Genomic DNA, 56106 nt, shown 5'->3' with positions numbered 1-56106 from the left:
GATTGGTTCGGGAAATGCGCCGACAGGTTCCCCCCGCGCGCCTGCGACGTACCTTCCCCAGGCACCCCCCGGTGCGCGACAGGGCCATGCGCAGCGCTCCGCGAGCGCGCCGAGGGCGAGGTCCGTGCCGACATTGCTCCGTCGATAGCCCCCGACCTTGAATAAATGGTAAACGAATCTTCGCCGTCTCTCGCAACCCATGGCCATTGCGCAGGAATCCGGATTGCCCGATGGTTAAATTTACATTAACGAAACGATCGCGCAGCAATGCGCACGATGGGAGACCAACAATGTTCGCGTTCAACCTTTTCTTCCGCGACGGCGCGACGGGCATCCAAATCCGCCCGATGTAATCCGATCGCTTCAATCCGGGCCGGCGGTGAAATGCCGCCGAAATGGCGGCATGCTGACCGGCCCGGATGACCTTCTTCCATCGGCACGCCAGCCCCTTTCGCGCTTTGCCGTTGCCCAAACGCGCCAGGCGATCTGCCGCAATGGCTTGCCGTCCAGCCAAGTTGCGTTAAGAGCGCGATTTCCTAACCATCCGCATTCCTGAGCGAGAGGGGAAAATCGTGCGTATTGCGATGATTGGCACGGGCTATGTCGGCCTGGTTTCGGGCGCTTGCTTCTCCGACTTCGGCCATGAAGTCGTCTGCGTCGACAAGGACGCACGCAAGATCGAGCTCCTCCACCAGAATGTGATGCCCATCTACGAGCCAGGCCTTGCCGATCTCGTCGCCAGCAACGTTAAGGCAGGTCGCCTCTCCTTCACCACCAACCTGCCCGAAGGCGTGAAGGATGCCGATGCAGTGTTCATTGCAGTCGGCACCCCCAGCCGGCGCGGCGACGGTCATGCCGACCTCTCCTATGTCTTCGCTGCTGCGCGCGAAATTGCCGAAAACCTGACCAAGCCGAGCGTGATCGTTACCAAGTCGACCGTGCCGGTCGGCACCGGCGACGAAGTCGAGCGGATCATCGCCGAAGTCGCACCCGACAGCGGCGCCAAGGTCGTCTCCAACCCCGAATTTCTGCGCGAGGGTGCGGCGATCGAGGACTTCAAGCGCCCCGACCGCGTCGTCGTCGGCACCGAGGACGAGTTCGCGCGCCAGGTGATGCGTGAAATCTATCGCCCGCTGTCGCTCAATCAGTCGGCGCCTATCCTGTTTACCGGTCGCCGCACGTCCGAGCTGATCAAATATGCCGCCAATGCCTTCCTCGCGGTGAAGATAACCTTCATCAACGAAATTGCCGACCTGTGCGAACAGGTGGGCGCGGACGTGCAGGAAGTGTCGCGCGGCATCGGGCTCGATAATCGCATCGGCTCGAAGTTCCTGCATGCCGGCCCCGGCTATGGCGGCTCGTGCTTCCCCAAGGACACGCTGGCGCTGCTCAAGACCGCAGCCGATAACGAAACGCCGCTGCGCATCGTCGAGGCGACGGTGCAGGTCAACGACGCCCGCAAGCGCGCGATGGGGCGCAAGGTCATAAAGGCGATGGGCGGCGACGTGCGCGGCAAGACCGTCGGCATCCTCGGCCTGACCTTCAAGCCGAATACCGACGACATGCGCGATGCGCCCAGCCTGTCGATCATCGCCGCGCTGCAGGACGCAGGCGCGACGGTGAAGGCCTATGATCCCGAAGGCGTCGAACAGGCGAGCAGGCTGCTTACCGACGTCGAATTCGTCGCCAATCCCTATGCCGCAGCCGACGGTGCCGATGCGCTGGTAATCGTGACGGAATGGGATGCCTTCCGCGCGCTCGATCTGAACCGGATCAAAGCCAGCCTGAAGGCGCCGGTGCTGGTCGACCTGCGCAACATCTATCCCCCTGCCGAAGTCGAACGCGCCGGTCTGCAGGGCACGGGTGTCGGCAAGCCAAACCGCGCCTGATCGCACGCTCCTGCCCCGGTAAATCAATCGCCGGGGCAGGTATTCGGCCCTAAACAATAACTAGATCGCGCAAGCGGGTTGCGCTTTTTAGAGGCAGCTTCATGCTGCACACGAGCACCATGGAACCCGCAACGCACCTTTCTCCGCTGACGCATCTGCAGCGTCTCGAGGCCGAAAGCATCCACATCCTGCGCGAAGTCGTCGCCGAGGCCGAACGTCCGGTGATGCTCTATTCCGTCGGCAAGGATTCGGCGGTGATGCTCCATCTGGCGCGCAAGGCCTTCTACCCGGCGCCCCCGCCCTTCCCGCTGCTCCATGTCGATACGACGTGGAAGTTCCAGGCAATGTACGAACTCCGCGACCGCGCCGCGCAGGCCGCGGGCATGGAGTTGCTTGTCCACCAGAATCCGGAAGCCAAAGCGCGCGGCATCAATCCGTTCGACCATGGCGGGCTCCACACTGATCTTTGGAAGACCGAAGGGCTTAAACAGGCGCTCGACGCCCATGGCTTCGACGCGGCGTTCGGTGGCGCCCGGCGTGACGAAGAGAAGAGCCGCGCCAAGGAACGCATTTTCAGCTTCCGCACGGCCTCGCATCGGTGGGATCCGAAGAACCAGCGGCCCGAGCTGTGGCGGCTTTACAATGCCCGCAAGGCCAAGGGGGAGAGCATCCGCGTCTTCCCGCTCTCCAACTGGACCGAGCTCGATATCTGGCAATATATCCGCGCCGAGGCGATTGAGATCGTCCCGCTCTACTTCGCCGCGCCCCGCCCGACAGTGCAGCGCGACGGCATGCTGCTGATGGTCGACGACGATCGCTTCCGCTTGCACCCAGGCGAAGTGCCGGAAATGCGCTCGATCCGCTTCCGCACACTCGGCTGTTACCCGCTCACCGGCGCGGTCGAGAGCCGTGCCGATACGCTCGATGCAGTGATCCAGGAAATGCTGCTGACCACCACCAGCGAACGCCAGGGCCGTGCGATCGACCATGACCAGGCCGCGAGCATGGAGAAGAAGAAGCAAGAGGGGTATTTCTGATGACCGCCTATCGCCCCGATGCGCTTATCGCCTCCAACATTTCCGCCTATCTCGCCCAGCACGAGCACAAGTCGCTGCTGCGTTTTCTGACCTGCGGATCGGTCGATGACGGCAAGTCCACGCTGATCGGCCGGCTGCTCTATGATTCGAAGCAGATTTTCGAGGACCAGCTCTCGGCACTCGAATCCGATTCGAAGCGCGTCGGCACCCAGGGCGAGGCGATCGACTTCGCGCTGCTGGTCGACGGCCTTGCCGCGGAGCGCGAACAGGGCATCACCATCGACGTCGCCTACCGCTTCTTCGCGACCGAGAAGCGCAAGTTCATTGTCGCGGACACGCCCGGCCACGAACAATATACCCGCAACATGGTCACTGGCGCCTCGACCGCCGATCTGGCCGTAATCCTCATCGATGCGCGCAAAGGCGTGCTCACCCAGACCAGGCGGCACAGCTATCTCGCGCATCTGCTCGGCATCCGGCATCTGGTGCTCGCAGTGAACAAGATGGACCTGGTCGGCTATGACCAGGCGGTGTTCGACACCATCGTCGCCGACTATGGCGAATTCGCCCGCTCGATCGGCATCGCGGCATTCACCCCGATCCCTATGTCGGGCTTCAAGGGCGACAATGTCACCACCCGCAGCGGAGCCATGCCGTGGTTCTCCGGGCCGGTGCTGCTCGACCATCTCGAAACCGTCGTGGTCGATGCAGAGGCAAACCGCGCCAAGCCGTTCCGTATGCCGGTGCAATGGGTCAACCGGCCGAACCTCGATTTCCGCGGCTTTGCGGGGCTGATCGCCAACGGCACCGTGCGCCCCGGCGATGCGGTGCGTATCCTCCCATCGGGTCGCACTACCCAGATCGCCCGCATTGTCGCGATGGGCGGCGACCGCACGGCGGCGAGCGCTGGGGAATCAATCACGCTCACGCTCACCGACGAAGTGGATTGCTCGCGCGGCGACATTATCGCCGCAGCCGACGCCCCGCCCCAGGTCGCCGACCAGTTCAAGGCGACGCTCGTCTGGATGGACCAGACCGAGTTGCTGCCCGGCCGCGCCTATTGGATGAAGCTGGGCACCCAGACGGTCAGCGCAGTCGTGCGTGCGCCAGAATGCGCGATCGACGTGAACACGCTGGCACGCACCTCTGCAAAGACCCTTACGCTCAACGATATCGGCATATCAGAAGTCGCAACCGACAGGCCGATCGTGTTCGAGCCCTATGCCGACAGCCAGGATCTCGGCGGCTTTATCCTGATCGACAAGCTGACCAACGCCACGGTCGGTGCCGGAATGCTGCAGTTCGCACTGCGCCGAGCGCAAAATGTCCACTGGCAGGCGATCGAGATCACGCGCGAGGCACATGCCCAGCAAAAGGGCCAGCAGCCGCGCCTGCTCTGGTTCACCGGTCTGTCCGGATCGGGCAAATCGACCATCGCCAATCTCGTCGAGAAGCGGCTGTACGCGCTGGGCAAGCACAGCTTCCTGCTCGACGGCGACAATGTCCGCCACGGGCTCAACCGCGATCTGGGCTTTACCGACCAGGACCGGGTGGAGAATATCCGCCGCATCGGCGAGGTCGCGAAGCTGATGACCGATGCCGGACTGATCGTGCTCACCGCCTTCATTTCCCCCTTCCGGGCGGAGCGGGCGATGGTACGATCGCTGATGGCCGAAGGCGAATTCTTCGAAATCTTCATCGACACGCCGCTGGAAATGGCCGAGGCGCGGGATGTGAAGGGGCTCTACAAAAAGGCACGCAGCGGGCAGATCGCCAACTTCACCGGCATTTCCAGCCCCTATGAACCGCCCGTGAATCCCGAAATCCATATCGACACCACCCGCACCACGCCCGAGCAAGCCGCCGAGCAGATCGTCGAGGCGATCATGGGCGTGTGGAGCCCGGTTCTGTGAACGACGCCGAGCTCGCCCATGCCATTGCCGACGAAGCCGGCGCGCTGCTGCTGGCGATCCAGGCAGATTGCGCCGGCGGCGCGCGCGGCGACCGCGAGGCGAATGCGCTGATCCTCGATCGACTGCGCGCCGCGCGACCGGAGGACGCAATCCTTTCGGAAGAATCGGCCGATGATCTCGCACGGCTCCACCGGCGCCGCGTCTGGATCGTCGATCCGCTGGACGGCACGCGCGAATTTGCCGAGCGCCGGGAGGACTGGGCCGTACATGTCGCTCTCGCCATCAACGGCGCCCCTGCCGTGGGCGCGGTCGCCCTGCCTCGGCTGGGCGTGACGCTCAGCAGTGATGCGCCGCCGCCGCTATCGCCCGCACAGCAACCGCCGCGGATGCTGGTCAGCCGGACGCGCGCCAGCCGGTTGTGCGCCGATGTCGGTGCGCGGCTGGGCGCGGTCCATCTTGGCATGGGCTCCGCGGGCGCGAAGGCGATGGCGGTGGTGCGCGGCGAGGCGGAAATCTATCTCCACTCGGGTGGCCAGCACCAATGGGACAATTGCGCTCCGGCGGCGGTTGCGCTCGCCGCCGGGCTCCATGTGTCGCGCATCGACGGCACCCCCATCGTCTACAACCAGGCCGAAACCAGCATCCCCGATCTGTTGATCTGCCGCCGCGAATGGGCGGTACCGGTGCTGTCCGCCGTCGCGGCCTGCGCACCCTAGGATCAATGCGTATCGGGCATGCCCGGAATAAACAGCGCGCCCGGAATCGCTTAGCAACAGTGATGTCGGCGCAATCGCCCCCCGAAACGCGCCGGCGAGTATATGCGTTAGCATGCACCTTCCTTGTCAGGCGGTGCATGCGACCCTCCCGGGGAGCAGGTCGGCGCTGTTGCCAGATCCCCAGACGGCTTCCGCCTGCATCCCCGGGAATGCATTGCCAGATGACGGCCCAGTTCCTCATTTCGGCGGGTTTTCGGTTGCGTCTCCGAACGTTACATTTAGACCAGCGGCCATGACGGCCTGCCCCCGCCCGTTGCAATGATCATGCAGCCCCCCGCGACCGAGCCGCCCCCGGCGCATACGGACGAGTTCCGCCTGATTGCCGACAGCGCGCCGGTTGCCGTGTGGGTCACGCGGCTGGACCGGCAGCGTAGCTTCGTGAACCGCGCCTATTGTGCGTTTTTGGGTCTGCCCTATGCCGAAGCACTGGCCTTCGACTGGCGCACCATCATCCACCCCGCTGACGCTCCGCGCGTGCTGACGCAATCCGTAGCGGGCGAAGCCAGCCTGCAACCTTTCCAGCTCGAAGGACGCTATCGCAATGCTGCAGGCGAGTGGCGCTGGCTGCATTCCACTTCCGCACCCCGTTGGGATGCCGAGGGGCGCCATATCGGCTTTATCGGTGTCGCCCATGATGTGACCGTCGCCAAGCGCTCGGAAGAAGCACTGCGCCGGAGCGAGGAAACGCTGCGCCTCGCCACCGAAACTGCGGGTATGGCGACCTGGGAACTCAACCTGCAAACGATGCGGGGCGCGTGGTCTCCCAATCGCTTCGATCTGCTCGGCATGGCCCGCACTGCCGACGGCACCGGCAGTTTCGACGACTGGCTGGCGCGCATCCACCCGCAAGACCGCGCCATGGCCGAGGCGCATGCGCGCCGCTGCTTCCGCGACGGCACCCATTACACAATCGAATATCGCATCGTCCGCCAGAGCGACGGCCGGGAACGCTGGCTCCAGAGCCATGGCAGCCGGATCGATTATGCCGATGAGCGGCCCAGCCGGTTCGTCGGCGTGTCCTTCGACATTACCGATCGCAAGAACGCCGAAGCGGAACTTCGCGCGAGCGAAGCGCGTTTCCGGACGATATTCGAAGAGGCGAATGATTTTCTTGTGACCACCACGCTCGATCAGGTGATCACCGCCGTCAATCCCGCGGTGCTTGCCGCCCTCGGATATCACGAGGACGAAGTGGTGGGGCGCGCGGTCGGCAATTTTCTGGACGATCAGGATATTGCCCTCAGCCGATCGGCGCTGGCGCAGAAGTTGATCGGCGGTGGTACGACGCGGCTGACGCTCAACGTCCGCGCGCGCAGCGGCGGCCGCCAGATCTGGGAAATCAACGCGCGCCTGGCCACCGATGCGGCCGGCATTCCGGTGGGTTTGCACGCGATCGGCCGCGACGTGACCGAGGCGAAGCGCCATGAAGCGCATCTGCGGCTGCTGATCGACGAGCTCAATCACCGCGTAAAGAACACGCTGGCGATCGTTCAGGGCATCGCGCAACAAAGCTTCAAGGGCGACTCCGACCCTGCGCGTGCCCGCGAAGCGTTTGAAGGGCGGCTGGCCGCCCTGTCAGAGGCGCATAATCTGCTCACCCGCCAGCATTGGGGTGCAGTGTCGATGCGGCAGATCCTAGCCGATGCAGTGGCGCCGCACGGTGGTGACGCGGGGCGGTTCGTGCTCGAGGGCCCGGACCTGACACTGGAGCCGAAGACAGCGATCTCGCTGGCGCTGGCCGTGCACGAACTCGCCACCAACGCCGTAAAACATGGCAGCCTTTCGACTCCGCAAGGGCATGTCACCATCCGCTGGAATACCGAGGAACAACAGGGCCGGCGGCGGTTCCGGATGGTGTGGACCGAACAGGGTGGTCCGGGGGTGGCGCCGCCCAGCCGGCGCGGTTTCGGCACACGCATGATCGAGCGCGGGCTGGCCGCGGAACTGGCCGGTACCGTGTCGATCGATTTCCGGTCGGAGGGCATTGTCTGCACCATCGACGCGCCACTGCCCGAGACGGCAGAATGAGCGACAGCACCGCCATGCGGGTGCTGATCGTCGAGGACGAACCAGTCGTGGCGATGTGCCTCGAAGACATTCTGGATATGCTCGGCTTCTGCCCGGTCGGGCCCGCCGCGCGGCTGGCGGAGGGGCTGGCGCTGGCCGACGAAGCGGCTCTGGACGCGGCGATCCTGGATATAAACCTGTCCGGCGAACGAAGCACGCCGATTGCCGAGGCGCTACGCCGGCGTGGCGTACCCTTCGCCTTTGCCAGCGGCTATAGTTCGCCGCCCGAAGGGTTTTCCGACGACGATATACCGCTGCTGCGGAAACCCTATCGCCCGGATGATGTAGCGGGCGTGCTCAACCGGCTGCTGGGATAGAAAGAAGCCCCGGCGGACGGGCGAACCCGCCGCGCCGGGGAGCTTCAATCAGAAGCTGTAAGAAAGATTGAGCATGTAGGTGCGGCCCACTTCGATATAGCCGCCCGAACGGTCGACCGAGAGCAGGCCCTTGCCCGAGCCATAAGTCGCCCAATAGGCGTGGCTGTTCAGCACATTCTGCACCGACACGCCGGCTGTGAGGCCGTTGTGGAAGGTGTAGTTGACCGATGCATTCATGTTCGACGAGGGCTGGAGATAGGTATCCGGCTGCGGATCGCGCACGTCGATCAGCCGCTTACCGGTGTACGAATAATCCAGTGCCCCGGCGATGCCGCCATGATTGTAGAAAAGGCCGGCGTTGAACATCAGTTCCGGCGCGTTCGGCATCCGGCGGGTGGCGCGCTGCGTGCTGGTGACCTTGATGGTCGCCTCGGCATGCTGCACCGTCACGCTGCCCTGGACGCCCAGACCGTCGAGCATGCCCGGCAGCCCCTTCGGGCTATAGCGGGCAAAGGCTTCGGCACCATAGACCTCACCCTTGCCGCTGGTGTCGAGCATGTTGATCGTCACGCCGTCAGGCCCGACCAGGCCCTGATCGGCCGGGAGGATGGTCGTGTCGGTCGACGTCGAGAACATCACATTGGTCAGGCGCTTGTAGTAGAGCGCCACCGAGAACAGGTCGCTGCCGGCACCCTTCTTTTCGAATGAGGTGTCGACGTTCCACGCCTGCGTTGCCTGCAGGTTGGGATTGGCAACCGTGATCGACGTAAGCTTACGGACCGGCACGCCGTTGACCGTCTGGGTGTCATACGTCTTTTGCGTCGGCCCGAGCAGCAGGCCGAAGGGCGGCCGGGTGTAGCTCTTGCGCACCGAGAAGCGGTAGACGGTCAGCTCGTCCGGACGATAGGACGCGATCAGGCTGGGCAGCCATTCGTCATAGGATTTGCTGCTGGTCGCGAAACCGCCGGTGCTGCCGTCCTGCGCCCAATAGGTTGCGCGGAAGCGGTTATGCTCAAAACGCACGCCCGGGATGACCGTCAGCTTGCCGAAGTCCAGATTGGCGAGCAGATAGCCGCTCGCACGCTGCTCAGTACCCTGGAGCAGGTTACGCTGCTGCACGGTGGGATCGGCAGTAGCGAGCTGGCTGAGCGACAATTGCCGCGCCTGGCTTTCGATGAAGTTGTGATCGGGGATCACGATCGGCACCTGCACCCCATTGCGCATGAAGCCGTTGATGCGCGTGGTCGGCGCCTGTGCCAGCGTCGGGATCGCGTTGCCCGAGAAGTCATATTCGAGCGATTCGTCGATGCTGTTCGAATCGCGGTCCGACGATTCATACTTCGCCCCGGCCCGGATCGAGGTCAGGCCGCGATCGGCGAGCTTGTAGGTAGCATCGAAGCCGCCTTCACCCTTGGATTCGGTGGCGTGCTGGAACTGCACGATCGAATACACTTCGCTGTAGTTCGCCAGGTTGTTGAACGCCGCCGCGGCACCGCTGTCGAGCACGACCTGCGGATTGATGGGGTTCGGTGCCTGGGTGACGAGGCGGAAGGTGGCGACGCCGGTGCTGTTCGGGCCGATATAGGCCGGGGTCTGATACTTGGCCTGCAGGCGGAACGGATAGGTCGTCTTGCCGCGCGAATAGGCGCCGTAGAAGTCGAGCGTCATGCGGTCACCCAGCCGAGCCTCGCCGCCCAGCTTCGATACGATCATCTGCTGGTTGCTGTGCTCGGTACGGAAATAGTTGCTGGCGCCGATGCCGTAGATCGCGACATAACCGTTGGCGTCATAATTGCCGTTCCCCGGGTTCGGATTGACCTGACCCGACGACAGGCTGACCTGACGAATCGCAACCTGATCCATCCAGCTCTTCAGGCGATATTCGCCGTAAGTGGTGTGCGAGTAGAGATCGAGATTGTCGCTCTTCCAGTCGAGGTTCAGCGTGCCGCCGAACCGCTCGATATTATTCTGGAACACGTTCCATTCGACGCCGCGCGGCATCAGGTTGTTCAGATTGTCGCGCAGCTTGCCGCCGACATTGTTGTTGTAGAGCAGATAGTCCTTATGCAGCGCGACGGACTCGCTGTAGACGCTCTTCTTGCCGTAATAGGCCGAGGCATAGACGCCCAGATTGCCGAAGCGCTGCGCGGTTTCGATCTGCGCGGCACCGCCCCAGGGATCCTGATCGCGCGCGACAGCGCGGCCGGCGACCTGGCCCTGCAGGCGGATCTGAACATGATGTTCGGGCAGATCGAACGCCGTCGCAGGGCGGAAATCGATCACACCAGCCAGCGCGTCGCCGTCCTGCGAAGCGGTCGGCGCCTTATCGACGCGCACCTGCGCCAGCGAGAAGGGCGACAGGACATTCATCGAAATCGCGCGCGTATTCTGATCGGTCTGGGCCAGACGGACGCCATCGAACTGATAGGCGTTGTAGGTGGTGTCGAGACCGCGGATCGTCACATATTGCGATTCACCGGTCGCGGCAGCGTTAAAGGTCTGGTCGACCGAAGCGCTAAGACCCGGCAGACGCGTGAGCAGATCGGCCAGATTCTGCTGCGGCTGGGCGCGCAGTTCCTCACCCGAAACGATCGTGACCAGCGACTTGTTCTGCACCTGGTCGGTCTGCGCCTTGGTGATCGCTACGCGGCGACCCTGGATAACGACCTCCGACTGCGAATCCTGGTCCGCTTCCGGTACCGTTGCCGGCGACGCCGCCGTCGCGCCGTCGCGCGTGTTTGGGCCTTCAGCCGCCCATGCATTTCCTACTACCAGCGCAGCCGTACCACAGCCGAGCAACAGGCGCGCGACGCGCCCGATCATATTGTTCTGCATGATGCCCCCTCTTGGAATCGCTTGCCTTTGCAAGGTTAGCCGGAGCCGTTAGTCGCAAGATGCTGCGCCGCGACGACTAGCCAGTGACAATTCCGTAACATCGTTGCGGCAACTTTGCTGCATTGCAACAATTTCTGATATAATTCAATGGTATAGACCAGAAATTGGGAATTGGCATTTTTTTGGTATCCTCCGTCACGACACCGTCACGGCTCGAGACTACCCATTTGCCATGCCGAAACGCACGCTTCCCGCCCGTTCGATCCTGCTCTTCGCGCCCCTCCTTGCCATGCTAGGCGCCACTGCACCGGCGAAGGCCACTCGCCCCGCCGCCCCGCGCATTGAGCGCATGGTCCTCCTGATGCGCCATGGTGTGCGGGCGCCGCTCGACAGCGAAGTGCCAGCGGGCACGCGGGCCGCGCAGCCCTGGCCGCGCTGGAGTGCTCCCGCCGAGCAAGTGACGCCGCACGGCGCGACGGCAGTGGTTGCGTTGGGTCGCTCCGACCGACGCTGGCTCGCGAACATGGGCGTCCTGCCCGCGCAGGGATGCCGCGGCATCGAGGCGGTGCGGATCTGGACGAACACCGCAGGGCGGACGATCGCGACCGGCCAGGCCTATGCCGAAGGGCTCGCCCCGCGCTGCAAGCTTACCATCGGTCACCGCCCCACCATCGAGACCGATCCGCTGTTCGAGCCGCTGAACGCCGGACCCAAGGGTTTCGAGGCCCCGCGCGCGGTGGAGTCGATCAACCACTACCTTGGCAGCGCCACTGCGCAGGTGGCACGTCATCGCGCCGCACTCGACCTGTTGGAGCGCGTCCTCGCCTGCCCTACAGGGCCGTGTAGCCCGGAGCGCCCCGCCTTTGTGCAGGTCAGCCGCGATGGGCGCGGCATCGATGTCAGCGGCCCGATCCGCGATGCATCGGGCACCGCGCAGGTATTGATGCTGCAATATCTGGAAGGCATGCCGGCCGCGCAGGTGGGCTGGGGCCGCGCCGATCCCGCCACACTCGTCCGGCTGGGCGCCGTCCATGCCGCGCTGTTCGATATCTACAGCCGGCCGCCCTATATGGCCGCATTCCAGACCGCGCCGACGGTCGACCGCATCCTTGCCGATTTCACGGCCTCGTCCGCCCCGGCGCTGGACGTGCTGGTTGGGCACGACACCAATGTCGCCGCGCTGGCCGCCGTTCTCGGCGTGACCGTACATGCGCCGGGCTTTGCCGCAGGTGATCCTTCGCCGGGCGGCGGGCTGGCATTGGCGCTGGTGCGGCAGGCAGGTGGCGGCAAGGCCGTGCGGCTCTGGTATCGTAGCCAGAGCGCAGCCGGCATTCGTGCGGGCAATGGCGCGGCGGTGTGGATGCCGCTGGCGATTCCGGGGTGCAGCGAGGGACGGATGCACCTGTGCCCGCTGCCGCGCTTTATCGCCCGACTGGAAAGCGCAACCGCGCCGGCGCGTCAGCCCGGCTAAGCCGGCTCAGGCTGCGTAGGCGAGCTGCGTGCTGCGATAGGCCGCGAACAGCTCTTCGAAATGCGTGTCCATCGTGCGGGTGCCCTCCGCATCCGCCGTCGCGCGCAGGCGATGAAACACCGGCGTCGTCTCGACGAAGCGTACCAGCGCATCGCGCAGATCAACGGCATCGGCAGCACGATAGAGCGCGCCCTGACCCGACACGAACTGGTCGGCCGCCCCACCGCGATCCGGGACGATCAGCGGCAGACCGCTGGCGCGCGCCTCGGCCGCAACCATGCAGAAGGTCTCCGCCTCGCAGCCATGGACCAGCGCGTCGGCGCTGGCGAGCACGCGCGCGAGTTGCTGCCGGTCACTGGTCGGCGCGAAGAGCTGGGCATGCGGGTTGCGCCCCATTGCCGAGAGCACGCGCGACTTGGCGGTGCCGGCCCCGATCAGGATCAGCCCGACCGGATGCTGGACACCGGCTGCCTCGGCCGCCTCGATTACCATTGGCCAGCGCTTCTCCGCAGCCAGCCGGCCGACGCCGATCAGCAGTGTCGCTTCCGGCCCCAGGCCGCAGCTTGCCAGCAATTCGGCGCGCAAGGTCTCGTCGCGCAGCGAAGGCGAGAAATAGCCAGGCTCGACACCCATCGGGATCGTCACGGCCTTTTGCAGCCCACCCTCGGCCAGCCGATCGGCTAGGTCGCGGCCCGCCGTAACTACCAGATCGAAGCCCTCGTCGAGCCGCCGCAAATGCTGCCAGAAGGACGAAAAGCCCTTGTCGATCGTCTCGCGGTTGGCGATCGTGCCGAACCAGCGATAGGCATAGGCCGCCAGCGGATCAGCATGCATCACGAGCGAGCGGGGTGCAGCTCCCTGCCAGCGCGCCACCATCGAGGCGCTGCGCCAGGGCGAGGATGCTTCGACAAAATCCGGTTTCCACTTGTCGAGCGCGGCGTGGAGCAGCGGTTCGTCGTCGAAATAGCGATAGCGCCGGTCGAGCGGGAGCAGCGGCGCCGGAATCGTCGCCAGAATGGCACCATCGCGCTCTTCGATGATTTCCTCGCGCTCGCCCGGCGCAAGGATGATGATCTCGTGGCCCATGGCCGGCCCGGTTTCCATCTTGCGCCGGACATAGGTTTTCACGCCGCCGCCATAGGGGCTGTAGAAAGCGCAGACGTCGAGGATGCGCATCAATGCGTCTCCAGCAGCTCGCGATATTGCCCGAACCGACCGCCACGGGACAGCGAAGCAAGCGTCTTGTCAATACTGGTGATCAGTGCCGGCACCGTCACGTCACCCGGATGCACCCCCAAACGCATGGCAGGACGGCGCGGCAGCAGCGCCCGCGCCAGCGCAGCCACCGCGAGCGACGAAGCGATCCGGCCCCTGCTACGACTGGCCCAGGTAATCACCGGCCCCTTGGCCAGAATGGCGTCGTCACGCTGCGGCGACCAGACGCGGAAATGGTCCTCCGCGAGCGCAAAGCCGCAATCGCGCGCCGCCGCGCGCGCGCCTTCGCCATAGAGCCAGGCCGGCGCGATGAAGCCCGTCACCGGGCGCCCGATAATGTCCTCGACCAGCGCCTTGCCGCGCTCCATCCGGTCGCGGGCAGTGGCGTAATCGAGACCGAGAAACTCGCCCTCGCCCGCCGTCATATGCTTCGCCTTGAAGCGTGCGGCGGCAGAGGCATGGTCGGCCACGTCGCGGTGGAACCAGCCGTGCAGGAACATCTCAATGCCCGAATCCGCCCAGGCGCGCAGCCGGGTGGCAAAGGGGGTGCCGGGCACCAGCGGCGCCTCGCCCCAGTGGTCGGGCACGACCAGCATCGCATAGCGCGGGGTGCCGATATGCTTCAGGAACAGGTCGGCAAGACGATCGACCGCAGCCTCCGAACGCGGCCCGACATCGTGGATCGATGCGAGCAGGCTGGGGCCTTGGGGGCCGTGGAGGCGATCAGGTGCGGACATGGGTGGTTCTTTGCTGCAGGTGCGAGCGATATAGACCGCCGGAACGGGGCGGCAAGCAGGCCGAATTTCGGCTTTTTCTAACGCGTTGTTTTACAACAATTAAACGCCGCAAAAAACAGGCGCCCGAAGTGGAGAAGGCCATATTTCTTCAGCGCGGGCCAGTTGGACGTACCTTCCCGTCCGTCCACTCCCCTCCCGCAAGCGGGAGGGGAACACATGCGACAAGCGCCGCGCTTACGTCACTCCACGGTAACCGACTTGGCCAGATTGCGCGGCTGGTCGACGTCCGTCCCCTTGGCGACGGCGACGTGATAGGCCAGCAACTGCACCGGCACCGCATAGACGAGCGGCGCGATCAGCGGGTGGACCTTGGGCATGGTGATGGTGGCCATGCATCCCTCGCCGGCCGCCTGGATGCCGTCATAGTCGGAAATCAGCACCACCTTGCCGCCGCGCGCCTGCACTTCCTGCATGTTGCTGACGGTCTTGTCGAACAGCGGGCCGGACGGCGCGATCACGATCACCGGCACGGCATCGTCGATCAGCGCGATCGGCCCATGCTTCATCTCGCCGGCGGCATAACCTTCGGCATGAATGTAGCTGATTTCCTTCAGCTTCAGCGCACCTTCCAGTGCCAGCGGATAATCGGTGCCGCGCCCCAGATAGAGCACGTCACGCGCGCTGGCGATGACGCCAGCCATCGCCTGGATCGATTCGTCATAGGCCAGCGCGGCGTTGAGCGAGGCGGGAGCTTCGGCCAGATGGCGGACGATGCGGCGCTCCTCCTGCTCGTCGAGCTTGCCCTTGGCCCGCGCCAGATTAGCCGCCAGCGCCGCGAGCACGGCGAGCTGGCAGGTGAACGCCTTGGTCGAGGCAACGCCGATTTCCGGGCCGGCATGGGTGGGCAGCAGCAGGTCCGCCTCGCGCGCCATCGAGCTGGTCGGCACATTGACGACGGCAGCGATCTTCTGCCCCTCGCTGCGGGCGTGGCGGAGCGCGGCGAGCGTGTCGGCGGTCTCGCCCGACTGGCTGATGACGATCATCAGCCCGCCTTCTTCCATCACCGGCGCGCGGTAGCGGAACTCGGAGGCGACATCGAGGTCGACCGGCACGCGCGCGAACTGCTCGAACCAGTATTTGGCGACCATGCCGGCATAGAAGCTGGTGCCACAGGCGACGATGGTGACGCGCTTGATAGTGGACAGGTCGAAGTCCGGAATCGGCAGCGTGACCTTTTCCTCCATGCGCTGGAGGTAGGAACGCAGTGTCTGGGCGACCACGATCGGCTGCTCGTAAATCTCCTTCAGCATGTAATGCCGATGGTTGCCCTTGGAGATCAGTTCGCCGGTGACGCCTGAAATTGTGACCGGCCGCTCGACCGGATTATTGTCCCGGTCAAAGATCTGTGCGCCGTCCTTCGTGATGACGACCCAGTCGCCTTCCTCCAGATAGGCGATGCGCTGGGTGAGCGGTGCCAGCGCCAGCGCGTCGGAGCCCAGATAAGTCTCGCCGTCGCCATAGCCGACCACCAGCGGCGAGCCGAGCCGCGCGCCGACCAGCAGGTCCGGATGCTGGCGAAACAGGATGGCGAGCGCGAAGGCGCCGTGCAACCGGGGCAGGACCTCGCGCACCGCATCAGCCGGCGCCATGCCGGCCTCGACCTTCTCGCTGACGAGATGGGCGACGACTTCGGTATCGGTCTCGCTCTCGAACTTGCGACCACGCGCGGTCAGTTCCTCGCGCAGCGCCTTGAAGTTCTCGATAATGCCGTTGTGGACCAGGGCCACTTCCCCGGTGGCGTGCGGGTGCGCATTGTTGGTGGTGGGGCCGCCATGCGTCGCCCAGCGGGTATGGGCGATGCCGGTGGTGCCGGGCAGCGGGTTGGCGGCAAGCTCCTTGCCGAGGTTTACCAGCTTGCCCGAAGCGCGGCGACGCTCGATGCGGCCGTCAACATCAGTGGCGATGCCTGCGGAGTCATAGCCGCGATATTCCAGTCGCTTGAGCCCCTCGAACAGGCGTTCCGCGACGTCTTCCTTACCGACGATTCCAACGATTCCGCACATGGCATCAGCCCTCCTGCACGCGCCCTAGCTCAGGCAAGCGGCCGCCGCTAGGGCGCCGCCGCTGTCGCCAGGCTGAACGATCGGCACTGGCGAAGCGCATTCATTGTCATGAACAGTTAGCCCCGACCGCACCACAACGGACCGGCGCCGAAAAGCACACCAGGCATTTCTGCCCATGTGCGCGCCACCGAAGTTTATGAAGTTTAGGGTGTGGCGCGAAAAAACTGCTCGCAGCACAACAATCGCGCATCAATGCGGAAAGTTGGTGTCGACGAATACGCGCGTGAATTCGCCGGGATCGGGTTCGTGCCCCTGCGCCTCGCGAAAGCGGACCGCGCCCTTTTCCCAGACCTCGCGGATGGCGCCGGCAACGCCCTCCGGAAACTGCATCTTTTCGGCGACGATCGCGCGCCAGGGCGCAGAGACGCCGAACGTTACCGCAAGCTGCGGCTCGATCGCGGTCAGCGCCGCATCGCTGGCGGCGTCGAGATGGCCGATCGAATCGAGCACATAGCAATCGAGCAGCTTGAGGAACGGCTTGTCGGTGTAGCGATCGGTCATTTGGCGGCCTTTCGTGCCTTCATCTTGGCACGAAAGGTCGTGGCCCAGCCCGGTTTCGTCAATGTCTCGGGGCGCGTGACAGCCAGGGCATCGCCCTCGACATCATGCGTGATGACCGATCCGGCACCGATAATCGCGCCATCGCCGATCTTGACCGGCGCCACCAGCGCGCTGTTCGATCCGATGAAGGCGCCTGCCCCGATCTCGGTCTTCTGCTTCAGGAAGCCATTGTAATTGCAAGTAATAGTACCCGCGCCGATGTTGGCGCCGGCGCCCACGCTGGCATCACCCAGATAGGTCAGGTGGTTGGCCTTGGCGCCTTCGCCCAGCACCGCATTCTTCAGCTCGACGAAATTGCCGACATGCGATCCCGCGCCCAGCACCGCGCCGGGCCGCAGCCGTGCGAACGGGCCGACGCTGGCGCCCGCCTCGATCCGGGCACCCTCAATATGGCTGAACGCGCGGATCACCACGCCGTCGCCCACCGTCACGCCGGGGCCGAACACGACGTTCGGCTCGATCGTGACGTCGCGGCCAATCTGCGTGTCATGTGCGAACCACACCGTTTCCGGCGCGATCAGCGTGGCGCCATCCGCCATCGCCCGGGTCCGCCGCGCCTGTTGCCACTCCGCCTCCAGCGCAGCCAGCTCGCCACGGCTGTTGACGCCGGTAACTTCGGTAGCGTCGGTTTCGATCACGGCCGAGGGCCGGCCGTCGCGCGCCGCCAGCATCACGATGTCCGGCAGATAATATTCGCCCGCCGCATTGTCGTTGGTGACGCGGCCGAGCAAAGCGAACAGGTCGCGCGAGCGCACTGCCATCAGCCCGGAATTGCACAGCGTCTCCGCGCGTTCTTCGGCGGTCGCGTCCTTGAACTCGACCATCTTGACGATCCGCCCGCTGGGATCAGCGATCACGCGGCCATAGGCGCCGGGGTCAGCCGGGCGGAAGCCGAGCACCACCACGGCGGGATCGTCGGTGCCATGCAGCCGCTCGAGCATCCGCTGCATTGTCGCTGCAGTCACCAGCGGCACATCGCCATAGAGGATGACGACATCGCCGTCGAAGCCGGCCAGCGCATCCTGCGCCTGCAGCACCGCATGGCCGGTGCCGAGCTGTTCGGCCTGATGCGCGGTCTGCGCGCCATGCGGGGCGACTGCCGCCTCGACCTGCTCGCGGCCGGCGCCCACCACCACCACTTCGCGGGCGGCACCCAGCGCCTTCACGCTGTCGATCAGGTGGAGCAGCATCGGCCGCCAGGCGATGGGGTGCAGAACCTTGTGGGTATCGGATTTCATCCGCGTGCCCTTGCCGGCAGCAAGAATGATCGCGGCAATCGGTGCAGTCACAAGGCGCCTCCCTTAATCCGCCCGGCCCCCTGCCACGGGACGATTGCCATTTCCAGACCGATGCTGTCTGGCGAGCGACATGCAGGATTTTCCGTTCGCCATCGTCGGCTTCGATCTGGATGGCACGCTGGTCGATTCGCTGGGCGACATCGCCCGGGCGCTCAACCATGTGCTGGCGTCGATCGGCCGCGCACCCCTGCCGCTAGAGGCGGTGAAGCCGCTTACCGGGCTGGGCACGCGGCATCTGCTCGCGCAGGGACTGGCGGTGACAGGCGTCGGTACCGAAGCAGAGGTCGAGCGGCTCTATCCGATGCTGATCGCCTGGTATGACGATCATGTCGCCGAAGACAGCCGGGTCTATCCGGGGGTGATGGCGGCGCTGGACGCGCTTGCGGCGCTTGGCGTGCGGTGTGCCGTGGTCACCAACAAGAACGAGTCGCTTGCGGTGAAGCTGCTCGCCGAACTTGGGCTGACGGATCGATTCTCGCTGGTGATCGGCGGCGATACGCTGGGGCCGGGCAAGGCCAAGCCGTCACCGGTGCCGCTGCAGGCGATGGTGGAGCGGCTGGGCGGCGGCCCGGCGGCCTTTGTCGGTGACACGCGGTTTGACGTCGCGGCCGCGCGGGCGGCAGGGCTGCCCTGCGTTGCCGTGGACTTCGGCTTTGCCAGCGAACCGGCGACGGCGCTGGGAGCCGACGCCGTGATCGGAGACTATTCGGCGCTGGTGCCAGCGCTTCGGAAGCTGGGTTCCTAACCCGGCCGGTGGCCCTTGCGCCATTTGGTCCACAGATGCGACGCCAGCATCGCGGGCGGCATGCGCAGCCAGTGCGAGCGGATGTAGAAGCCCAGCCGCGTCAGCCGCCGCGTCGGCCGTCCCCACGCATCACGCGCCGTGAAGCAGCGCAGAAACAAGGGATCTGCGCTGTCCCAAACCCGCCAGCTTTCCGGAATGGCGGTACCATAGAGCCTAGCCGCCTGCCGCGCCGCCCGTGCGACGGCCGGGCCCAGGCCATGCCGTGCCGCCCGCGCCGCCAGCCCTTCGGTGCCGAATTCGGTCAGCAGGCAGTGGATGTCCCACAGGTTCCGCATGCCCCCTGCCAGATCGCCATCGGCAAACAGGTGCGCGGCGGCGTGGCACAGCATGTCCTGCGGCGAGAGGATCGCCAGCCCGTTCCCCAGCGGCACCGCATCGTCCAGCAGCGCCTTGGCATCGGGCCGGACCCGGGCGGTCAGCGGCAGGATGGTGTGGTGCACGTCGATCATCCGGTCGCGCTCGCGGTGGATCAGCGGCGGCAGTTCGTGCATCCAGCGCCGATAATAGGCATCGTCATAGGGATCGGGCTTCACCCATTCCCAGCCAGCGGCCAGCAGCGCGGCCTCAGCCTCTTCGATCCGGTCGCGCGGCACCAATATGTCGAGATCGCCGATCGCCCTGCCGACGCTAGGCGAAAGTCCGGCTGCGGCATAGGCCGTGCCTTTCAGCAGCACGACGGGCATCCCCGTAGCCGCAAGCGCGCGGCGTGCCATTTCCGCTTCCCACAATGCCGCCGTCCGCCCCTGCTCCGCCGAGGCGATGGCATCGGCCACCAGCCGCGCAGCGGGCGCCGGCATGGGGAGGCCCGACAGACGGTGCGCCAGCGTGCCCATAAGCTGCTCGGCGCGCGCCACGGCGAACAGGGCATTCCACTGCGCCGCCGCCAGCCCCTCGACCCGGCCGGGATCGCGCAGCACCGCAGCGAGCAGCAGCGCGGGGTTCATGCCAGCGCCTCGACCATTGCGATCGCGCTTTCCGCGTCGGGATAATCGATCGCGCGGGCGGGAACCGTCTGCACCAGCCGCGCCAGCGCGTCGAAGCCGCGTTCACCCAGCGCGACATAGTTGGTCGAGGCCTGGGTCAGCCGCACGAACGCTTCGCTGGGCAGCACCGGCCGCTCGGCAGTCTCGAATCCGAAGCGCGGGAACAGGATCAGCGCCGGCGCGGCGGGCTCGGCCATAGCGGCGATGGCGCGCGCGTCGGGGACGAGATGGCGGATCGTGCCCTTGGGCGTCCCCGCGAGCACCGGTCCGAACCGCGCGTGCGGCAGCGCCGCTTCCACCACACCGATAGCCTCGTTCTTCAGGCTGACGAGCCGCGGGAAGCCCAGCAAGGCGCCGCTGTCCAGATCAACCATCGCGAATTCGTCGCCCATCAGCCGCCAGCCGCGCGCCATCAGCAGCGCCGCCAGCGTCGATTTGCCCGCGCCCGAAATGCCGGTCATCAGCACCGCCCGCCCGTTCCGCTCCACCGCGGAGGCATGGAGCAGCAAATAGCGCCGTAGCCCCAGCGCGACCTGCAGGTTCATCCCCATTTCCGCCGCGAGCAGCCCCTGTGCGAGCGGCAGCGGTGCCGCATCGGGAATCACGAAATCACCGCCGATATGCACCGAAGGACGCAGCACCCGCCGCCAGGGGCGCGCCGCAAACAAATGCACATTGAAATCGACAATGCCCGCATCCGGGCGCGGATAGTCGCGATAGAGCGACTCCAGCGCCACGACCGGCGCGCGCCAGTCGCTGCCGATGCGAAAGCCGAGCGTCCCGATGCGGAGCGTGGTCACATGGCGCATAGCCGCTCCACCAATCCCGCCTGCACCAGTTCGTCCAGCCGCACCGCGAGTGCCGCAGGATCGGCATCGGCGAGGTCATAGTCCGCCGAAAGCCGCGCAAGCAGCGTCGGCAGGTCGAGCGGAGTCTCCCCCAGCGCGCGCAATATTTCCGGCACCGGCGCGTCGACGATATGGGTGATGCCCGAGGCGCGGTGGTACAGCAGCGTCAGCGCGTCGAGCGGCACGACCCGCAGAGTCGCCGGATCGGCGGCGCGATAGCGGATCATGGCCGGAGCGCGGCCCGCCTCAGCCGCGCGGCATCTGCAGCGAGGCGAAGCAGGTAAAGCCGCTGGTCCCGGCCTGCAGGCGGCGGATATAGTTGGTATAGGCGCGGCTCGCCTCGGGCGAGGTGCCTGGAAGTATGCCGCCGGCCAGCGCCGTCTTCACATCCTGCGCCTTGAACGAAACGCCCGGCGGAGCATAGGCCCCCTTGGTGCCGGCCGGCACCAGCCTGCCGTCATCGGCGATATAGCTGCCGGCACGGCCGGGATCGGGCACCGGTATTTCGCAATGCATCACCGACGCGCTGGTCTGCGCCAGCGCCGGGCGGATCGAAACGATCGCCGTCGCGCCGGCTGCACCCAGCATCAGGGCGCGGCGCGTAGGGTTCGATCCGGACGGTTCTTCGGCCATGCCCGCTTTTCCTGCGCCAGACCTCGTTTCGCAATCGTAAATCTGGGCTCGTATTGGGACGCCCCCGTCCCTATTAGGGCCGCATGTTGTCGGCGTTCAGCTTCCGAACCCTGATTGCCATGGCCGTGGTGGCACTCGCCGCGCTGGCGGGGCTGTTGCTGAATGGCGATGCGCAGAGTGCGCTGGTGGTAGTGGTAGGCGGTATCGCTGCCGTTCTGATCGCGACAATGGGCGACAGCCCCGCCCCGCCCCCGCCCCCGCCCGATCCCACGCCCGATGCGCGCCAGCCGGCGATCGGCGAAGTGATCGAAGCGATTGCCGAGCCGGTGTTGGTGACGGCGTCCAATCGCGTGATCGCCGCCAATGCCGCGTCACGTACGCTGCTGGGCCAGCACATATTGGGCGAGGATGTGCGGCTGGCGATTCGCCACCCCGCCGCCGCGGAACGGCTGCTGGAACCCGGCGACCAGTTGCCGACCGCGCCAATTCACCTGGTCGGCCTGGGCACGCGCGAGCAGCGGTGGGAAATGCGCGTGCGCACGCTGGGTACCGGTGAGCGCGTCGTCCATCTGGTCGATCGCACCGGCAGCTATGCTGCGGACCGGATGCGCGTCGATTTCGTCGCCAATGCCAGCCACGAACTGCGCACGCCGCTCGCGTCGCTACTCGGCTATGTCGAAACGCTCGCCGACGAGGCCGGCGACGATCCCGGCATTCGCCAGCGCTTCTTGAAGATCATGCACGATGAGGCGCGCCGGATGGAGCGACTGATCAACGACCTTATCTCGCTGAGCCGGATCGAAGCCGAGAAATATCGTGCACCGGCCGAATCGGTCGCGCTAGCCGATCTGATTCAACAGGTGTGCGAGGAATTGTCCGGCAGTCCGCGCGCCGCCGATCTGGTGACCGAGATAGAAGTCGTGGAACCGGTGCGCGGTGACCGTACCCAGCTGAGCCAGCTGCTCCACAATGTGATCGGCAACGCCATGAAATATGGCCGCCACGGAACACCCGTCACGGTTTCGCTGCGCAGCGACAGCGATACGATGGTATTGCTGAGCGTTTCCGACGAAGGCGAAGGCATTCCCCCCGAACATATCCCGCGACTGACCGAACGCTTCTATCGAGTCGATTCCGGGCGCAGCCGTTCGCTGGGGGGCACCGGCCTGGGGCTTGCGATCGTAAAGCATGTCGTCGAACGCCACCGCGGCCGCCTCGACATTCGCAGCGCCCTGGGCAAGGGCACCACCGTCACCGTGAGGCTGCCAATTCAGCGCGTGTCATAATGGCGTAACGCGATTGCCGGATGGGCGATGCTGCCGGCAATGGGGCACGCCGGTTTCTTTGCGGATTTTCCCGGGACCACAGGAGGTGACGATGCTGGGTCGTCTTGCTCTCATCGCGTTCAGTGCGCTTGCGCTTTCGTCGTGCGACGGCAGTTCGACGCGGGAAATCCGCATCGTCGGTTCGTCGACCGTCTATCCCTTTTCCACGGCCGTTGCGGAAGCGTTCGTCAACGCCAAGAGCGGGCGCAAGGCCCCGGTCGTCGAGTCGATCGGCAGCGGCCCGGGCATCCGCCAGTTCTGCGAAGGCGTCGGCGTGCAGTTTCCCGACATTGCCGATGCCTCGCGCCGCATGACTCGCAACGAATATGACCGGTGCGAGAAGAACCAGGTCGGCGAGATCCTCGAGATCATCATCGGTCTGGACGGCGTGGCGCTGGCCGAATCGAACAGCGGGCCGAAGCTGAAGCTGAGCAAGAAGGACATCTACCTCGCGCTCGCCGCGAACCCGATGGGCAAGAAGAACACGGCAAAGACCTGGAAGGACGTGAACCCCGACCTGCCGGCGATTCCGATCCTGGTGATGGGCCCGCCCTCTACCAGCGGCACCCGCGATGCATTTGTCGAACTGATGCTGCAGCCCGGCTGCATGGAGGCCTTCCCCGATGCTGCGAAGCTGAAGGCATCGGCCGATCCCGCCCAGTTCGAAAATGCATGCCGCCGCATCCGCGACGACGGGCCCTATGTCGACAAGGGTGAAAACGACAATCTGATCGTACAGGGGCTGGCCCAGAACCCCAATGCGCTCGGCATTTTCGGCTATTCCTATCTGCAGGAAAACGAAAACCGGCTGCACGGCGTGCCAGTCGAAGGGGTGGCCCCGACCTATGAGACGATCGCCAACGGCCATTATCCGGGCGCGCGTCCGCTGTATCTGTACGTCAAGAAGCGCCACATGAAGGCTGTGCCGGGAATGAAGGACTTCCTGCAGCTCTACACGACAATGTGGGGGCCGGATGGTCCGCTGGTGAAGCGCGGCCTGATCGCTGCGCCGGAAAAGCTGCGCACCCGCATGGCGGAGGCGATCGAACTGGAGCTTGCGCTTGACCCGACCGAGTTGCACTGATCTGCCTGCCGCGCCGGTGTTGACCGGGCACTATCTCGAAGTGGTTTCCTGGTGAACGTCTACGCGCTTTTATTTCTCGTCGCCGGCCTGGGACTGATCGGCTGGCTGACTGCGCGGGCGCGGGCGGTGCGGTTCGAACGCGGCGGACGCAAGCGGCTGCATTCACTGCCGGGCCAGCACGGCTGGTACGTGATGATGTGGACACTGGTGCCGCCGCTGGTCTTCCTGGCGGTCTGGGCAGCGCTCAGCCCCAGCCTGGTCCGCCAGTCGGTATTAAGCGACCCCGCCGCCGCCCAGCTTTCCAGCTTCGCCTTCGAGCGCGACGCCGTGATCGCACAGGCGCGGCAGGTGGCGGACGATCCATTCGCCGGCGATGTCGATCCACTGGCACAGCGGCTGGCACCGGTCGTCCGTGCCGAGCGCGCCCGCTATGGCTGGATCGGCACCGCGGCCGCTATCCTGCTGTCGCTGGCCGGCGGCGCCTTTGCGATGTCGCGAATCGGCGCCGAGTTCCGCGCCCGCTCCAAGGTAGAGCGGACGCTGATGCTCGGCCTGCTGGTCGCCTCGCTGATCGCGATCCTGACGACCATCGGCATTTTCCTGTCGCTGATGTGGGAATCGGTGCGTTTCTTCTCGGTCGTACCCCCGTTGGACTTCCTGTTCGGCACGCACTGGAGCCCCCAGGTCATCGACCCCAAGGATCCCGGCGCCTCGCTGGGCGCGGTGCCGCTTTTCTGGGGCACCTTCTTCATCGGCGCCGTGATCGCGATGCTGGTAGCAATTCCGTTCGGGCTGATGAGCGCGGTCTATTTGACGCAATATGCCGCGCCGAACACCCGCCGCTGGATGAAGCCGATCCTCGAAATCCTCGCCGGCGTGCCAACCGTGGTCTATGGCTATTTCGCCGCGCTTACCGTGGCACCGGCGGTGCGCGAGCTCGCGGTGATGCTCGGCAATCCCTTTGCATCGTCGGAAAGCGCGCTGGCGGCCGGGCTCGTCATGGGCGTGATGATCATTCCGTTCGTCTCTTCGATGGCCGACGATTCGATCGCTGCCGTTCCCACCGCAATGCGCGACGGTAGCCTGGCGATGGGCGCCACGACCAGCGAGACCATCTCGCGCGTGCTCATTCCCGCGGCGCTTCCCGGCGTCGTGGCAGGGGTGCTGCTCGCCGTCAGCCGCGCGATCGGCGAGACGATGATCGTGGTGATGGCCGCCTCCGGCGCCGCGACGATCACGCTCAATCCCTTTCAGAGCGCGACGACGGTTACCAAGCAGATCGTCGATCTGCTGACCGGCGAAGCCGAATTCGACAGCCCGAAGACGCTGGCCGCCTTCGCGCTGGGCCTCACGCTGTTCGTCATCACGCTGCTTCTCAACATCGTCGCGCTGCGCGTCGTGAAACGATATCGCGAGGCCTATGAATAAGCCCGCCGCACTGGCCAAACGCCAGCCGACCGACTGGAAATCGCCGGCGATGCAGAAGCGCATCCGCCGCCGCTATGCCGCCGAACGCCGGTTCCGCATGCTGGGGGCAGGTGCGGTGCTGCTGTCGGCGGCGTTTCTGGGCTTCCTGTTGCTGACCATGGTGGGTGGCGGCTGGCGCGGCTTCACCCGCACGGAACTGACGCTGCCGATCGATCTGCATGCGGCCGGCGTGAAGGTGGAGCGCAGCCGGCTCAACTCACCCGCCGCAGATCTGGCTTTGGCCGGTGCCGGGCTGGAGGATGCCGTAGGCAATGCCGCCACCGCCGCTTTCGGCCCCGGCGGCGAGAACTTTCTCGCCGACAGCGCCTGGGTGGTGGTGCGCGACGCAGTGAAGCGCGATCCGTCGCTGCTCGAGCACCGCGCCGTGTTCCACCTTCCCGCCTCGACCGGTTTCGATCAGGCGCTGGAGCGTGACGGCACGCCCGAAATGGAAGCGGGCGTCGCGCGGCTGCAAAAGGCGGGCGCGATCGGGCGCGGCTTCAACTGGGGCTTCCTCACCGAATCGGATTCGACCGATCCGGCCGCTGTCGGCATCTGGGGCGCGCTGAAAGGATCGCTGATGACGATGGCGATCACCTTCCTGATCGCGTTTCCGGTGGGCGTGCTGTCGGCAATCTATCTGGAAGAATATGCGCCGAAGAACCGCTGGACCGACCTGATCGAAGTGTCGATCAACAATCTGGCGGCGGTGCCTTCGATCATCTTCGGCCTGCTGGGCCTCGCCGTATTCCTCGGCACCTGGGAAATCGGCGGCCGCGTGTTCGGGCCGATGCTGCCGCGTTCGGCGCCGGTGGTCGGCGGCCTAACGCTGGCGCTGATGATCATGCCGGTGATCGTGATTGCCAGCCGCAACGCGATCAAGGCCGTGCCGCCGTCGATCCGCGATGCTGCACTGGGCATCGGCGCGAGCCCGATCCAGGTGGTGTTCCACCATGTGCTGCCGCTGGCGCTGCCCGGCATCCTGACCGGCACCATCATCGGCATGGCCCGCGCGCTGGGCGAAACCGCGCCGCTGCTGCTGATTGGCATGCGCGCCTTCATCGTCACGCCACCGGGCAGCTTCACCGATCCGGCCACGGTGCTGCCGGTGCAGATCTTCCTGTGGTCGGACGAAGTGAGCCGCGGCTTTGTCGAAAAGACCAGCGCCGCCATTTTGGTGCTGCTCGTCGTCCTGCTCGCCATGAACGGGCTGGCCATCTATCTTCGCAACAAGTTCGAGACACGCTGGTAATGACCGTCGCCTCCCCTTCCGCTACCCACAAGATGTCGGCACGCGGCGTCAGCGTCTTCTATGGCGACAATCAGGCCGTGCGCGACGTGTCGATCGATATCGACATGGACAAGGTCACAGCCTTCATCGGCCCTTCAGGCTGCGGCAAGTCGACCTTCCTGCGCACGCTCAACCGCATGAACGACACCATTCCCAGCGCGCGGGTGACGGGCGAGATCACGCTGGACGGCGAGGATATCTATTCCGCCGACATGGACGTGGTACAGTTGCGCGCCCGCGTCGGCATGGTGTTCCAGAAGCCCAACCCCTTCCCCAAGTCGATCTTCGAGAATGTCGCCTATGGCCCGCGTATTCACGGGCTTGCCAGCTCCAAGGCCGATCTGGCGGCGATCGTCGAGCGTTCGCTGAAGCGCGCTGGGTTGTGGGAGGAAGTGAAGGATCGCCTTTCCGACAGTGGCACGGCGCTGTCCGGTGGCCAGCAGCAGCGGCTGTGCATTGCCCGCGCAATCGCCGTCGACCCGGAAGTGATCCTGATGGACGAGCCCGCCAGCGCGCTCGACCCGATCGCCACCGCCAAGATCGAGGAACTGATCCACGAATTGCGCGGCCGATATGCAATCGTGATCGTTACCCATAACATGCAGCAGGCGGCGCGCGTGTCGCAGCGCACTGCCTTCTTCCATCTCGGCCAGCTGGTCGAATATGGCGAAACCGACAATATCTTTACGGCACCCCGCGAGGAGCGCACGAAGGACTATATCACCGGAAGGTACGGCTGATGGCCACGGGCCACGAACATACGGTCAAGGCGTTCGATCAGGACATCGGCCAGCTGCGGGCGCTCATCTCGCAGATGGGCGGACTGGCCGAGCAGGCGATCTACGACGCGATGAAGGCGCTGTCGCGCGGCGACACGGCGCTCGCCCGCACCGTCCGCCAGAAGGACAAGCAGATCGACGCGATCGAGGCCGAGCTGGAAAAGCTGGTCGTCCGCGTGATCGCGCTGCGTGCGCCGATGGCGGACGATCTGCGCGAAGTGATCGCCGCACTGAAGATCGCCGCCGTCATCGAGCGGATCGGCGACTATGCCAAGAACATCGCCAAGCGCGTGCCGATGATCCACGCCGAGGGCGAAGAGCGGATCGAGGCGATTTCCATCCTGCCCGCCATGGGCCAGGTGGCCGCCGACATGGTGCATGATGCGCTGGATGCTTTCTCTGCGCGTGACGCCCAGGCTGCCGCTGCAGTCCATGCAAGCGACAATGCGCTCGACGATTTCTACGATTCGATTTTCCGTACGCTGGTGACCTTCATGGTCGAAAACCCGCGCACGATCAGCCAGGTGGCACATCTGCTGTTCGTGGCCAAAAACCTGGAGAGGATCGGCGACCACGCCACCAATGTCGCCGAGATGGTCTATTTTGCTGCGACCGGGCACTATATCGCCGACGTAGAAAGCGGCGAGGGCAGCGGGAGCTAGGGGGAACATATGGCACGGGTCAAAATGCTGCTGGTGGAAGACGATGCCGCGATCGCAGAGCTCGTCACCTGGCACTTCAAGCGTGAAGATTATGAAGTGAAGCACACCCCCGACGGTGAGGAAGCGCTGCTGCTCGCCAAGGAAGCGACGCCGGATATCGTCCTGCTCGACTGGATGGTCGAGGGGCTGTCGGGCATCGAGGTTTGCCGCCGCCTGCGCCGCATGCCGGAAACGGCGAATGTGCCGATCATCATGCTGACGGCGCGCGGCGAAGAGGAAGATCGCGTGCGCGGGCTGGAAACCGGCGCCGACGATTATGTGACCAAGCCCTTCTCCCCGCGCGAGCTGGTCGCCCGCGTCGGCGCGGTGCTGCGCCGCGTGCGTCCGGCGCTGGCGGGCGAGGCGCTGACCTATGCCGACATCGAAATGGATACGGTGGGCCACAAGGTGCGCCGTGGCGGCGAAGTGATCGCGCTGGGGCCGACCGAGTTCCGCCTGCTCAAGCACTTCCTTGAGCATCCCGGCTGGGTGTTCTCGCGCGAGCGGCTGCTCGATGCCGTCTGGGGACATGACAGCGACATCGAATCGCGCACCGTCGACGTCCACATCCGCCGGCTGCGCAAGGCGATCAACAAGGGCAACCGCCCGGACATCATTCGCACCGTTCGCTCGGCAGGCTACGCGCTCGACGCGGGCAACTGAGGCCTTTTCGCGCCCGCACGCGGAACCTGCTTGCGGGCGCAACTTTTTGGGGATCGAAATCGAAGTCGATGCGTTAGCGAAACGGGTGCCCTGTTCACGCACCCGCGTACCAATGCAGGAGACGGCTGATGAAGCTGACGATACTTGCTGCCGCGTTGACCCTGGCCAGCCCGGCATTTGCCCAGGCCCAATCGACCCAGAATACCACCCCCGCCCCGGCCCCGCAGGGCGGCTATGCCCCCGCCACCATGTGGCCCGACGGGCCGCCGCAGCCGGGCCAGAAGGTGGTATTCGTGCCGAGCCGGTTGACGCCGAGCGAAGCCTTCCCGCCCCCGCCCGCGCGCGACCATTACCCCGTCTGCAAGCGCGGCCAGACCGATGGCTGTCTGCAGCGCGGCGGACGCTAAGCTGCGCGGCTGACTGAGACGCGGCAGAAGGGCGCAGCGGGTTCCCGGCCCCAGCTCCCTGTCGGTGCGATCCACGCCCCTTTTGCCCGTCCGCCCCCGCGAATCTGCGTTTTCGCGCAAATGCAACATTCCGCGCAACGGCGCGTTCGGAGCGAGGCAATCACCAAGGAGAGCCTCGCATGAAATGGATGCTTTTCGCCTCGGCGCTGGCGCTGGGCGGCACCGCCGTTGCGCAGGATATGCCGGCCCCACAAACGCCCCCGGCCCAGACGGCGCCGGGCCAGACCACACCACAGGCCAGCCCCGAGACGCCGCCCGCCCCGCCGGCGCCAGCAGCGATGGCGCCGGGCGCACCGCCGCCGCCGCCGGAAGCGACGCCGCCCGCTCCCCCTTCCCCTCCTCCTCCGCCGCCGCCTGCAGCAGCGCCTGCAGCGCCGATGGCGAACACGGCACCGCCGCCGCCGGCCGATCCGGGCAGCTACCCGCCCTGCTCGCGCAAGGTCACCGATCACTGCCGCCAGCGCGGCGGTCGCTGAACCAACGCGCCCCTCGCCGCACGCGCGGGGAGGGGCGTTTTTGTTGGCACCGGCCGAGGCTGGCCATAAACAGGCTCAAAATCACGGGAGAGCCTGAATCATGACCATTCGCTTCGACGACCGCGTCGCCATCGTTACCGGCGCCGGTGGCGGCATCGGCCGCTGCTATGCGATCGAACTGGCGCGGCGCGGCGCCAAAGTGGTTGTGAACGATCTCGGCGGTTCGCGCGACGGCACCGGCCATTCGGATGCCGCGCGCGCCGTGGTTGCCGAAATCGAGGCGCTGGGCGGCGAGGCATTCGCGGACTCGGGCAGTGTGACCGACTATGACGCGATGGTCGCGATGGTCGAAGCGGCCAAGGCACGCTGGGGCCGGGTCGACATTCTCATCAACAACGCCGGCGTGCTGCGCGACAAGAGCTTCGCGAAAATGGAGCCGGCGGATTTCCGCTTCGTCGTCGACGTGCACCTGATCGGATCGGCCAACGCCACCAAGGCGGTGTGGGAAACGATGCGTGAACAGGGCTATGGCCGCATCCTGATGACCGCGTCTTCGACCGGCCTATACGGCAATTTCGGCCAGGCGAATTATGGTGCGGCCAAGCTCGGGCTGGCCGGGCTTACCAAGACGCTGCACCTCGAAGGCGCGAAATATGGCATCCGCGTCAATACCATCGCGCCGGTGGCCGGCACCCGAATGACCGAGGATATTTTCCCTGAAGCCGCATTCGCCGCGTTCGCGCCGGAGAATATTGCCCCCGCCGCGCTGTTCCTCGTCTCCGAAGACGCGCCAAGCAACATGATCGTCGGCGCGGGCGGCGGCGTGGTGCAGGCGGCCTATGTTACCCTCACCCAAGGCGCGAAGCTGGACGAACTGCCCCCCGAGGCAGTGGCGGCGCAATGGACCCAGATTACCGATCGCACCGGCGAGATCGTGCCCGGCTCGGGGGCCGAACAGACGATGCTGATCCTTAGCAAGCTGCAGGGCTGAGCGACCACCGCAATAGCGTATTGCATCAGCAATACACCTGTGACATCCTCCGCGCCTGGAAGGAGGATGGCCGATGTACAGCGAAAGCGAACTGGCAGGCGCCGTTGAGGCGGGGGCTCTTACCCCGGAAGCAGCGACGGCGTTCCGCAATTATGTAGCCGCCAGCCGGGCAACGCCGGCGGTGGACGAAGAGCATTTTCGGCTTCTGAGCGGCTTCAACGACATCTTCGTGGCGATCGCCGCGGCGCTGATTCTGGTGGCGGTGGCCAAGCTGGGCGGCAGCCTGGCCGAATGGCTGATCGGCGGTGGCAATGACGCCCGCGTTGCCGGGGCCAACATGATCGGCGGCGGCGCGCTTGCGGCGGCGACCAGCTGGATGCTGGCGGAATATTTCACCGCGCGGCGCCGGCTCGCCCTTCCCTCCATCCTCCTGCTGCTTGGCTTCGTGGCCGGCGCGGGGGCGACGATCGCCGGGCTTTTCGTCGTCAATATCCCGTGGCTGAGCGAAGTGCTTCACATCACCACCGAGGCGCAGCAGCAACGGCTGGCCGGCGCAGTGGCGGCGGTGGCCGGCAGCCTGACCGCAGTTGCGGCATGGGTGCACTGGCGCCGCTTCATGGTGCCGATCACCGTCGCCGCCGGCGCACTGGCGGTGGTGGGCGTCGTGGTGGGGTTGATGTCGTCGCTGATCCCGAGCGCGAAGGACTGGATCAACCCCGTCCTGCTGCTCGGCGGGATTGGCATCTTCATCGCCGCAATGCGCTGGGACATGAGCGATCTGGAACGCCGCACCCGCCGTTCGGACGTCGCCTTCTGGCTCCACCTCGCCGCCGCGCCGCTGATCGCGCACCCGGTATTCCATATGCTGGGCGTGTTCGACGGCGAGATTGGCGCGCCGATGGCGACGGTGGTGTTCGCGCTCTACCTGTTCTTCGCCTTTGTCGCGCTGGCAGTCGACCGGCGGGCGCTGCTGGTATCCAGCCTCGCCTATGTGCTGTGGGCGATGTACTCGCTGTTCCACCAGAGCGGTGCGGTCGAACTGAGCGCGGCGCTGACCGGGCTCGTGATCGGATCGGCGCTGCTGACGCTCTCCGCCTTCTGGCACGCGATGCGGCGGGCGGTCGTCGCGCGGCTCGGCGACCTTAGCCGCCGGCTCCCGCCGACGCAGCAGGGCGCACTGGCGTAACCTCCCTCCTGATCCTCCCCCGCAAGGGGGAGGTGGGCCGCGTAGCGGGTCGGAGGGGGAGGATTCCAGAAGGGCCGCAATGATTCCGCCCCCTCCGTCACCTTCGGTGCCACCTCCCCCTTGCGGGGGAGGATTTCAGGGGGTCACTCCTCCACCAGCTTCATCAACCGGCGTTCGACCGGCGCCAATACCGGGCCAAGCTCATGCCCGCGCTTCAGCACTGCGCCGCTTTCGTTGACCAGCGCCCACATGCCCTGCCGGTTGCGCAGGCTCGGGCGCTTTTCGATGCGATATTCGGGCCGCTCCGCAGCGCGGCGAAAGGCGGCGAACACCGCGAAATCCTTGTCGAACTGGATCGCATAATCGCGCCAATGCCCCGCCGCGACCATCCTGCCATAGAGATCCAGGATCCGCGTGAGTTCGGGGCGTTCGAAACCGACCTGTCCGGGTTGCTGCAGGGGGAGCGGGGTTACGGTTCCCATCAGGCCCGGTCGCGCTGCTCCGCCCCGCCCTCACGCTCGGCGATCATCGCGTCGAGCCGCTTGCGCAGGGTCTCCAGTTCGCAACGCATGAGTTCCAGCTTCTGGCTTGCCGGATCGAACAGGTCGCTGCACGGCGTGCCATAAGGCACGAAATCCTTCTGCCAGGCGCCGGCTTCGACCAAAGTCGGCTTGGCGGGAATGCCGACCATCACCGCGCCGGGCGCAACATCCTTGGTAACCACCGCATTGGCGCCGATCCGGGCGCGTTCGCCCACCGTGATCGGCCCCAGCACCTGCGCGCCGGAGCCGATGATAACGCCGTCGAGCAACGTCGGATGCCGCTTGCCACCCACGCCATTGTCCGGGCTGGTGCCGCCCAGCGTCACGCACTGGTAAATGGTGACATTGTCGCCGATCAGCGCCGTCTCGCCGATCACGACAAAGCCGTGGTCGATGAAGAAATTGCGGCCGATCGTGGCGCCGGGGTGAATGTCGATCGCCGTCATCCAGCGCGACCAGTGATTGACGAAACGCGCGAGGAAGAACAGCCGCCGCCGGAACAGCCAGTGCGCGACGCGGTGATAGCCGAGTGCCCAGACGCCCGGATAGAGCAGAATCTCCATGCGACTCCGCGGCGCAGGATCGCGCGCACGGATCGAATCGAGATAGTCCGTCAGACGTCGGAACATGGCCGGGCCCCTTATATTTGGCATCATGTAGGCACATGCCGCTGCGATTTCCAGCGTGTGCGCCCTCGAGCATGCCGACGGGGCAACACTATGTGACTTGTCGGCGTTGTGCTCCCTCTTCATGGATAGGGTCGATCAACGGCATAAGGGCACCGGATGTTCGAAGGTTTGAGCTTCACCGAACTGTTGCCATACATCGCGGTGGGCTTTGCCGCACAACTGGTCGACGGCGCGCTGGGCATGGCGTTCGGGGTGATTTCGAGCACGCTGCTGGTGAGCGTGCTGGGCATTGCCCCCGCCACCGCCTCGGCAGGCGTACATCTGGTCGAGACGATGACGACCGGGGTTTCGGGCCTCAGCCACGCCCTGCATCGCAACGTAAACTGGCGGCTGTTCGCCCGGTTGCTGGTGCCGGGAATGATCGGCGGCGTACTCGGCGCCTATGTGCTGACCTCGCTCGACGCATCGGTGACGCGACCGTTCGTGATGGCGTATCTGGCGGCGATCGGCCTTTACCTATTGTTCCGCGCGATCCGCTTTGCCCCCCACCACCGCGAACCGAAGATCGTCGAGCCGCTGGGGCTGGCGGGGGGCTTTCTCGACGCGGCGGGCGGCGGCGGCTGGGGGCCGGTGGTGACAAGCAACCTGCTGGTGCAGGGCGCCCAGCCGCGCACCACGATCGGCACCGTCAACACCGTCGAGTTCTTCCTGACGCTCACCATTTCGGCGACCTTCCTCTTTCACATCGGCACCCAGGGTTTCTCCCCCGCCTTCTGGCATCCGGTGCTGGGTTTGCTGATCGGCGGCATTGTCGCGGCGCCATGCGGGGCAATCTTCGCCAAGCGGGTGCCGACCCGCACGTTGCTCAGCCTGGTCGGCATCGTCCTCACCGCCACCAGCGCCTTCAGTCTCTACCGCGCGCTTTCACAAATGTGACCGATTAAAGTCACCCTATTGAGTGAGGCAATCGATCAACCCAAGCGGGTCTTCCAATTTCTCTTCCGGGGCGGGGCCGCCTATATCCGGCTTCGCAACAGCAACCCCGTTCTGGAGGATATAACCGCATGGCTCTCATCGGCAGCACCATCAAGCCGTTCACCGCGCAGGCCTATAAGGAAGGCAAGTTCGTCACCGTCACCGACGGCGACGTGAAGGGCAAGTGGGCGGTCTTCTTCTTCTACCCGGCGGACTTCACCTTCGTGTGCCCGACCGAGCTGGAAGACCTGGCCGACATCTATCCGACCCTGCAGGGCATGGGCGTTGAAGTGTATTCGGTTTCGACCGACACGCACTTCAGCCACAAGGCATGGCACGACACGTCGCCCGCGATCGGCAAGATCAACTATTACATGCTGGGCGACCAGAACCACGTGCTGTCGACCAACTTCGACGTGCTGCGTGAGGGTCAGGGCCTCGCCGACCGCGGCACCTTCGTGGTCGATCCGGAAGGCGTGATCCAGCTGGTCGAGATCACTTCGGAAGGCGTGGGCCGCAACGCCCAGGAACTGCTCCGCAAGATCAAGGCCGCGCAGTATGTCGCCGCGCACCCGGGCGAAGTGTGCCCGGCCAAGTGGGAAGAGGGTGAGAAGACCCTGGCCCCGTCGCTCGACCTCGTCGGCAAGATCTAAGGCGCCCCCCTGCCCCCCAACGGGCGCCTGATGCGGCCCGGGGCGGATCCCTACCGCCCCGGGCCGTTTTAGTAGAAGTTACAGGAGTTTTCCCATGCTCGACGCCAATCTGACGCAACAGCTCAAGACCTATCTCGTGAACATCCGCGAGCCGATCGAGCTCGTCGCCAGCCTGGGCGAGGACGCCAAATCGCGCGAGCTGGGCGAGTTGCTGGCCGAAATCGCGGCGCTGTCCGACAAGATCGACCTCGTCCACGCCGACGATGCGCGCAAGCCCAGCTTCATGATCCGCCGCAAGGGCACCGACATCGGCGTCCGCTTCGCCGGCATCCCGATGGGGCATGAGTTCACTTCGCTGGTGCTCGCGCTGCTCCAAGTCGGCGGCCATCCGAGCAAGGCGGCGCAGGAGCTTATCGAGCAGGTCCGCAATATCGAAGGCGATTTCAGCTTCGAGACCTATTTCTCGCTGTCGTGCCAGAACTGCCCCGACGTGGTGCAGGCGCTGAACCTGATGGCGGTGCTCAACCCCAAGATCCGCCACACCGCGATCGACGGCGCCCTGTTCAAGGACGAAGTCGAGGCGCGCAAGGTGATGGCGGTGCCGACTGTGTACCTGAACGGCGAACCCTTTGCCTCGGGCCGGATGGAGCTGGAGCAGATCGTCGCGAAAATCGACAGCGGCGCGGAAAAGCGCGCGGCCGAACGGATCGGCAAGAAGGATCCGTTCGACGTGCTGATCGTCGGTGGCGGCCCCGCCGGTGCGGCGGCGGCGATCTACACCGCGCGCAAGGGCATCCGGGTGGGTGTCGCGGCCGAACGCTTTGGCGGCCAGGTGCTCGACACCATGGGGATCGAGAATTTCATTTCGGTGCCGCACACCGAAGGCCCGAAGCTGGCCGCGCATCTGGAGCAGCACGTCAAGGACTATGACGTCGACGTGATGAACCTCCAGCGCGCCGAAAAGCTGATCCCGGCGACCCGCGCAGGCGGGCTGCACGAAGTGGTGCTGGCCAATGGCGCGAGCCTGAAGGCCAAGGCGATCATCCTTTCCACCGGCGCGCGCTGGCGGCAGATGAACGTGCCGGGTGAGGACGAATATCGCAACAAGGGCGTGGCCTATTGCCCGCACTGCGACGGCCCGCTCTTCAAGGGCAAGCGCGTGGCGGTGATCGGCGGCGGCAATTCGGGTGTCGAGGCGGCGATCGACCTGGCGGGCATCGTCGCGCATGTCACGCTGATCGAATTCGACAGCCAGCTTCGCGCCGACGCGGTGTTGCAGCGCAAGCTCGCCAGCCTGCCGAATGTGAAGATCCTGACCTCGGCGATGACCACCAAGGTCAATGGCGACGGCGAGAAGGTGTCGGGCCTCAGCTACAAGGACCGCAACACCGGGGCCGAGCACGACATCGCGCTGGAAGGCATCTTCGTCCAGATCGGGCTGGTGCCGAACACCGAGTGGCTGAAGGACACGATCGCGCTCACCAATCGCGGCGAGATCGAAATCGACGCGCGCGGCGAGACCAGCCGCCCGGGCATCTTCGCGGCGGGCGACTGCACCACCGTGCCCTACAAGCAGATCGTGATCGCGATGGGCGCGGGTTCGACGGCGGCGCTGTCAGCCTTCGACTATATGATCCGCCTGCCTGCCGAGGAGTTCCAGGCGGCCGCAGCCTGACCACAAATCCCCCTCCCGCTTGCGGGAGGGCCAGGGGAGGGACTGACGTGGAGGCTCTATCTGACACGTCGCCCCAATCCACACTGCCATCCCCTCCCCCAACCCCTCCCGCAAGCGGGAGGGGAGCGTATTGGCCTTTGCTTTAATCGCCCCTGTCACTATATCCCTCTCAAGCAATCGAACGAGGCGATTAGTGGCGCAGACCTATCTCCCCACCCTCAAGCAGCTCCAGTATCTGGTGGCGCTGCACGATGCCGGCCATTTCGGCCGCGCGGCGGAGGCGTGTTTCGTCACCCAGTCGACCCTTTCGGCGGGCATTCGCGAGCTGGAAACGCTGATCGGCGTGGTACTGGTCGAACGCACCCGCCGCGTCGTCCGCTTCACGCCCTTGGGTGAACGCATCGTCGATAAGGCGCGCCGCGTGCTGCGCGAAGCCGATGAGCTGGGCGACCTCGCCCGCGCTGCCGGCCGGCCGCTCTCGGGCGAGATGCGGATGAGCGTCATCCCCACCATCGCGCCCTTCCTGCTGCCGCGTATCCTGCCGCGTCTGCGCCAGCAATATCCGGACCTGAAACTCTATCTGCGCGAGGAAACCAGCGGCCAGGCGTGCGAGGCGCTCAGCCATGGCCGCACCGATTGCGTGCTGCTCGCGTTGCCCTTCGCCTGCGGCGATGTCGAAAGCGCGCGACTGTTCGACGACCGCCTGTTCGTGGCATTCCGCGAGGGCGAAATGGCGCCGAACGCCGCGATTCATCCCGACGAGATCGACGAAGGCCGGCTGTTGATGCTCGAGGACGGGCATTGTCTGAAGGACCATGCCCTCGCCGCCTGCAACCGACCCGAACTGCGCGCCGAGGCGGCGATGCTCGGCACATCGCTCCACACCATGGTGCAGATGGTTGATAATGGGCTGGGGGTGACGATGCTGCCGGAAATGGCGGTGGATGCCGGCATTCTGGAACATACCTCGGTCACCGCCCGCCCGCTCGACGCCGCCAACGCCTCGCGCCACATCGCGCTGGTTTGGCGCAAGGCGAGCCCCCGCGAACGCGACTTCCGGTTGCTGGCGGACGTACTCGCGGCGGCGCGGGGCTGATCAGGGTTCCCAGACGGCGCGGAGCTGTTCCATCTGATTCATCCGCTCATGAAGCAGCGTAACGATTCCAATCGCGCCATCGGCCCGTTCGCGCCAATACACGACATGATGTCCCGCGCGCGCAAAATATCCCCTGACGCCAAATTCGGCTGGCAAAGCACGCCACGGCACCCGCCGCGCCGCAATTTCGGCGAAGCGCTCGAATAGTTGAAGCACGTACCGATCGGCCTGCGCCTCACCCCATTGGTCGGCAGTATAGTCGTAAATTTCATCCAGCCGCTGGTCCGCCATCGGCTCAATGAAGAACGCGCTCACCGCTGCGCGCGCCGCATACGGTTGCGCTGGATCACCTCTTCGGCAGTGACCTCGACATAATCCTCATCCGGCGTCGCGAATGCCCGCTGCAGCTCTGCCTTCAGCGTCTCGAACATCTCGCGTTCGACCCGTTCCTTGTCGCGGCGGATCAGGTCGCGGACATATTCGCTGACATTCTCGTACAGCCCGTCCTCACCAACGTTGCGCGACACAAACGCGCTCAGGGGACCGGAGACTCGGACGTTGAGGTTCATCGGCTTGGACATGCCCGCACAGATACCCTGTAACAAGCTGTACGCCTAGCCCCATTCCGCCGCACGCGCATCGTCGCTCGCGCGCGCTTCCACCCAGCGCGCACCGTCGGCCAGCACTTCGCGCTTCCAGAAGGGCGCATCGGTCTTCAGTCGGTCGATCAGGAAGGCACAGGCTTCCAGCGCCTCGGCGCGGTGCGCGGCGGCGGTGCCCACGAACACGATCCGCTCGCCCGCCACCATCCGCCCCACCCGGTGCACGATGGTGACGCCCAGCAGGTTCCAGCGATCCACCGCCCCTTCGGCCAGCGCACATAATGCCGCCTCGGTCATGCCGGGATAATGTTCCAGCTCCAGCGCCTGCACGCCGTCGTCGGTGCGCACCACCCCGGTGAATGTCGCTACCCCGCCGGCCCCGCGCTCTTCCAGCGCGGCGACTTCCATCACCAGCTCGATCGGTGCCGGATCGACCGAGACGCGGATCATCCGCCCGTCACCGGCGGGAAGAGCGCCACCTCGCGCGCACCGTCCAGCGGGGTGTCGAGCGGCACGAACGCCTGGTCGATCGCCGCGCGCAGCTTCGCGGGCTCGGCAAAGGCGGCGGCATGCCCCTCGCTTCGCCCCGACAGCCAACCGATCAGATCGGCAATCGTCCGCACCGACTCCGGTGGCGACACCCGCTCCTCGCCGGTCCCCACCGCCTCGCGCACCCAGGCGAAGTAGAGCAGCGACAGCGCCATCAGCTGTCCATATGGCTCAGGCCCACACGCAGATAGTCCCAGCCGGTGATCGCGGTCAGCACCGCCGCGCCCCAGAGCGCCGCCAGCCCGACCATCAGCACCCAGGGCCATTGCGGCAACGCGCCAGACAGGATCAACGCCCCCAACGACCCCAGTTGCAGCGCCGTCTTCCACTTGGCGAGCCGCGACACCGGCACCGACACCTGCAGCCCGCCCAGAAACTCGCGCAGCCCCGATACCGCAATTTCACGCAACAGGATCACCAGTGCAGCGATCACATGCCAGTCGGCGATCACGCCCTTGCCCACCAGGATCAGGATCACCGCCGCGACCATGATCTTGTCGGCGATTGGATCGAGGAAGATGCCGAGCTTGGAGACAGTCCCCTGCGCCCGCGCCAGATAGCCGTCGAAATAATCGGTGATGCCCATCAGGCAATAAAGCGCAAAAGCGATGGCGAATCCCGCCTGCCAGTCCCTCCACCAGAGGAACCCCACCAGCAGCGGCACGGCAAGGATGCGCGAGAGCGTAAGCACGTTGGGCAGCGTGAGCATCGCCGGTTCCTAGCACCGCCTTCGGCGCAGCGGGAGGGGGGCGGCGCGACTTTACCGCGGCGGGACATCCACATGCTACCGATACCCCATTGATGCCGATGCAGCCCCTCGGCTATGCCCGGCACCCACTGGGCGAACAATCGCCACTTGGGGAGCTTATATCGAATGATCGGAGCGCTCGGGCTCATGAAGGAGCGCCGGTTCCTGCCCCTTTTCATCACGCAGTTCCTGGGAGCGTTCAACGACAACCTCTTCAAGAACGCGATGATCTTTTTCGCGACCTACCAGATCTTCAATTCGGTCGAGGAAGAAACGCGGTTCAGTGCCATCGCGACCGGCATCTTCATCCTGCCCTTCTTCCTGTTTTCCGCGCTCGCCGGCCAGCTGGCCGACACCTATGACAAGGCGCGGATCATGCGGATCATCAAGGCCGCCGAAATCGGCATCATGCTGGTGGGCGCATCCGGCATCTTCCTGAAAAGCCTGCCGATGATGCTGGCCGCGCTGCTCGGCATGGGCATCCATTCGACCTTTTTCGGGCCGATCAAATACGCGATCCTGCCGCAGCATCTGCGCGAGGACGACGTGCTGGGCGGCACCGGCATGATCGAAGCCGGCACCTATATAGCCATTCTGGGCGGTACCATCGCCGGCGGCGTGATCAGCGCTTATGGCGCCGCCTTCGCCGTGCTGGGCGTCGCCTGCGCGGGCTGGCTCGCCTCGCTCAAAATTCCGCCCGCGCCGCCGCTTACCAAGCTGAAGGTCGACTTCAACGTCTTCCGCGCCTCGGTGCGGTTGATCCGCGGCACGATGCACATCCGTCGCCTCTATCTGGCGATCATCTCCATCAGCGTGTTCTGGACGATCGCGGCAGTGCTGGGCGTGCTGTTCCCGCCGCTGGTCAAAAACGTGTTCCACGCCCAGAAGGACGTGGCCAGCGTGTTCCTGGGCATTTTTTCGGTCGGCATCGCGATCGGCTCGGTCATCATCAACCGGATGCTCAAGGGCAATATCTCGGCGCGCTATGCGGTGCCGTCGGTGCTCGCCATGTCGGTGTTCGTGGTCGATTTCCACTTCGCCGCACGCTTCTGGCCGATCCATGACGGCCCGCTGCTGAAGACCGCGGCCTTCATCGCCCTCCCCGCCGCCTGGCACATTCTGGCAGATCTGGCGCTGATTGCCATTACCGGCGGCATGTTCGTGGTGCCGCTCTACGCCTTCCTCACCACCACCGTGGAAAAGTCGCAGACCGCACGCACCGTCGCGGCGAACAACATCGTCAATGCCGGCTTCATGGTGGTCGGCTCGGTGGGGATCTTCGGCTTCAGCCGAATCCCCGGCATTCTTGTTGAGGATTCGCTGTGGATCGTGGTGTTGCTTTGCTTCGCCTCGGCCTGGTGCGCGCGGCGGCTGCACAAGGCTGGCGACGTACCGCGTACGGGCGAGGAATTTCCGGACTGATCTGCCCGGCGCGCTTCGTCAGAAAATGAAGGTGTAGAAGCAGACGAAGAAGGCGGTGAAGCTCAGCGCGAACAGGCGCAGATCCTTGTCGTCGCTTGCCTTGCGCTGCGCCACGATCGCGCGGCGCATATGCTGGCGGAACGGGTGGCGGCGGGCGATGCCCGGACAGGCGATCTGGCGTTGCATGCGCAGACCTTAACGATTTGTTTACCAACCGGGCCAGCGACAAAATGGGTTAACGACCGTCCATCAACGGGACGGTCCGCCATCGCCCCAATCCTGGCAATCAGCCTTTCGGCGCCGGCCCCGTGGTGGAACGCACCATCAGCTGGTGGCCCAGCGTCACCTGTTCCTGCACCGCATTGCCGGACAGCATCAGGTCGGCCGCAGCATAGGCAAGCTCGCGCACCGGCTGGCGGATGGTGGTGAGCGGCGGCCAGACTGCACGGGCAAGATCCGAATCGTCGAACCCGACAATCGAAAGCTGATCAGGCACGGCCACATCTGCCTCATGCGCCGCCGCCAGGACGCCCGCCGCCATATCGTCATTGCCAGCGAAAATGGCGGTCGGCCGGGGATTGCGCGCCAGCATCGCCTGCGCTGCCGCCATGCCCGAGGCGAAGCTGTAATCGCCGGAAACCACCAATTCCGGGTCAAACGCGATGCCGTGGGCCGCCAGTTCCGCCTGGTATCCTGCCAGACGATCGGCAGATGACACATGGCTCTCCGGCCCGCGGATCAGCGCGATGGCGCGGTGGCCCAGGCCGATCAGGTGGCGCGTGATCTCGCGCGCTGCGGCAACATCGTCCATCGTCGTCGCCATCCCGCTATGCTTGCGCACGCCGGGCGCGATTCGAACATAGGGCAGCCGCCGGCTGTCTAGCGCATCGAGCAGCGCCGTCGCTTCGGTAAGCGGCGGCGACAGGATCACGCCGTCGAGATGCGCCTCGTCCACCAGCGCCATCACTGCGCCTACCAGGTCCGCGGACTGGCTATCAACCGGCTGCATCAGCAGGCGATACCCCAGCTCCGAACAACGCTCGAGCGCGCCGGACTGGATGTGATAGACATAATAGGGGCTGGGGTTGTCATAGAACAGGGCGACCTGAAACGACTTGCGCCCTGCCAGCGTGCGCGCCGCATGGCTGGGGCGGAAGTTGAGCCGGGCGACCACTTCCTCGACGCGGCGGCGCGTCTCCTCGCTGACATGCTTCTCGTTGTTGAGCACGCGCGACACGGTCTTGAACGACACGCCTGCGATCTTCGACACTTCCTTGATCGTCGGACGCCCGGCCATGTTCTTCCTCTCGCAACACCGCTGTAAATCGCTTGTAGCGCGACTGTTACGTCAATGCACTGGACTTGACAGCGCTGTCCCGTCAAGGACCGCGCCGCGAACGGCAGCTCAGCGCTTCCGCCCCTGATGGCGGATATTGCCCGGCCGTCCGCGGCGGTGGATCACGCGCTTCGGCGCACCCTTGCCCGGCCGACCGGTGCGCGGCGGACCGCCCGCCGAGCCTTTGCCGTCGGGTAGTTCGAAGCGCAGCGCGCCCGATACCGGGTTCGCCTCCACCAGCCGCAGCGCGATCCGCTGGCCGAGGGTGAACGCCTCGCCGCTATGTTCGCCGACCAGCCTTTTGCCGGCCTCGTCGAAGTGGAAATACTCGCTGCCCAAATCGCGCGCCGCGACCAGCCCGTCGCCGCCCACGCCCTCCACCGTCGCAAAGAAGCCGAAATTCTGCACGCCGGTGATCCGCGCCTCCATCACTTCGCCGACATGCGCGGCGAGATAGGCAGCGACATAGCGGTCGATCGTCTCGCGCTCGGCCTCCATCGCGCGGCGTTCGAGCTGGCTGATAGATTCGCCGATGCGGTCCATGCTGCCGGCCTCCTCGGGCGTCAGCCCGCCCGGCCCCAGCCGGTACGCCTCCACCAGTGCGCGGTGGACCACCAGGTCGGCATAGCGGCGGATCGGCGAGGTGAAATGCGCATAGGAACCCAGCGCCAGCCCGAAATGGCCGACATTTTCCGGCCCGTAATAGGCCTGGGTCTGGGTGCGCAGCACCTGCTCCATCACCTGCGGGCGGAACTCCGCCTCGCCCACCCGGTCGAGGATGCGGTTGAACGTCGCCGGGCGGATCACCTGCCCCAGCGCGAACTCGATGTCGAAGGTCTTCAGATATTCCTTCAGCGCAGTGAGCTTCTCGCGCGCCGGCGGCTCGTGGATGCGGTACATCACCGGCGTCTTCTTCGCCTCCAGCGCCTTGGCGGCGGCGACATTGGCGGCGATCATGTAATCTTCGATCAGCTTGTGCGCATCGAGCCGCTCGCGCGGCGCGACCGAAAGGATGCGCCCCTTCTCGTCGAGCATGATGCGCCGCTCGGGCAGGTCGAGATCCAGCGGCTCGCGCTTGTCGCGCGCGGCGTTGAGCGCATGCCAGCACTCCCAGAGCGGGCGGAGCGCGGTTTCGGTGAGGTCAGCCAGAGCCACCCCGCCAGCCGCCTGCGCTCCCCTCCCGCTTGCGGGAGGGGTCGGGGGAGGGGAGACCAACATCTCGTCGGACGGCGCGGAGTCATCCCCTCCCCCAGCCCCTCCCGCAAGCGGGAGGGGAGCATCAGCGGAGAGCACTTCGCCATCAATCGCCGCCTGCGCATCCTCATAGGCAATGTTCGCCGCCAGCCGCACCACCGCGCGCGTAAACCGCCAGCTCTTGAGCGCCCCGCCCTTCGTCACCTGCAGATGGCAGGCGAGCGCCGCGCGATCGACGCCTTGCTTCAGCGAGCACACGTCTGCGGAGAGGATTTCGGGCAGCATCGGCACCACCCGGTCGGGGAAATAGACCGAGTTTCCCCGCTTGCGCGCCTCGCGGTCGAGTTCGGAGCCCGGCCGGACATAGAAGGACACGTCGGCGATCGCGACAATCGCCTTCCACCCGCCTTCGTTCGCGGGATCGTCGTCGGGCGCGGCCCAGACCGCGTCGTCATGGTCGCGCGCATCGGCGGGGTCGATCGCGACGATCGGCAAATGGCGCAGATCCTCGCGGCCATCGCCCAGCTTCTGCTTCGCCACCCGCTCGGCCTCTTCCAGCAACTCCTCCGAAAAGACGTTGGGAATGCCGTGGCGGTGGATCGCAATCATCGAGAAGCTGCGCGGCGCAAACGGATCACCCAGCCGCTCGACCACCTTGGCAGTGATCCGCGGCGGCCGGCCTGTCTTTTCCGCCAGCACCAGGTCGCCCGGCTCTGCCCCGCCGGCATCGGATACCGGCCAGTCGCGCCGGTCCTTCTTCTCGACGCCCTGCAACCAGAGCCTGCCGCCCTCTTCGTGCAGCACGCCCAGCATCAGTTCCTCGCCGCGCGCCAGCTTCTTCATCGGGTGCGCGATCCAGCCATTGCCGGCCTCTTCGGTCCGCGCGAGGATGCGGTCGCCCACCCCCAGCGCCGATCGTTTGCCGCGCCCCTCGCGCACGCGCAGCCGGGGCGCGGGCACATGCTCGGCCTCCCAGCGTTCGGGTACCGCCCAGACGGTGTCACCATCAGCATCGGTGACGCGCAGCACCGTCACCTTGGGCAGGCCGCCCATCTTGTGAAAGGCGCGGCCGGGGGCGACGTCGATCAGCCCCTCGTCGGTCATGTCCTTCAACAGCGCCTTGAGCAGGATCTTGTCCTGCGCGCTCAGCCCGAACGCCCGCGCGATCTCGCGCTTGCCTGCAGGCGTGTCGGAGGATGCGATGAAATCGAGAATCTGCTGCCGCGTCGGCAGCCCTGCTTTTGTTCTGTTCTTTGCCATTGGCCGCCAACATAGGGGCAAGCGGGCCAGCCGTCACCTGCGGCGATGCCGCCGCCCCCCGTAAAGTTGCGGGGCAGACAAAATGAACGCCGCGTTGACTATAATGGAACAGGGATCCTGTTCGGTTGAAGGAATCCACCCATGGCCATCGCCCGTTCCCTGTTCATCGGTTCCGCGCTCGGCACCTGTGCAGCGTTCGTATCACATGCGGGCGCGCAGCACCCGACGCGCGTCGCGAAGCCGGTGCCGAGCGTGCAGCATGCCGAAATGGTCGCCGCGCGCGACACCGCGCTGCGCGCTTACCAGCGATAGTTGAAGCTGACGCTGATCCGCTTTTCCTTGCCCGCCCCCGGCGGCACTTCGTGGCGCAGCCAGCTTTCCCAGAGCAGTACGGTGCCGACCTCGGGCACCACTTCGATAAAGGGCTGAAGCGATTCCGGCGCGTCCGGCCGCCGTGTCGGCGCGGCCATCATCATCGCCAGCCGGGGGTCTTCCAGCTTCAGTCCGCGTGAACCCGGCGGCAGCGCGACATAGACGGTGCCCGAGACGACGCTGTGCGGGTGGATATGGGCACCATGCCCGCCCTTGCCGTCGAGGACATTGACCCACAGGCTGTCCAACTTGAGCTTGCGCCCCGCCAGGTCGAACGCGCACGCCTCCGCAAACCGGGCGACATGCTTGTCGAGCAGCCGCTTGAGATCGGCGAATGCAGGGTCGCGGATCGGCAGATCGTCGAGCGAGGCATAGCTGGTATAGCCACGATAATGGTTCTCGCGGCACCAGCGCCGGCCGGCGCCATCGTCTTCCGCCAGTTGCAGGCAGGACGCCTCCAGATCGGCGATCAGGGCTTCGTCGCCCAGCGGCTGCTGATAGAGCAGAGTGGAAAATAGCGTGCGCACGCCTGCGCTATCGCGGCATTTGCCCGGCGCGGCAAGCGCCAGCCCCGCCGCACGATGCTAGGCAAAAAATTCCCACCCGGCAGAAACTGCCCGCCGCCCCCCGCCTATAAAGAGAGAAACGGGGCATCCGCCCCCGGTTGCACGGTACGGGGCAGCATTGGAAGCGATCAAGAATCTCGTGGCCCAGCTGGGGCCGAAGCGGCTGATGCTGATGGGCGGCGTGGCGGTCGCGCTGCTTGCCGTGCTGGCCTTTGTCGCCACGCGCAACGGCACGAGCGAGATGGGGTATCTCTATACCGATCTCGATCCCGCGGCCGCTGCCACCATCACCGAAAAGCTCAAGACGCAGAACGTCCCCTATACGCTGTCGGCCGACGGCACCTCGATCATGGCGCCGCGCGACAAGCTGGCCGAACTGCGCATGAGCATGGCCGGCGAGAAGCTGGGCGGCAAGATCGGCTATGACGTGCTCGATCAGGAGCAGCCGTTCGGCGTTTCCGCCAGCCGTGCCAAGCTGAACGAGACGCGCGCGATCGAAGGCGAACTGGCCAAATCGATCCAGACGATCCAGTCGGTCAGCGCCGCCCGCGTCCATATCGTGATGCCCGAACGCGCGATGTTCGCCAATGAAAGCCGCAAGGCGACCGCCGCCGTGACGGTGAAGACCAAGGGCCATCTGGGCGGCGAGACGATTGCCGCGATCCGCTATCTCGTTTCCTCCTCGGTGCCCGAGCTTTCCCCGGATTCGGTGTCGGTCGTGGACCAGACCGGGGCGCTGCTCGCACGGGCAGGCGATCCCGATACCGCCAGCGCTGCCGATGCCGACGACCGGCAAAAGGCAGTCGAAGCCCGGCTGCGCGACCAGATCGAATCGCTGCTTGAGCCGATCGTCGGCCAGGGCAAGGTCCGCGCCGAAGTGTCGGCCCAGATCGACCGTGATCAGACGCGCGAGGAATCGAACGTCTACGACCCCGACAAGCAGGTCGTTGCGCGTCAGGTGAGCGTAGAGACCGGCGACCAGAACCGCGAGAACGATGCCGGCCCGCAGACCGCCTCGGTCGCCAACCAGCTGCCCGATGCCAAGGCCAATAGCGGCGCGCCGGGGACCTCGCGCCAGTCGGCGAGCAACCAGACGTCCGAAGACACGACCTACGCCAACAGCTCGACCAAGACCGTGACGCTGCGTTCGCCCGGCAAGGTGACGCGCCTCACCGTTGCAGTGATGGTCGATGGTGGCGCCAAGGGCCTGCCCGCGCCGCAAATCCAGCGCCTGCAGCGGCTGGTGGAAAACACCGTCGGTGCCGACAGCCAGCGCGGCGACAGCGTGGTGGTCGAAAGCATGGCCTTTACTGCCGGCGACGCCGTGGAGAACAAGGGCGGCGGCATCCTTTCCTATCTGCCGCTCGACCACCTCTGGACACTGCTCCAGCTCGCACTGATCGGCGGCATCGGCCTGCTCGCCCTGCGCATGCTGAAGCCCAAGCCCGAGCCCGCCGAAATCCCCGTGGCCGAGCCGCAGCTCGACGCCCATTCGCCCGAGATGCGCCTGCTCGCCGAGCGCGCCGCCGATGGCGACCCCGAGGCACTCGAACAGATCGAGGCACTGGGCGGCAGCGAACAGGCACTGCTCGAACAGGAAATCGCCCTCGCCCAGGTCGATGGCCGCATCAAACTCTCTGCACTGAAGCGCATCGGCGAAGTCATCTCCGCCAGCCCGCCCGAGGCCGCTTCCGTGATCCGCCAATGGATGAACGCATAGGACTGCCCGCATGACGATCGATCCGCACGACATCATCCCATCCGACAACGAACCCCAGCCCAGCCCGGTGTTCGAGGATTTCGAACTGCCCGGCGCGACCGAGGCCCCTGCGGGCTCCGCCGGCCTGGAGGCCGTGCACGACGTGCCGGTGAAGGTGCAGGCCATTCTCGGCCGCGCCCGCATGCCGGTGGGGCAGCTGCTCAACCTCGCTTCCGGCACGGTGGTCGAACTCGACCGCCGGGTGGGCGAGCCGGTCGACATTTTCGTCAATGACCGGCTGATCGCGCGCGGCGAAGTCGTGCTGATCGACAATGCGCTGGGTGTGACGCTCACCGAAATCGTGCGGCCCGATCGCTGATGCCCGCGACCATCCGCATGTTGCTGATCGGCGCGCCAGGCACCGAGTTCCGCCGCGCTGCCGAGCTGGCGCAGAGCGCCGGCGCAGAAGTCGCCATGGCGGACACACCCGCCGATGGCATGAAAGAGCTGCGCGAGGGGGGCGGCGACCTGGTGATGATCGATGTCGAGGCCGATGTGGCTGGCTTTATGGCCAGCATCCGCGCCGAACGTTTTACCGTGCCCGTGCTGGCCTGCGGAATCGATGCCCCGGCCGAACGCGCCGTCGCGGCGATCCGCGCTGGCGCCCGTGACTATGTACCCCTGCCCCCGCAGCGCGACCTGATCGCCGCCGCTATCGCCTCGGTCATGGAGCGCAAGGCGCCGGCCTGGATCGGTGGCCATCCGGCACTGGCGCGCGCCCTGTCGCTCGCCGCCGCCGTCGCGCCCAGCGGGGCGCCGGTGCTGGTCTATGGCGAAAAGGGCAGCGGCAAGGAAATGATGGCCCGCGCGGTGCACGACGCCTCCGGACGTCCGCGCCCGATGGTGGTCGCCGAATGCGCCGGCGTCGCCCCGGACGTGCTCGAATCCGAACTGTTCGGGCATGAGGCCGGCGCCTTTCCGGGCGCGGTCGCGCGCCGGCTGGGTCGTCTGGAAAAAGCCGGGCACGGCACCATCCTGCTGCGCGAAGTGGGTGCACTGTCACAGTCGCTGCAGGCAAGACTGCTCGACGTGCTCCAGACACAGCGCTTCCGCCGCGTCGGCGGTACCGAACTGATCCCCTTTCACGCCCGGCTGATCGCCTCGACCAGCCTTGACCTGCAAAGCTGTGTCGAGGGGGGCACTTTCCGCTCGGACCTGCTGATCCGGCTCGGTCTGGTGCGGATCGACGTGCCGCCGCTGCGCGAACGCGACGACGACGTTGCCGAACTGGCGCTCTATTTCGCACAACGCTTCGCCGAAACCGATGGCGTACCGCCGCGTCCCTTTTCCGACGAGGCACTGGCACTGGTCCGCCGCTATCCCTGGCCCGGCAATATCCGCGAGCTGGAAGAGACCGTCCATCGCGCGGTGCTGCTGGGGCGCAACCCCACGATCCAGCCCGGCGATCTGGTGCATGCCGATGGCGTACCGCTCGCCGATGTCCAGACGGAGGCGGCAGCCCCGCTCCGCATCGACGGGCTGGTCGGCCGCACGGTCGAAGAAGTCGAGCGCGAGCTGATCCTGCAGACGCTGGAACGCTGCCACGGCAACCGCACCTCGGCGTCGCACATCCTCGGTATTTCGGTGCGGACGATGCGCAACAAGCTGCGCACCTTCATCGAAGCCGGCATCCCCGTCTCGCCTGCCCTGTAACGTCTGTCCGGTAGTCGCCCATGCCCCCTATCGTGCTGAAATTCCTCGACCGGATCGGCGCCAATCGCGACATGGCGCTGGCCGGTGGCGTGATCGCGATCATCGCGATGCTGATCCTGCCGATGCCGGGCTGGATGCTCGACATGGGGCTGGCGCTGTCCATCACCCTGTCGGTGATGATCCTGATGACCGCGCTGTTCATCGAAAAGCCGCTGGAACTCAGTGCCTTTCCGACGATCCTGCTGATCGCGACGATGCTGCGGCTGGGCCTGAACCTTGCCTCCACACGCCTGATCCTGGGCCATGGTCATGAAGGGCCGGATGCCGCCGGCGGCGTGATCGGCGCCTTCGGCGAATTCCTGATGGGCGGCGAGACGATCATCGGCCTGACGATCTTCATGATCCTGGTCGTCATCAACTTCGTCGTCATCACCAAGGGCGCCGGCCGTATCGCCGAAGTCGCCGCGCGCTTCAGCCTCGATTCGATGCCCGGCAAGCAGATGGCGATCGACGCCGACCTGTCCGCCGGCATGATCAACGAGGAACAGGCCAAGGCCCGCCGTGCCGAAGTGGAAGCCGAAAGCGGCTTTTACGGCGCGATGGACGGTGCCTCGAAGTTCGTGAAGGGCGACGCCGTTGCCGGCCTGCTGATCACCGCGATCAACATCGTCGTCGGGCTGGGCATCGGCGTGATCGAACATGGCGTGCCGGTTTCGGAGGCGTTCCGCACCTATACCGTGCTGACCGCCGGCGACGGCCTGGTCAGCCAGATCCCGGCGCTGATCGTCTCCACCGCCGCTGGCCTGCTGGTGTCAAAGGGCGGCGTGAAGGGGAAGACGGGCTCGGCGCTGGGCGACCAGCTCGGCCGCTATCCCAAGGCGTTCGGCATGGTCGCGTTCCTGATGGGCGTACTGGCGCTGATGCCGGGCCTGCCCTTCATTCCCTTCGCCGCCTTCTCCGCGCTGTCGGGGGTGGCTGCCTGGCAGATGGGCAAGCGCGCCACTGCCAAGGCCGCTGCCGAACGGCTCGCCGCCGCCCAGGCCGAAGCCCAGTCGCAAGTGGTGGAACAGCCGATAGCGCAGACGCTGGCCATCGACGCGGTGCGGATCGAGATCGGCTATGCGCTGCTGCCGATGATCAACGACGACACGCGCGAACCGCGGCTCGACGATCAGGTGCGCGCACTGCGCCGCCAGATGGCAACCGATTATGGCTTCGTGCTGCCGTCGGTCCGGATCATCGACAATATGAGCCTGAAGCCGAACGAATATGTCATCTCGATCAAGGAGACCGAGGCGGCCCGCGGCGAGATCAAGCTGGAAAAACTGCTGCTCATCAATCCGGGTGGCGGGCCGGTCGGCCTGCCCGGCGAGCAGACCAAGGAGCCGGTGTTCGGCCTTCCCGCGCTGTGGATCGATCGCGAACTACGCGAAGAAGCCGGGTTCCGCGGGCTGACCGTGGTGGATTGCGGCACGATCATCGCTACGCACCTGACCGAGCTGGTGAAGGACAATATCGCCGACCTGCTTTCCTACACCGAAACCCAGAAGCTGCTGACCGAAGTCCACAAGGATTCCGAAAAGCTGGTGGCGGATATCATCCCGTCGAAGGTATCGATCTCCAGCGTCCAGCGCATCCTGCAGAACCTGCTTTCCGAAGGCATTTCGATCCGCGACGTGCCGACGATCCTGGAAGGCATTGCCGAGGCGGCGCCGCTTACCAGCCATCTGACCCAGATGACCGAGCATGTCCGCGGCCGGCTGGCCCGCCAGATCAGCGCGCAGCAGACACGCGGCGACGCCATCCCCGTCGTCACCCTGTCGGCCGACTGGGACCAGGCCTTTGCCGATTCGATCCTGGGCCAGGGCGAGGACCGCCAGCTCGCAATGGCGCCGTCGATGCTCCAGCAGTTCATCGGCTCGGTGCGCGAAACCTATGACCGGCTGGCGACCGACGGGGAAATCCCCTGCCTGCTCACCAGCCCGTCGATCCGGCCGTTCGTCCGCTCGATCATCGAACGCATCCGTCCGGCCACGGTGGTATTGTCGCAGAACGAAATTCACGCGCGTGCCCGGGTGCGGGCGCTGGGCACGATCGGCGGAGAAACGCCGCTGCTGCGGTAATCCTTCTATAATAAAGGGAGCGGCCGAAACCGGCTGCCGGCAAGAGGCGACTGGATGAACGTCACGACGATCGGCTTTCCACTGGGGCAGGCGCCGGTGCCGGGTGCGGCAACCGATGCCGGCACCGGCTTTGCCGCGCTTCTCGGCGCGACGGGCACGCCCGCTATCGCGGGCATGGCGGGCAACGGGCTGGGCGCGACGCTGCCCGGCCTGGTGTCGAACGGCGCGCCGGCTGCTGCCGGTAGCGATGTGAAACAGCCGCTTACGCTACCGGGCGCGCCCCTTGCTACGCCTGAACCGCTCGCAGCCTCGACGAGCGACAAGCCGCAGATCGCGATGGCGCAGTTGCTTGCGACTGCGGCGCCAGCCGAGCCCGCTGCACCGGTCGTCGCAACCCTGACGCCCAACGCACCGACTGCGCCCGTCGCAGCCGACAAGCCCGTGGTCGAAAAGCCGGCCGCAATCCCCAACCCCGAGGCTCTGGCCAACACGCCGCCGCCGGCAACGCCCGCCGCGCCCGCCACCGCTGCGCAAAAGCCGGTCGCAACCGATCCGGCCTCGCAACCGCAACAGCCGGCAGCGACGGTCGAAGCCGCCAGCCAGCAGCAGGCCGAGCCCGCGGTGGCTCGCCGAGCACCGCGCGACGGCACAGCCAAGCCCGCACGGGCCGCACATGCCGTTATGCCTACGCAGGACGCGAGCGATCCGGACGCCGACGCCGAGGCGAATGCAGCCGCCCTCGCCACTGCCACGGCGACGGCCGCCGCGCCGCTGCCTGTCGCCGTACCGCAATCCGCCGCCCAGCCTGCCGCCGCGCCGGCAAGTCAGACGAGCGCCGCCGCTTCGGCCGCACCTGCGGCAAACGCGCACCCGCTCGCAGCCGCTGGCGCCGTAACCCAAGGGGCAGCAGGCGCGCAGTCCGGCGGCCAGGCGAAAACCGGCGACGGCGACGCGAAGGGTCATGGTGACAACCTTACGCCTTCGCTTGGCGACGCCCGCAGCACCGCGCCGATCGCACATGGCGGCACCAGCTTCCACGGCGCGCTTGCCGCTGCGGACGCCCCCGTTGCCGCCGGCACTGCGCAGGCCACCGCTGCAAGCCCCGCGGCCGAGCCCGTCATTGCCGCCCGTCCCGGCGAGCTTGGCCAGAAGCTGGGCCTCGAAATCGCCCGCAAGGTCGATGCGGGCGAAGAAACACTGCGCGTCCGCCTGAACCCGGCAGAACTCGGCCGGGTGGAAGTCACGCTGGCCTTTGACGACAAGGGCAGCCTGCAGGCGACGCTGCGCGCCGACAGCAACCATGCGTTGGCGCTGCTACGGCAGGATGCACCCGATCTCGGCCGCGCGCTGGATCAGGCGGGCATTCGCGCCGATGCGCAGAGCTTCCGCTTCGAAAGCCGCGATGGCGGTGCGAGCAACAGCGGCAACGGCCAGGGCCAATCGTCCGGCCAGCACTCGTCCGGCGGCAACCATCGCCAATTCAACGAAGAACCCGAAACGCCCGCCGCCGCCTATCGCGCCTTGCGCAGCGATGGTCAGGTGGATCTGATCGCCTGAGGAACCCACCATGTCCATCGTAACCAGCACGCCGAACACCAATCCGGTCGACACCAGCAAGACCAGCGCCGCGACCACCTCGCTCACCGGCGACTTCAACCTGTTCCTGAAGCTGCTCACCACGCAGATGCAGAATCAGGACCCGACGAACCCGATGGACACGTCGCAATACACGCAGCAGCTGGTGCAATATTCGCAGGTCGAACAGTCGATCCAGCAGAACAAGACGCTCAACTCGATCCTCTCGAACCTGACCGGGCAGAGCCTGACCCAGGGCTCGTCGATGATCGGCAAGCAGGTGGAGGTCACATCGGACACGGCAGGCCTTACCGCCGCCAGCCCGGCGCAGTGGAACTGGACCTCGCCGGTAAAGCTGACCGGGCTGACCGCGACGATGCTCGACGGCAAAAACGTGAAAATCGACACGCGCGACCTGACCGTCAACGGCGCCAGCGGTACGTTCAGTTGGGACGGCAAGACCGCCGCCGGCACCACCGCCCCGGACGGCGCGTACAAGCTGGTGCTGCAAGGTACTGATGCGAATGGCAAAACCGTCAAGCTGACTCCGACGGTGGTAGGCACGGTGGCCAATGTCCAGATGATCAACGGACAGGCGCTCGTGTCGATCAACGGCGCGCAGTACGACACTTCCGGCATCACCCGCGTCGGGCAATAAGCAGTCACCTGACGGTGATATTGCCGGCGCGCAGTCGGGAGGGGCAGGTAAAACCTGCCGGACCGCCACGATGCCGCGCCTGTATGCTGCAGTTGCTGCGTCGCCCGCGAATATTGCGGGGGCGTCGCAGCTCAGGATTTGCTGTACCAAAACAGGTATAGCCCCTTACGTACAAATCCTGTACTCAAATATCGCCGAAAATACTTCCCGGTTTTCTGCATTTCGTCTATAACAATACAAGAGACGAGCTGATCGTTCCGATCCCCTCGCGAGAGGCTCGCCTCTTACCAGTCTCCAGGCGCCCCCCGCCTGGTTTGCGCGGCAGGCCGGTTCCCCCCAACCGGCCTGCCGTATGCATTTGGGGCCCCGGAGCGGGCGTTCCTATTCCCACGCAGCGAGAACGACCGGCACGCGAACCGGATTGCGCATGATGCGGGTATCAGCCCTACATTGCGGCCTCCTGCCCGCATCAGCTCGCTTGCCGCGATCACTCCGGGCTGGAGTAGGCCAGGCCTTCACCCCCGATCAGGCAATAAAAAGGGGAGCGTACGCTTGCGCACGCTCCCCAAGTCTTCAGGACGAATTCGCTATCAGCCGTTCGCAGCGCTCAGGCGCGTGATGGTGCCATCGCGGGGGGCCATCGGCAGCAACTGGATCGGCGCGACCGCAGGCTGCGCAGCCTCGCGCACCGTCGCCTGATCCAGTTCACAACCCGCGAGCGCGGACGGGATTGCCAGCATGGCAATGCATTCGGCCACGGCAGGATCCTCGCGCGGACCAATCGTGTCGAGCACGTCCGCCAGGGTCATGCCCGGCGCCGCCAGAGCGCGTTCTGCCGCCGCATTCCACAAAGCGTTAACGTCTGCAACGCTAAGCGAAAGTGTAACCGTATAAGTCGCTGCCGAAAGGCCGATGCCAAACTCGCGAAAATCCATCACTGCACCCCTGCTACCCGGTGGTATCGCTCTTTGAATCTGCCCCACATCAGCCGCATCGCGTATTCAGTAGATGCACCTAATGGGGAATTTACGGTGTTTAATGCACGCGCGCCTCTGCCCGCCGCGCCAGTTCCCGCGAATGCGCAGTAACGATGCACAATTCTGCATATAATCTATCCCAGAATGGCGCAGGGATTTCCAAACCGACATCACCAGCTTGAGTAATTTCTAAAGTTGCTGCTGGATCAAGCGAAAGTCTAAATCGCGTTCCAAAAACGCCGTCTACGTGCTCATCTGGCAAAGAATTAGGCACCGCCAGTCTCGCAGACATGATATAGCCTGACAGTACATCGGCGCCATAACCGTCTAGCATTACCCGCGGGCGCCCTTTCAAGTCCGGCCGCTCGACTACGACCAGCGCGCCGGAGGGATGTTCCTCCACACTCACACGCAGACGGCCGCCAAAGGCATCGGTGATTTCACGAATACGCGGAAACAAGCGCAATTCTCCTGTCTTGTTTCATTATAGAAGGGTCAACCATTGGCGCCGGACGATGCGGCACAAAAAAAGGCCGGGATGGCGTACCATCCCGGCCTCCGTTCAAGCCTTTGGCCCCCAGGGTTGGGCCTAGGGCTCTTAACGGAACAGCGACGTGATCGTCTGCGGCGCCTGGTTGGCGATCGACAGAGCCTGAACACCAAGCTGCTGCTTGACCTGCAGAGCCTGCAGGTTCGCAGATTCCTTCGCCAGATCGGCGTCCACCAGGTTGCCGATGCCGGCCGAAATCGTGTCCGACAGCTTGCTGGTGAAGGTCGCCTGCGCGTCGATCTTGCGCGAGGCCGCGCCGAGCGTGCTCAGCGAGGTCTTGAGGTTGTTCTGCGTGGTCGTCAGCGTATCGATCATCGACTGGGCATTCGCCTGGGTCGAGATGTCGCCGCTGGCCGAAACGGTGACCACCGAACCACCCAGATCGAGGCCCTGGTTCGCCACGGTGAGCGAATCCGGATCCCAGGTCGTCGTGCCGGTGTTCGAATCCTGCAGCGACTGCAGCGCGGTAACGGTACCGCCCGAAGCCTTGAGCAGGTTCGTGCCGTTGAAGTTGGAAGCGTTGACGATCGTGGTGATCTGGTCGCGAAGCGCCGTGAAGTCGTTGTTCAGCGCGGTGCGGGTCGCGGAGTCGATACCAGCGTCGGCAGACTGATACGCTTTAGCCTTCATCTGGTTTACGACGTCCGAGATCTGCTCGGCGCCGGCAACGGCAACGTCGGTCACGCTCTTGGCGCGGCTCAGCGACGAAGAAACGGCCTTCAGGCCGCCAAGGTCGCCACGCAGGCCCTGAGCAATAGTGTACGAAGCAGAGTCATCCTTGGTCGACGAAACCGAGAGGCCGGTGTTGATGCGGCTCTGGGTGGTCGACAGATCCTTCTGGGTCTGGGTCAGATTCTGCAGCGCGGCCATCGCGCCGATGTTCGTGTTAACGGAGAACGCCATGGTGATTTCCTTCTTGGAATAGAGTCGCTTCTGCGACCCGGACCGGAAACGCCGACCCTCGACGCGGCACTGAACGTGCCATGCACCTCCATTGTGGGAAAAATTACAGGAGGACCAAAATAGTCCTTCAAATTTTGATGGTTACCGGCGCGTTAAGCACTTTTCATGCACCATTGCCCGACTCCTTGGGGGAGCTGGGTGAATTGAAGTCCACGCATGGATTCCCCTCCCTGCAAAGGGGGGGGGGGGGGGGGGGGGGGGGCGAAAAAAAAACAAAAAAAAAAAAAAAAAAAAAAAAAAAAAAAAAAAAAAAAAAAAAAAAAAAAAAAAAAAAAAAAAAAAAAAAAAAAA

At 65.5% G+C, this 56106-nt stretch carries 56 protein-coding genes; 31 read left to right on the top strand and 25 right to left on the bottom strand.

Annotation, left to right across the window (positions count from 1 at the left end):
- Window positions 1–245 precede the first annotated feature (245 nt).
- Window positions 246–440, bottom strand: a complete 195-nt coding sequence (locus tag ACT53K_RS17080; RefSeq protein ID WP_476229924.1) for a hypothetical protein — start codon at window positions 438–440, stop codon at window positions 246–248.
- Between the two features lie 132 nt (window positions 441–572).
- Here ACT53K_RS17080 and ACT53K_RS17075 point away from each other — a divergent pair, with 132 nt between their 5' ends.
- The 6 genes from ACT53K_RS17075 to ACT53K_RS17050 all read left to right on the top strand — a co-directional run bounded on the left by ACT53K_RS17075 (window position 573) and on the right by ACT53K_RS17050 (window position 7999).
- A complete protein-coding gene (locus tag ACT53K_RS17075; RefSeq protein WP_476229923.1) occupies window positions 573–1889 on the top strand; it encodes a UDP-glucose dehydrogenase family protein in 1317 nt (438 codons plus the stop codon).
- A 101-nt stretch (window positions 1890–1990) separates the two neighbouring features.
- Window positions 1991–2926 (top strand): sulfate adenylyltransferase subunit CysD, encoded by a 936-nt coding sequence (cysD, locus tag ACT53K_RS17070; protein ID WP_476229922.1) that lies wholly within the window; start codon window positions 1991–1993, stop codon window positions 2924–2926.
- Window positions 2926–4839, top strand: coding sequence for a sulfate adenylyltransferase subunit CysN (cysN, locus tag ACT53K_RS17065; protein WP_476229921.1), 1914 nt, complete (start codon window positions 2926–2928; stop codon window positions 4837–4839). The genes cysD and cysN overlap by 1 nt, the downstream gene beginning before the upstream one ends.
- A complete protein-coding gene (locus ACT53K_RS17060) occupies window positions 4836–5555 on the top strand; it encodes a 3'(2'),5'-bisphosphate nucleotidase CysQ (protein ID WP_476229920.1) in 720 nt (239 codons plus the stop codon). Before cysN ends, ACT53K_RS17060 begins: the two co-directional genes overlap by 4 nt.
- Window positions 5556–5879: 324 nt before the next feature.
- Window positions 5880–7643 carry a PAS domain S-box protein gene (locus tag ACT53K_RS17055; RefSeq protein WP_476229919.1) on the top strand — a complete coding sequence of 588 codons (1764 nt, stop codon included), beginning with the start codon at window positions 5880–5882 and terminating at the stop codon, window positions 7641–7643.
- On the top strand, window positions 7640–7999 hold the full coding sequence (locus ACT53K_RS17050; protein ID WP_476229918.1) for a response regulator: 360 nt from the start codon (window positions 7640–7642) through the stop codon (window positions 7997–7999). Before ACT53K_RS17055 ends, ACT53K_RS17050 begins: the two co-directional genes overlap by 4 nt.
- A gap of 48 nt (window positions 8000–8047) precedes the next feature.
- Here the strand turns inward: ACT53K_RS17050 and ACT53K_RS17045 are convergent, their stop codons facing one another.
- Window positions 8048–10834 carry a TonB-dependent receptor gene (locus tag ACT53K_RS17045; protein ID WP_476229917.1) on the bottom strand — a complete coding sequence of 929 codons (2787 nt, stop codon included), beginning with the start codon at window positions 10832–10834 and terminating at the stop codon, window positions 8048–8050.
- A gap of 232 nt (window positions 10835–11066) precedes the next feature.
- Between ACT53K_RS17045 and ACT53K_RS17040 the strand changes: the two genes are divergently transcribed.
- On the top strand, window positions 11067–12305 hold the full coding sequence (locus tag ACT53K_RS17040; protein ID WP_476229916.1) for a histidine-type phosphatase: 1239 nt from the start codon (window positions 11067–11069) through the stop codon (window positions 12303–12305).
- Window positions 12306–12311: 6 nt separating this feature from the next.
- On the opposite strand, the gene ACT53K_RS17035 is transcribed toward ACT53K_RS17040, so the two are convergent.
- From ACT53K_RS17035 to glmU, 5 genes are all read right to left on the bottom strand, one after another.
- Window positions 12312–13481: a glycosyltransferase gene (locus tag ACT53K_RS17035; protein ID WP_476229915.1), complete on the bottom strand. Its 1170-nt coding sequence runs from the start codon at window positions 13479–13481 to the stop codon at window positions 12312–12314.
- Complete coding sequence (locus ACT53K_RS17030; RefSeq protein ID WP_476229914.1) at window positions 13481–14257, bottom strand: DUF2334 domain-containing protein; 777 nt, start codon at window positions 14255–14257, stop codon at window positions 13481–13483. The genes ACT53K_RS17035 and ACT53K_RS17030 overlap by 1 nt, the downstream gene beginning before the upstream one ends.
- Window positions 14258–14496: 239 nt before the next feature.
- The gene (glmS, locus tag ACT53K_RS17025; RefSeq protein WP_476229913.1) at window positions 14497–16320 is read right to left on the bottom strand and encodes a glutamine--fructose-6-phosphate transaminase (isomerizing); all 1824 of its coding nucleotides are present in this window, start codon (window positions 16318–16320) and stop codon (window positions 14497–14499) included.
- A 249-nt stretch (window positions 16321–16569) separates the two neighbouring features.
- Window positions 16570–16881 carry a hypothetical protein gene (locus tag ACT53K_RS17020; protein WP_476229912.1) on the bottom strand — a complete coding sequence of 104 codons (312 nt, stop codon included), beginning with the start codon at window positions 16879–16881 and terminating at the stop codon, window positions 16570–16572.
- Entirely contained in the window at window positions 16878–18230 is a 1353-nt protein-coding gene (gene glmU / locus ACT53K_RS17015) for a bifunctional UDP-N-acetylglucosamine diphosphorylase/glucosamine-1-phosphate N-acetyltransferase GlmU (RefSeq protein ID WP_476229911.1), read from the bottom strand. Before glmU ends, ACT53K_RS17020 begins: the two co-directional genes overlap by 4 nt.
- 79 nt (window positions 18231–18309) lie before the next feature.
- Between glmU and ACT53K_RS17010 the strand changes: the two genes are divergently transcribed.
- On the top strand, window positions 18310–18984 hold the full coding sequence (locus ACT53K_RS17010; protein WP_476229910.1) for an HAD-IA family hydrolase: 675 nt from the start codon (window positions 18310–18312) through the stop codon (window positions 18982–18984).
- On the opposite strand, the gene ACT53K_RS17005 is transcribed toward ACT53K_RS17010, so the two are convergent.
- The 4 genes from ACT53K_RS17005 to ACT53K_RS16990 are packed head-to-tail and all read right to left on the bottom strand — an operon-like array spanning window position 18981 to window position 21508.
- The gene (locus ACT53K_RS17005) at window positions 18981–19988 is read right to left on the bottom strand and encodes a nucleotidyltransferase domain-containing protein (RefSeq protein ID WP_476229909.1); all 1008 of its coding nucleotides are present in this window, start codon (window positions 19986–19988) and stop codon (window positions 18981–18983) included. The two genes, ACT53K_RS17010 and ACT53K_RS17005, sit on opposite strands and share 4 nt — an antisense overlap.
- Window positions 19985–20836 carry an HprK-related kinase A gene (locus ACT53K_RS17000; RefSeq protein ID WP_476229908.1) on the bottom strand — a complete coding sequence of 284 codons (852 nt, stop codon included), beginning with the start codon at window positions 20834–20836 and terminating at the stop codon, window positions 19985–19987. The genes ACT53K_RS17005 and ACT53K_RS17000 overlap by 4 nt, the downstream gene beginning before the upstream one ends.
- The gene (locus ACT53K_RS16995; protein WP_476229907.1) at window positions 20824–21102 is read right to left on the bottom strand and encodes an HPr-rel-A system PqqD family peptide chaperone; all 279 of its coding nucleotides are present in this window, start codon (window positions 21100–21102) and stop codon (window positions 20824–20826) included. Before ACT53K_RS16995 ends, ACT53K_RS17000 begins: the two co-directional genes overlap by 13 nt.
- Window positions 21103–21121: 19 nt before the next feature.
- A complete protein-coding gene (locus ACT53K_RS16990) occupies window positions 21122–21508 on the bottom strand; it encodes a hypothetical protein (RefSeq protein ID WP_476229906.1) in 387 nt (128 codons plus the stop codon).
- 83 nt (window positions 21509–21591) lie between these two features.
- On the opposite strand from ACT53K_RS16990, the gene ACT53K_RS16985 reads away from it, so the two are divergent.
- The 11 genes from ACT53K_RS16985 (at window position 21592) to ACT53K_RS16935 (ending at window position 31938) form a co-directional block, all read left to right on the top strand.
- Window positions 21592–22794, top strand: coding sequence for an ATP-binding protein (locus tag ACT53K_RS16985; RefSeq protein ID WP_476229905.1), 1203 nt, complete (start codon window positions 21592–21594; stop codon window positions 22792–22794).
- Between the two features lie 91 nt (window positions 22795–22885).
- Window positions 22886–23917 (top strand): substrate-binding domain-containing protein, encoded by a 1032-nt coding sequence (locus ACT53K_RS16980; RefSeq protein ID WP_476229904.1) that lies wholly within the window; start codon window positions 22886–22888, stop codon window positions 23915–23917.
- A gap of 51 nt (window positions 23918–23968) precedes the next feature.
- Window positions 23969–25345, top strand: a complete 1377-nt coding sequence (pstC, locus tag ACT53K_RS16975) for a phosphate ABC transporter permease subunit PstC (protein ID WP_476229903.1) — start codon at window positions 23969–23971, stop codon at window positions 25343–25345.
- Window positions 25338–26636: a phosphate ABC transporter permease PstA gene (pstA, locus tag ACT53K_RS16970; protein ID WP_476229902.1), complete on the top strand. Its 1299-nt coding sequence runs from the start codon at window positions 25338–25340 to the stop codon at window positions 26634–26636. Before pstC ends, pstA begins: the two co-directional genes overlap by 8 nt.
- Window positions 26636–27415 carry a phosphate ABC transporter ATP-binding protein PstB gene (pstB, locus tag ACT53K_RS16965; RefSeq protein ID WP_476229901.1) on the top strand — a complete coding sequence of 260 codons (780 nt, stop codon included), beginning with the start codon at window positions 26636–26638 and terminating at the stop codon, window positions 27413–27415. Before pstA ends, pstB begins: the two co-directional genes overlap by 1 nt.
- Window positions 27415–28116 carry a phosphate signaling complex protein PhoU gene (gene phoU, locus ACT53K_RS16960; protein ID WP_476229900.1) on the top strand — a complete coding sequence of 234 codons (702 nt, stop codon included), beginning with the start codon at window positions 27415–27417 and terminating at the stop codon, window positions 28114–28116. The genes pstB and phoU overlap by 1 nt, the downstream gene beginning before the upstream one ends.
- Window positions 28117–28125: 9 nt before the next feature.
- Entirely contained in the window at window positions 28126–28818 is a 693-nt protein-coding gene (gene phoB / locus ACT53K_RS16955; protein ID WP_084581980.1) for a phosphate regulon transcriptional regulator PhoB, read from the top strand.
- 128 nt (window positions 28819–28946) lie between these two features.
- Window positions 28947–29225, top strand: coding sequence for a hypothetical protein (locus ACT53K_RS16950; protein WP_476229899.1), 279 nt, complete (start codon window positions 28947–28949; stop codon window positions 29223–29225).
- Window positions 29226–29404: 179 nt separating this feature from the next.
- Window positions 29405–29761 carry a hypothetical protein gene (locus ACT53K_RS16945; RefSeq protein WP_476229898.1) on the top strand — a complete coding sequence of 119 codons (357 nt, stop codon included), beginning with the start codon at window positions 29405–29407 and terminating at the stop codon, window positions 29759–29761.
- A gap of 100 nt (window positions 29762–29861) precedes the next feature.
- Window positions 29862–30752, top strand: a complete 891-nt coding sequence (locus tag ACT53K_RS16940; protein ID WP_476229897.1) for an SDR family NAD(P)-dependent oxidoreductase — start codon at window positions 29862–29864, stop codon at window positions 30750–30752.
- Window positions 30753–30825: 73 nt separating this feature from the next.
- Entirely contained in the window at window positions 30826–31938 is a 1113-nt protein-coding gene (locus tag ACT53K_RS16935; RefSeq protein WP_476229896.1) for a hypothetical protein, read from the top strand.
- A gap of 143 nt (window positions 31939–32081) precedes the next feature.
- Here ACT53K_RS16935 and ACT53K_RS16930 read toward each other — a convergent pair whose 3' ends face one another.
- Together ACT53K_RS16930 and epsC are read right to left on the bottom strand one after the other, a co-directional pair.
- Window positions 32082–32420 (bottom strand): DUF2794 domain-containing protein, encoded by a 339-nt coding sequence (locus ACT53K_RS16930; protein WP_476229895.1) that lies wholly within the window; start codon window positions 32418–32420, stop codon window positions 32082–32084.
- Window positions 32420–33109 carry a serine O-acetyltransferase EpsC gene (epsC, locus tag ACT53K_RS16925; protein ID WP_476229894.1) on the bottom strand — a complete coding sequence of 230 codons (690 nt, stop codon included), beginning with the start codon at window positions 33107–33109 and terminating at the stop codon, window positions 32420–32422. The genes ACT53K_RS16930 and epsC overlap by 1 nt, the downstream gene beginning before the upstream one ends.
- 156 nt (window positions 33110–33265) lie before the next feature.
- Between epsC and ACT53K_RS16920 the strand changes: the two genes are divergently transcribed.
- The 4 genes from ACT53K_RS16920 to ACT53K_RS16905 all read left to right on the top strand — a co-directional run bounded on the left by ACT53K_RS16920 (window position 33266) and on the right by ACT53K_RS16905 (window position 37508).
- On the top strand, window positions 33266–34045 hold the full coding sequence (locus tag ACT53K_RS16920; RefSeq protein ID WP_476229893.1) for a sulfite exporter TauE/SafE family protein: 780 nt from the start codon (window positions 33266–33268) through the stop codon (window positions 34043–34045).
- A gap of 128 nt (window positions 34046–34173) precedes the next feature.
- Window positions 34174–34737 (top strand): alkyl hydroperoxide reductase subunit C, encoded by a 564-nt coding sequence (gene ahpC / locus ACT53K_RS16915; protein WP_476229892.1) that lies wholly within the window; start codon window positions 34174–34176, stop codon window positions 34735–34737.
- Between the two features lie 94 nt (window positions 34738–34831).
- Window positions 34832–36412: an alkyl hydroperoxide reductase subunit F gene (gene ahpF, locus ACT53K_RS16910; protein ID WP_476229891.1), complete on the top strand. Its 1581-nt coding sequence runs from the start codon at window positions 34832–34834 to the stop codon at window positions 36410–36412.
- A 193-nt stretch (window positions 36413–36605) separates the two neighbouring features.
- Window positions 36606–37508: a hydrogen peroxide-inducible genes activator gene (locus ACT53K_RS16905; RefSeq protein WP_476229890.1), complete on the top strand. Its 903-nt coding sequence runs from the start codon at window positions 36606–36608 to the stop codon at window positions 37506–37508.
- On the opposite strand, the gene ACT53K_RS16900 is transcribed toward ACT53K_RS16905, so the two are convergent.
- Genes ACT53K_RS16900 through pgsA form a run of 5 tightly spaced genes read right to left on the bottom strand, consistent with a single transcriptional unit; the run spans window position 37509 to window position 39368 of the window.
- Entirely contained in the window at window positions 37509–37823 is a 315-nt protein-coding gene (locus tag ACT53K_RS16900; protein ID WP_476229889.1) for a type II toxin-antitoxin system RelE/ParE family toxin, read from the bottom strand.
- Window positions 37820–38089, bottom strand: coding sequence for a ribbon-helix-helix domain-containing protein (locus ACT53K_RS16895; RefSeq protein ID WP_476229888.1), 270 nt, complete (start codon window positions 38087–38089; stop codon window positions 37820–37822). Before ACT53K_RS16895 ends, ACT53K_RS16900 begins: the two co-directional genes overlap by 4 nt.
- 33 nt (window positions 38090–38122) lie before the next feature.
- Window positions 38123–38560, bottom strand: a complete 438-nt coding sequence (locus ACT53K_RS16890; RefSeq protein WP_476229887.1) for a molybdenum cofactor biosynthesis protein MoaE — start codon at window positions 38558–38560, stop codon at window positions 38123–38125.
- The gene (gene moaD, locus ACT53K_RS16885) at window positions 38557–38814 is read right to left on the bottom strand and encodes a molybdopterin converting factor subunit 1 (RefSeq protein WP_476229886.1); all 258 of its coding nucleotides are present in this window, start codon (window positions 38812–38814) and stop codon (window positions 38557–38559) included. The genes ACT53K_RS16890 and moaD overlap by 4 nt, the downstream gene beginning before the upstream one ends.
- Window positions 38814–39368, bottom strand: coding sequence for a CDP-diacylglycerol--glycerol-3-phosphate 3-phosphatidyltransferase (gene pgsA / locus ACT53K_RS16880; RefSeq protein ID WP_476229885.1), 555 nt, complete (start codon window positions 39366–39368; stop codon window positions 38814–38816). The genes moaD and pgsA overlap by 1 nt, the downstream gene beginning before the upstream one ends.
- Window positions 39369–39533: 165 nt before the next feature.
- Here pgsA and ACT53K_RS16875 point away from each other — a divergent pair, with 165 nt between their 5' ends.
- Complete coding sequence (locus ACT53K_RS16875; protein WP_476229884.1) at window positions 39534–40829, top strand: MFS transporter; 1296 nt, start codon at window positions 39534–39536, stop codon at window positions 40827–40829.
- A gap of 18 nt (window positions 40830–40847) precedes the next feature.
- Here ACT53K_RS16875 and ACT53K_RS16870 read toward each other — a convergent pair whose 3' ends face one another.
- The 3 genes from ACT53K_RS16870 to ACT53K_RS16860 form a co-directional block, all read right to left on the bottom strand.
- Window positions 40848–41015: a hypothetical protein gene (locus ACT53K_RS16870; protein WP_476229883.1), complete on the bottom strand. Its 168-nt coding sequence runs from the start codon at window positions 41013–41015 to the stop codon at window positions 40848–40850.
- 100 nt (window positions 41016–41115) lie between these two features.
- Complete coding sequence (locus tag ACT53K_RS16865; RefSeq protein ID WP_476229882.1) at window positions 41116–42126, bottom strand: LacI family DNA-binding transcriptional regulator; 1011 nt, start codon at window positions 42124–42126, stop codon at window positions 41116–41118.
- Between the two features lie 108 nt (window positions 42127–42234).
- On the bottom strand, window positions 42235–44619 hold the full coding sequence (locus ACT53K_RS16860) for a ribonuclease R family protein (protein ID WP_476229881.1): 2385 nt from the start codon (window positions 44617–44619) through the stop codon (window positions 42235–42237).
- Between the two features lie 141 nt (window positions 44620–44760).
- Between ACT53K_RS16860 and ACT53K_RS16855 the strand changes: the two genes are divergently transcribed.
- On the top strand, window positions 44761–44931 hold the full coding sequence (locus ACT53K_RS16855; protein ID WP_476229880.1) for a hypothetical protein: 171 nt from the start codon (window positions 44761–44763) through the stop codon (window positions 44929–44931).
- Here the strand turns inward: ACT53K_RS16855 and ACT53K_RS16850 are convergent.
- Window positions 44919–45518: a TIGR02466 family protein gene (locus tag ACT53K_RS16850; protein ID WP_476229879.1), complete on the bottom strand. Its 600-nt coding sequence runs from the start codon at window positions 45516–45518 to the stop codon at window positions 44919–44921. The genes ACT53K_RS16855 and ACT53K_RS16850 overlap by 13 nt on opposite strands.
- 157 nt (window positions 45519–45675) lie before the next feature.
- On the opposite strand from ACT53K_RS16850, the gene fliF reads away from it, so the two are divergent.
- From fliF to ACT53K_RS16820, 6 genes are read left to right on the top strand one after another with little or no spacing between them, the layout of a single operon-like run.
- Window positions 45676–47277, top strand: coding sequence for a flagellar basal-body MS-ring/collar protein FliF (fliF, locus tag ACT53K_RS16845; RefSeq protein ID WP_476229878.1), 1602 nt, complete (start codon window positions 45676–45678; stop codon window positions 47275–47277).
- Between the two features lie 10 nt (window positions 47278–47287).
- Window positions 47288–47635 carry a flagellar motor switch protein FliN gene (gene fliN, locus ACT53K_RS16840; RefSeq protein ID WP_476229877.1) on the top strand — a complete coding sequence of 116 codons (348 nt, stop codon included), beginning with the start codon at window positions 47288–47290 and terminating at the stop codon, window positions 47633–47635.
- Window positions 47635–48969, top strand: a complete 1335-nt coding sequence (locus ACT53K_RS16835) for a sigma-54-dependent transcriptional regulator (RefSeq protein ID WP_476229876.1) — start codon at window positions 47635–47637, stop codon at window positions 48967–48969. Before fliN ends, ACT53K_RS16835 begins: the two co-directional genes overlap by 1 nt.
- Window positions 48970–48989: 20 nt before the next feature.
- On the top strand, window positions 48990–51092 hold the full coding sequence (gene flhA, locus ACT53K_RS16830) for a flagellar biosynthesis protein FlhA (RefSeq protein ID WP_476229875.1): 2103 nt from the start codon (window positions 48990–48992) through the stop codon (window positions 51090–51092).
- Between the two features lie 54 nt (window positions 51093–51146).
- Window positions 51147–52649 carry a flagellar hook-length control protein FliK gene (locus tag ACT53K_RS16825; protein WP_476229874.1) on the top strand — a complete coding sequence of 501 codons (1503 nt, stop codon included), beginning with the start codon at window positions 51147–51149 and terminating at the stop codon, window positions 52647–52649.
- Between the two features lie 10 nt (window positions 52650–52659).
- Entirely contained in the window at window positions 52660–53325 is a 666-nt protein-coding gene (locus ACT53K_RS16820) for a flagellar hook assembly protein FlgD (RefSeq protein ID WP_476229873.1), read from the top strand.
- Window positions 53326–53915: 590 nt separating this feature from the next.
- Here ACT53K_RS16820 and ACT53K_RS16815 read toward each other — a convergent pair.
- The 3 genes from ACT53K_RS16815 to ACT53K_RS16805 form a co-directional block, all read right to left on the bottom strand.
- Window positions 53916–54260 carry a hypothetical protein gene (locus tag ACT53K_RS16815; protein ID WP_476229872.1) on the bottom strand — a complete coding sequence of 115 codons (345 nt, stop codon included), beginning with the start codon at window positions 54258–54260 and terminating at the stop codon, window positions 53916–53918.
- 100 nt (window positions 54261–54360) lie between these two features.
- On the bottom strand, window positions 54361–54762 hold the full coding sequence (locus tag ACT53K_RS16810; RefSeq protein WP_476229871.1) for a hypothetical protein: 402 nt from the start codon (window positions 54760–54762) through the stop codon (window positions 54361–54363).
- Window positions 54763–54900: 138 nt separating this feature from the next.
- Window positions 54901–55755, bottom strand: coding sequence for a flagellin (locus ACT53K_RS16805; protein WP_476229870.1), 855 nt, complete (start codon window positions 55753–55755; stop codon window positions 54901–54903).
- Window positions 55756–56106 lie beyond the last annotated feature (351 nt).

The sequence above is a fragment of the Sphingomonas sp. DMC8 genome, from assembly GCF_056314185.1.
The sequence above is the reverse complement of the archived record's forward strand: the minus strand, read 5'-3'. Positions and strand labels throughout refer to the sequence as shown.

Coding starts and splice junctions, on each gene's coding strand:
- cysD (WP_476229922.1), top strand. CDS start 1,991: ATGCTGCACACGAGCACCATGGAACCCGCAACGCACCTTTCTCCGCTG.
- cysN (WP_476229921.1), top strand. CDS start 2,926: ATGACCGCCTATCGCCCCGATGCGCTTATCGCCTCCAACATTTCCGCC.
- ACT53K_RS17055 (WP_476229919.1), top strand. CDS start 5,880: ATGCAGCCCCCCGCGACCGAGCCGCCCCCGGCGCATACGGACGAGTTC.
- ACT53K_RS17050 (WP_476229918.1), top strand. CDS start 7,640: ATGAGCGACAGCACCGCCATGCGGGTGCTGATCGTCGAGGACGAACCA.
- ACT53K_RS17045 (WP_476229917.1), bottom strand. CDS start 10,834: ATGCAGAACAATATGATCGGGCGCGTCGCGCGCCTGTTGCTCGGCTGT.
- ACT53K_RS17040 (WP_476229916.1), top strand. CDS start 11,067: ATGCCGAAACGCACGCTTCCCGCCCGTTCGATCCTGCTCTTCGCGCCC.
- ACT53K_RS17035 (WP_476229915.1), bottom strand. CDS start 13,481: ATGCGCATCCTCGACGTCTGCGCTTTCTACAGCCCCTATGGCGGCGGC.
- ACT53K_RS17030 (WP_476229914.1), bottom strand. CDS start 14,257: ATGTCCGCACCTGATCGCCTCCACGGCCCCCAAGGCCCCAGCCTGCTC.
- glmS (WP_476229913.1), bottom strand. CDS start 16,320: ATGTGCGGAATCGTTGGAATCGTCGGTAAGGAAGACGTCGCGGAACGC.
- ACT53K_RS17020 (WP_476229912.1), bottom strand. CDS start 16,881: ATGACCGATCGCTACACCGACAAGCCGTTCCTCAAGCTGCTCGATTGC.
- ACT53K_RS17010 (WP_476229910.1), top strand. CDS start 18,310: ATGCAGGATTTTCCGTTCGCCATCGTCGGCTTCGATCTGGATGGCACG.
- ACT53K_RS17005 (WP_476229909.1), bottom strand. CDS start 19,988: ATGAACCCCGCGCTGCTGCTCGCTGCGGTGCTGCGCGATCCCGGCCGG.
- ACT53K_RS17000 (WP_476229908.1), bottom strand. CDS start 20,836: ATGCGCCATGTGACCACGCTCCGCATCGGGACGCTCGGCTTTCGCATC.
- ACT53K_RS16995 (WP_476229907.1), bottom strand. CDS start 21,102: ATGATCCGCTATCGCGCCGCCGATCCGGCGACTCTGCGGGTCGTGCCG.
- ACT53K_RS16990 (WP_476229906.1), bottom strand. CDS start 21,508: ATGGCCGAAGAACCGTCCGGATCGAACCCTACGCGCCGCGCCCTGATG.
- ACT53K_RS16985 (WP_476229905.1), top strand. CDS start 21,592: ATGTTGTCGGCGTTCAGCTTCCGAACCCTGATTGCCATGGCCGTGGTG.
- ACT53K_RS16980 (WP_476229904.1), top strand. CDS start 22,886: ATGCTGGGTCGTCTTGCTCTCATCGCGTTCAGTGCGCTTGCGCTTTCG.
- pstA (WP_476229902.1), top strand. CDS start 25,338: ATGAATAAGCCCGCCGCACTGGCCAAACGCCAGCCGACCGACTGGAAA.
- pstB (WP_476229901.1), top strand. CDS start 26,636: ATGACCGTCGCCTCCCCTTCCGCTACCCACAAGATGTCGGCACGCGGC.
- phoU (WP_476229900.1), top strand. CDS start 27,415: ATGGCCACGGGCCACGAACATACGGTCAAGGCGTTCGATCAGGACATC.
- phoB (WP_084581980.1), top strand. CDS start 28,126: ATGGCACGGGTCAAAATGCTGCTGGTGGAAGACGATGCCGCGATCGCA.
- ACT53K_RS16950 (WP_476229899.1), top strand. CDS start 28,947: ATGAAGCTGACGATACTTGCTGCCGCGTTGACCCTGGCCAGCCCGGCA.
- ACT53K_RS16945 (WP_476229898.1), top strand. CDS start 29,405: ATGAAATGGATGCTTTTCGCCTCGGCGCTGGCGCTGGGCGGCACCGCC.
- ACT53K_RS16940 (WP_476229897.1), top strand. CDS start 29,862: ATGACCATTCGCTTCGACGACCGCGTCGCCATCGTTACCGGCGCCGGT.
- ACT53K_RS16935 (WP_476229896.1), top strand. CDS start 30,826: ATGTACAGCGAAAGCGAACTGGCAGGCGCCGTTGAGGCGGGGGCTCTT.
- ACT53K_RS16930 (WP_476229895.1), bottom strand. CDS start 32,420: ATGGGAACCGTAACCCCGCTCCCCCTGCAGCAACCCGGACAGGTCGGT.
- epsC (WP_476229894.1), bottom strand. CDS start 33,109: ATGTTCCGACGTCTGACGGACTATCTCGATTCGATCCGTGCGCGCGAT.
- ACT53K_RS16920 (WP_476229893.1), top strand. CDS start 33,266: ATGTTCGAAGGTTTGAGCTTCACCGAACTGTTGCCATACATCGCGGTG.
- ahpC (WP_476229892.1), top strand. CDS start 34,174: ATGGCTCTCATCGGCAGCACCATCAAGCCGTTCACCGCGCAGGCCTAT.
- ahpF (WP_476229891.1), top strand. CDS start 34,832: ATGCTCGACGCCAATCTGACGCAACAGCTCAAGACCTATCTCGTGAAC.
- ACT53K_RS16895 (WP_476229888.1), bottom strand. CDS start 38,089: ATGTCCAAGCCGATGAACCTCAACGTCCGAGTCTCCGGTCCCCTGAGC.
- ACT53K_RS16890 (WP_476229887.1), bottom strand. CDS start 38,560: ATGATCCGCGTCTCGGTCGATCCGGCACCGATCGAGCTGGTGATGGAA.
- moaD (WP_476229886.1), bottom strand. CDS start 38,814: ATGGCGCTGTCGCTGCTCTACTTCGCCTGGGTGCGCGAGGCGGTGGGG.
- pgsA (WP_476229885.1), bottom strand. CDS start 39,368: ATGCTCACGCTGCCCAACGTGCTTACGCTCTCGCGCATCCTTGCCGTG.
- ACT53K_RS16875 (WP_476229884.1), top strand. CDS start 39,534: ATGATCGGAGCGCTCGGGCTCATGAAGGAGCGCCGGTTCCTGCCCCTT.
- ACT53K_RS16870 (WP_476229883.1), bottom strand. CDS start 41,015: ATGCAACGCCAGATCGCCTGTCCGGGCATCGCCCGCCGCCACCCGTTC.
- ACT53K_RS16865 (WP_476229882.1), bottom strand. CDS start 42,126: ATGGCCGGGCGTCCGACGATCAAGGAAGTGTCGAAGATCGCAGGCGTG.
- ACT53K_RS16860 (WP_476229881.1), bottom strand. CDS start 44,619: ATGGCAAAGAACAGAACAAAAGCAGGGCTGCCGACGCGGCAGCAGATT.
- ACT53K_RS16855 (WP_476229880.1), top strand. CDS start 44,761: ATGGCCATCGCCCGTTCCCTGTTCATCGGTTCCGCGCTCGGCACCTGT.
- fliN (WP_476229877.1), top strand. CDS start 47,288: ATGACGATCGATCCGCACGACATCATCCCATCCGACAACGAACCCCAG.
- ACT53K_RS16835 (WP_476229876.1), top strand. CDS start 47,635: ATGCCCGCGACCATCCGCATGTTGCTGATCGGCGCGCCAGGCACCGAG.
- flhA (WP_476229875.1), top strand. CDS start 48,990: ATGCCCCCTATCGTGCTGAAATTCCTCGACCGGATCGGCGCCAATCGC.
- ACT53K_RS16825 (WP_476229874.1), top strand. CDS start 51,147: ATGAACGTCACGACGATCGGCTTTCCACTGGGGCAGGCGCCGGTGCCG.
- ACT53K_RS16820 (WP_476229873.1), top strand. CDS start 52,660: ATGTCCATCGTAACCAGCACGCCGAACACCAATCCGGTCGACACCAGC.
- ACT53K_RS16815 (WP_476229872.1), bottom strand. CDS start 54,260: ATGGATTTTCGCGAGTTTGGCATCGGCCTTTCGGCAGCGACTTATACG.
- ACT53K_RS16805 (WP_476229870.1), bottom strand. CDS start 55,755: ATGGCGTTCTCCGTTAACACGAACATCGGCGCGATGGCCGCGCTGCAG.